This is a genomic window from Dactylosporangium sucinum, from assembly GCF_014647515.1.
Taxonomy (GTDB): domain Bacteria; phylum Actinomycetota; class Actinomycetes; order Mycobacteriales; family Micromonosporaceae; genus Dactylosporangium; species Dactylosporangium sucinum.
The window spans coordinates 316-57986 of sequence record NZ_BMPI01000063.1 but is presented as its reverse complement, the minus strand read 5'-3'; the positions used below and the strand labels follow the sequence as shown (position 1 = coordinate 57986).

At 72.8% G+C, this 57671-nt stretch carries 51 protein-coding genes (1 of these 51 running past the window's edge); 27 read left to right on the top strand and 24 right to left on the bottom strand.

Annotation, left to right across the window (positions count from 1 at the left end; all coding sequences use genetic code 11):
- Nucleotides 1–1222, bottom strand: the 5' portion of a protein-coding gene (locus IEZ31_RS43225) for a glycoside hydrolase family 13 protein (RefSeq protein WP_373294780.1). 344 nt of this gene lie to the left of the window's left edge; only the first 1222 of its 1566 coding nucleotides appear in the window; it begins with the start codon at nt 1220–1222; the stop codon falls past the left edge of the window.
- 161 nt (nt 1223–1383) lie between these two features.
- On the bottom strand, nt 1384–2397 hold the full coding sequence (locus IEZ31_RS43220) for a LacI family DNA-binding transcriptional regulator (protein ID WP_373294779.1): 1014 nt from the start codon (nt 2395–2397) through the stop codon (nt 1384–1386).
- 194 nt (nt 2398–2591) lie between these two features.
- Between IEZ31_RS43220 and IEZ31_RS43215 the strand changes: the two genes are divergently transcribed.
- The 6 genes from IEZ31_RS43215 to IEZ31_RS43190 all read left to right on the top strand — a co-directional run bounded on the left by IEZ31_RS43215 (nt 2592) and on the right by IEZ31_RS43190 (nt 9477).
- A complete protein-coding gene (locus IEZ31_RS43215) occupies nt 2592–3842 on the top strand; it encodes a sugar ABC transporter substrate-binding protein (RefSeq protein ID WP_190255941.1) in 1251 nt (416 codons plus the stop codon).
- Complete coding sequence (locus IEZ31_RS43210; protein WP_190255940.1) at nt 3842–5365, top strand: ABC transporter permease subunit; 1524 nt, start codon at nt 3842–3844, stop codon at nt 5363–5365. The genes IEZ31_RS43215 and IEZ31_RS43210 overlap by 1 nt, the downstream gene beginning before the upstream one ends.
- Nucleotides 5362–6207, top strand: a complete 846-nt coding sequence (locus IEZ31_RS43205; RefSeq protein WP_190255939.1) for a sugar ABC transporter permease — start codon at nt 5362–5364, stop codon at nt 6205–6207. Before IEZ31_RS43210 ends, IEZ31_RS43205 begins: the two co-directional genes overlap by 4 nt.
- Complete coding sequence (locus IEZ31_RS43200) at nt 6204–7877, top strand: glycoside hydrolase family 13 protein (protein WP_190255938.1); 1674 nt, start codon at nt 6204–6206, stop codon at nt 7875–7877. The genes IEZ31_RS43205 and IEZ31_RS43200 overlap by 4 nt, the downstream gene beginning before the upstream one ends.
- Nucleotides 7878–7925: 48 nt before the next feature.
- Nucleotides 7926–8339, top strand: coding sequence for a hypothetical protein (locus tag IEZ31_RS43195; RefSeq protein WP_190255937.1), 414 nt, complete (start codon nt 7926–7928; stop codon nt 8337–8339).
- Nucleotides 8340–8754: 415 nt separating this feature from the next.
- A complete protein-coding gene (locus tag IEZ31_RS43190) occupies nt 8755–9477 on the top strand; it encodes a sigma 54 modulation/S30EA ribosomal C-terminal domain-containing protein (protein WP_190255936.1) in 723 nt (240 codons plus the stop codon).
- On the opposite strand, the gene IEZ31_RS43185 is transcribed toward IEZ31_RS43190, so the two are convergent.
- Nucleotides 9452–10243 carry a hypothetical protein gene (locus IEZ31_RS43185; protein WP_190255935.1) on the bottom strand — a complete coding sequence of 264 codons (792 nt, stop codon included), beginning with the start codon at nt 10241–10243 and terminating at the stop codon, nt 9452–9454. The genes IEZ31_RS43190 and IEZ31_RS43185 overlap by 26 nt on opposite strands.
- Nucleotides 10244–10411: 168 nt before the next feature.
- Nucleotides 10412–11839 carry an MFS transporter gene (locus IEZ31_RS43180; RefSeq protein ID WP_229836670.1) on the bottom strand — a complete coding sequence of 476 codons (1428 nt, stop codon included), beginning with the start codon at nt 11837–11839 and terminating at the stop codon, nt 10412–10414.
- Nucleotides 11840–12144: 305 nt separating this feature from the next.
- Here IEZ31_RS43180 and IEZ31_RS43175 point away from each other — a divergent pair, with 305 nt between their 5' ends.
- From IEZ31_RS43175 to IEZ31_RS43155, 5 genes are all read left to right on the top strand, one after another.
- Nucleotides 12145–12483 carry a hypothetical protein gene (locus IEZ31_RS43175; protein WP_373294781.1) on the top strand — a complete coding sequence of 113 codons (339 nt, stop codon included), beginning with the start codon at nt 12145–12147 and terminating at the stop codon, nt 12481–12483.
- A complete protein-coding gene (locus tag IEZ31_RS43170; protein WP_229836667.1) occupies nt 12480–12938 on the top strand; it encodes a roadblock/LC7 domain-containing protein in 459 nt (152 codons plus the stop codon). Before IEZ31_RS43175 ends, IEZ31_RS43170 begins: the two co-directional genes overlap by 4 nt.
- An 80-nt stretch (nt 12939–13018) precedes the next feature.
- Complete coding sequence (locus tag IEZ31_RS43165) at nt 13019–13708, top strand: RraA family protein (RefSeq protein WP_190255934.1); 690 nt, start codon at nt 13019–13021, stop codon at nt 13706–13708.
- A gap of 22 nt (nt 13709–13730) precedes the next feature.
- Nucleotides 13731–15326, top strand: coding sequence for a Na+/H+ antiporter (locus IEZ31_RS43160; RefSeq protein WP_190255933.1), 1596 nt, complete (start codon nt 13731–13733; stop codon nt 15324–15326).
- A gap of 99 nt (nt 15327–15425) precedes the next feature.
- A complete protein-coding gene (locus tag IEZ31_RS43155) occupies nt 15426–16994 on the top strand; it encodes a putative Ig domain-containing protein (protein WP_190255932.1) in 1569 nt (522 codons plus the stop codon).
- Here the strand turns inward: IEZ31_RS43155 and gntF are convergent.
- Together gntF and IEZ31_RS43145 are read right to left on the bottom strand one after the other, a co-directional pair.
- Nucleotides 16981–18312, bottom strand: a complete 1332-nt coding sequence (gene gntF, locus IEZ31_RS43150) for a guanitoxin biosynthesis pre-guanitoxin forming N-methyltransferase GntF (protein WP_229836663.1) — start codon at nt 18310–18312, stop codon at nt 16981–16983. The genes IEZ31_RS43155 and gntF overlap by 14 nt on opposite strands.
- A complete protein-coding gene (locus IEZ31_RS43145; protein ID WP_190255931.1) occupies nt 18309–19892 on the bottom strand; it encodes an AMP-binding protein in 1584 nt (527 codons plus the stop codon). Before IEZ31_RS43145 ends, gntF begins: the two co-directional genes overlap by 4 nt.
- Before the next feature lie 59 nt (nt 19893–19951).
- Here IEZ31_RS43145 and IEZ31_RS43140 point away from each other — a divergent pair, with 59 nt between their 5' ends.
- A complete protein-coding gene (locus tag IEZ31_RS43140; RefSeq protein WP_190255930.1) occupies nt 19952–23353 on the top strand; it encodes an ATP-binding protein in 3402 nt (1133 codons plus the stop codon).
- Here IEZ31_RS43140 and IEZ31_RS43135 read toward each other — a convergent pair.
- The 12 genes from IEZ31_RS43135 to IEZ31_RS43080 form a co-directional block, all read right to left on the bottom strand.
- Complete coding sequence (locus tag IEZ31_RS43135; protein WP_190255929.1) at nt 23340–24482, bottom strand: glycosyltransferase; 1143 nt, start codon at nt 24480–24482, stop codon at nt 23340–23342. The two genes, IEZ31_RS43140 and IEZ31_RS43135, sit on opposite strands and share 14 nt — an antisense overlap.
- A 60-nt stretch (nt 24483–24542) precedes the next feature.
- Nucleotides 24543–25187 (bottom strand): class I SAM-dependent methyltransferase, encoded by a 645-nt coding sequence (locus tag IEZ31_RS43130; RefSeq protein WP_190255928.1) that lies wholly within the window; start codon nt 25185–25187, stop codon nt 24543–24545.
- A 7-nt stretch (nt 25188–25194) separates the two neighbouring features.
- A complete protein-coding gene (locus IEZ31_RS43125) occupies nt 25195–26205 on the bottom strand; it encodes an ABC transporter permease (protein ID WP_190255927.1) in 1011 nt (336 codons plus the stop codon).
- Nucleotides 26202–27710, bottom strand: a complete 1509-nt coding sequence (locus IEZ31_RS43120; RefSeq protein WP_229836660.1) for a sugar ABC transporter ATP-binding protein — start codon at nt 27708–27710, stop codon at nt 26202–26204. The genes IEZ31_RS43125 and IEZ31_RS43120 overlap by 4 nt, the downstream gene beginning before the upstream one ends.
- Nucleotides 27707–28747, bottom strand: coding sequence for a sugar ABC transporter substrate-binding protein (locus IEZ31_RS43115; protein WP_190255926.1), 1041 nt, complete (start codon nt 28745–28747; stop codon nt 27707–27709). The genes IEZ31_RS43120 and IEZ31_RS43115 overlap by 4 nt, the downstream gene beginning before the upstream one ends.
- A gap of 8 nt (nt 28748–28755) precedes the next feature.
- Nucleotides 28756–30078 (bottom strand): L-fuconate dehydratase, encoded by a 1323-nt coding sequence (locus tag IEZ31_RS43110; RefSeq protein WP_190255925.1) that lies wholly within the window; start codon nt 30076–30078, stop codon nt 28756–28758.
- Between the two features lie 480 nt (nt 30079–30558).
- On the bottom strand, nt 30559–33606 hold the full coding sequence (locus IEZ31_RS43105) for a glycosyl hydrolase family 95 catalytic domain-containing protein (RefSeq protein ID WP_373294777.1): 3048 nt from the start codon (nt 33604–33606) through the stop codon (nt 30559–30561).
- Nucleotides 33607–33842: 236 nt separating this feature from the next.
- Nucleotides 33843–34109, bottom strand: coding sequence for a hypothetical protein (locus IEZ31_RS43100; RefSeq protein ID WP_190255923.1), 267 nt, complete (start codon nt 34107–34109; stop codon nt 33843–33845).
- A gap of 36 nt (nt 34110–34145) precedes the next feature.
- Nucleotides 34146–34625 carry an SRPBCC domain-containing protein gene (locus IEZ31_RS43095; RefSeq protein ID WP_190255922.1) on the bottom strand — a complete coding sequence of 160 codons (480 nt, stop codon included), beginning with the start codon at nt 34623–34625 and terminating at the stop codon, nt 34146–34148.
- Nucleotides 34622–34939 (bottom strand): ArsR/SmtB family transcription factor, encoded by a 318-nt coding sequence (locus tag IEZ31_RS43090; RefSeq protein WP_190255921.1) that lies wholly within the window; start codon nt 34937–34939, stop codon nt 34622–34624. Before IEZ31_RS43090 ends, IEZ31_RS43095 begins: the two co-directional genes overlap by 4 nt.
- Nucleotides 34940–34965: 26 nt before the next feature.
- Nucleotides 34966–35595: a response regulator gene (locus tag IEZ31_RS43085; protein WP_190255920.1), complete on the bottom strand. Its 630-nt coding sequence runs from the start codon at nt 35593–35595 to the stop codon at nt 34966–34968.
- Nucleotides 35592–36764 (bottom strand): sensor histidine kinase, encoded by a 1173-nt coding sequence (locus IEZ31_RS43080; protein WP_229836657.1) that lies wholly within the window; start codon nt 36762–36764, stop codon nt 35592–35594. Before IEZ31_RS43080 ends, IEZ31_RS43085 begins: the two co-directional genes overlap by 4 nt.
- Nucleotides 36765–36873: 109 nt before the next feature.
- Between IEZ31_RS43080 and IEZ31_RS43075 the strand changes: the two genes are divergently transcribed.
- The 10 genes from IEZ31_RS43075 to IEZ31_RS43035 are packed head-to-tail and all read left to right on the top strand — an operon-like array spanning nt 36874 to nt 44576.
- The gene (locus IEZ31_RS43075) at nt 36874–37455 is read left to right on the top strand and encodes a hypothetical protein (RefSeq protein WP_229836689.1); all 582 of its coding nucleotides are present in this window, start codon (nt 36874–36876) and stop codon (nt 37453–37455) included.
- Nucleotides 37456–37464: 9 nt separating this feature from the next.
- A complete protein-coding gene (locus IEZ31_RS43070) occupies nt 37465–38226 on the top strand; it encodes a DeoR/GlpR family DNA-binding transcription regulator (RefSeq protein ID WP_190255919.1) in 762 nt (253 codons plus the stop codon).
- Nucleotides 38223–39176 carry a 1-phosphofructokinase gene (gene pfkB / locus IEZ31_RS43065; protein ID WP_190255918.1) on the top strand — a complete coding sequence of 318 codons (954 nt, stop codon included), beginning with the start codon at nt 38223–38225 and terminating at the stop codon, nt 39174–39176. Before IEZ31_RS43070 ends, pfkB begins: the two co-directional genes overlap by 4 nt.
- Nucleotides 39177–39187: 11 nt before the next feature.
- On the top strand, nt 39188–40330 hold the full coding sequence (mtlA, locus tag IEZ31_RS43060) for a mannitol-specific PTS transporter subunit IIC (protein WP_229836654.1): 1143 nt from the start codon (nt 39188–39190) through the stop codon (nt 40328–40330).
- Nucleotides 40331–40336: 6 nt separating this feature from the next.
- Nucleotides 40337–40645 (top strand): PTS sugar transporter subunit IIBC family protein, encoded by a 309-nt coding sequence (locus IEZ31_RS57325; protein WP_229836651.1) that lies wholly within the window; start codon nt 40337–40339, stop codon nt 40643–40645.
- Nucleotides 40638–41072: a PTS mannitol transporter subunit IIA gene (locus tag IEZ31_RS43055; RefSeq protein ID WP_190255917.1), complete on the top strand. Its 435-nt coding sequence runs from the start codon at nt 40638–40640 to the stop codon at nt 41070–41072. Before IEZ31_RS57325 ends, IEZ31_RS43055 begins: the two co-directional genes overlap by 8 nt.
- The gene (locus IEZ31_RS43050; protein WP_190255916.1) at nt 41069–42109 is read left to right on the top strand and encodes a zinc-dependent dehydrogenase; all 1041 of its coding nucleotides are present in this window, start codon (nt 41069–41071) and stop codon (nt 42107–42109) included. The genes IEZ31_RS43055 and IEZ31_RS43050 overlap by 4 nt, the downstream gene beginning before the upstream one ends.
- 10 nt (nt 42110–42119) lie before the next feature.
- On the top strand, nt 42120–42392 hold the full coding sequence (locus IEZ31_RS43045; protein WP_190255915.1) for an HPr family phosphocarrier protein: 273 nt from the start codon (nt 42120–42122) through the stop codon (nt 42390–42392).
- On the top strand, nt 42389–44020 hold the full coding sequence (gene ptsP / locus IEZ31_RS43040; RefSeq protein ID WP_190255914.1) for a phosphoenolpyruvate--protein phosphotransferase: 1632 nt from the start codon (nt 42389–42391) through the stop codon (nt 44018–44020). The genes IEZ31_RS43045 and ptsP overlap by 4 nt, the downstream gene beginning before the upstream one ends.
- A gap of 55 nt (nt 44021–44075) precedes the next feature.
- Complete coding sequence (locus tag IEZ31_RS43035) at nt 44076–44576, top strand: DinB family protein (RefSeq protein WP_229836649.1); 501 nt, start codon at nt 44076–44078, stop codon at nt 44574–44576.
- Between the two features lie 60 nt (nt 44577–44636).
- On the opposite strand, the gene IEZ31_RS43030 is transcribed toward IEZ31_RS43035, so the two are convergent.
- From IEZ31_RS43030 to IEZ31_RS43020, 3 genes are all read right to left on the bottom strand, one after another.
- The gene (locus IEZ31_RS43030) at nt 44637–46262 is read right to left on the bottom strand and encodes a serine/threonine-protein kinase (RefSeq protein WP_190255913.1); all 1626 of its coding nucleotides are present in this window, start codon (nt 46260–46262) and stop codon (nt 44637–44639) included.
- Between the two features lie 39 nt (nt 46263–46301).
- Nucleotides 46302–46649 carry an MmcQ/YjbR family DNA-binding protein gene (locus tag IEZ31_RS43025; RefSeq protein WP_190255912.1) on the bottom strand — a complete coding sequence of 116 codons (348 nt, stop codon included), beginning with the start codon at nt 46647–46649 and terminating at the stop codon, nt 46302–46304.
- A 173-nt stretch (nt 46650–46822) separates the two neighbouring features.
- Nucleotides 46823–49747 carry a glycoside hydrolase family 48 protein gene (locus tag IEZ31_RS43020; protein WP_229836647.1) on the bottom strand — a complete coding sequence of 975 codons (2925 nt, stop codon included), beginning with the start codon at nt 49745–49747 and terminating at the stop codon, nt 46823–46825.
- Between the two features lie 356 nt (nt 49748–50103).
- On the opposite strand from IEZ31_RS43020, the gene IEZ31_RS43015 reads away from it, so the two are divergent.
- Together IEZ31_RS43015 and IEZ31_RS43010 are read left to right on the top strand one after the other, a co-directional pair.
- Nucleotides 50104–50544, top strand: coding sequence for an SPW repeat protein (locus IEZ31_RS43015; protein WP_190255910.1), 441 nt, complete (start codon nt 50104–50106; stop codon nt 50542–50544).
- A gap of 107 nt (nt 50545–50651) precedes the next feature.
- A complete protein-coding gene (locus IEZ31_RS43010; RefSeq protein ID WP_190255909.1) occupies nt 50652–51821 on the top strand; it encodes an acyltransferase family protein in 1170 nt (389 codons plus the stop codon).
- Here the strand turns inward: IEZ31_RS43010 and IEZ31_RS43005 are convergent.
- Nucleotides 51794–52309: a DinB family protein gene (locus IEZ31_RS43005; protein WP_190255908.1), complete on the bottom strand. Its 516-nt coding sequence runs from the start codon at nt 52307–52309 to the stop codon at nt 51794–51796. The genes IEZ31_RS43010 and IEZ31_RS43005 overlap by 28 nt on opposite strands.
- A 185-nt stretch (nt 52310–52494) precedes the next feature.
- On the opposite strand from IEZ31_RS43005, the gene pgm reads away from it, so the two are divergent.
- The gene (gene pgm / locus IEZ31_RS43000) at nt 52495–54126 is read left to right on the top strand and encodes a phosphoglucomutase (alpha-D-glucose-1,6-bisphosphate-dependent) (protein WP_190255907.1); all 1632 of its coding nucleotides are present in this window, start codon (nt 52495–52497) and stop codon (nt 54124–54126) included.
- Nucleotides 54127–54318: 192 nt separating this feature from the next.
- Here the strand turns inward: pgm and IEZ31_RS42995 are convergent, their stop codons facing one another.
- Nucleotides 54319–54951, bottom strand: a complete 633-nt coding sequence (locus tag IEZ31_RS42995; protein ID WP_229836645.1) for an adenylate kinase — start codon at nt 54949–54951, stop codon at nt 54319–54321.
- A 149-nt stretch (nt 54952–55100) separates the two neighbouring features.
- Complete coding sequence (locus IEZ31_RS42990) at nt 55101–55475, bottom strand: FKBP-type peptidyl-prolyl cis-trans isomerase (RefSeq protein WP_190255906.1); 375 nt, start codon at nt 55473–55475, stop codon at nt 55101–55103.
- A gap of 112 nt (nt 55476–55587) precedes the next feature.
- Between IEZ31_RS42990 and IEZ31_RS42985 the strand changes: the two genes are divergently transcribed.
- Both IEZ31_RS42985 and IEZ31_RS42980 read left to right on the top strand, forming a co-directional pair.
- Nucleotides 55588–56148, top strand: coding sequence for a hypothetical protein (locus tag IEZ31_RS42985; RefSeq protein ID WP_190255905.1), 561 nt, complete (start codon nt 55588–55590; stop codon nt 56146–56148).
- 30 nt (nt 56149–56178) lie between these two features.
- Nucleotides 56179–57671 (top strand): MFS transporter (locus IEZ31_RS42980; protein WP_190255904.1); only part of this gene is annotated, 1493 nt, incomplete at its 3' end.

Genomic DNA, 57671 nt, shown 5'->3' with positions numbered 1-57671 from the left:
GCGCCGCCGCCTCCCACGGCAGCGGCACGCGGCAGCCGTCCCGGCCCGGGTCCGTGCCGCCCGAGCGGAACCACACCGGGTCCTGTCGCGCCTCCGGCGGCAGGTCGAGCACCTCCGGCAGGCCGAGCTCCTCGCCCTGGTACAGGTACGCCGAACCCGGCAGCGCCAGCATCAGCAGCGCCGCCGCGAACGCCCGCTGCGGCGAGCCCAGCCGGGTCACGTGCCGCTGCACGTCGTGGTTGGCCAGCACCCACGTGGTCGGCGCGCCGACCGAGTCGGCGGCGTGCACGCAGGCGTCGATGATCCGTCTCACCTCGGCCGGGTCGTCCCACGGGGCCGACAGGAAGTCGAAGTTGAACGCCTGGTGCAGCTCGTCCGGGGCGACGTACCGGGCCAGCCGCTGCGGGGTCGACGCCCACGCCTCGGCCACCGCCATCCGCTGCCCGGGGTACGAGTCCAGGATCTTGCGCCAGGCGCGGTGGATCTCGTGGACGCCGTCCTGGTCGAAGTACGGCAGCTCCGCCTTGCCGAGCAGGCCGATCTGGCCGGAGCGGCCCACCGGCGGGTAGCCGGCGCGCTTGGCCATGCCGTGCGCGACGTCGATGCGGAAGCCGTCGACGCCGCGGTCGAGCCAGAATCGCAGCACGCCCTCGAACTCGCTGCGCACGTCGGCGTTGTCCCAGTTGAGGTCGGGCTGGGCCGGGTCGAACAGGTGCAGGTACCACTCGCCGTCGGGCACCTGCGTCCAGGCCGAGCCGCCGAACACCGACTCCCAGTCGTTCGGTGGGTTACTGTCCGTGGTCGCCGGATGGAAGTGGTACCGCGCCCGGGCGGGCGACCCTGGAAGGGCTTGCAACGCTTCCGCAAACCACGGGTGCTGGGACGACGTGTGGTTCGGCACCACGTCGATGATCACCCGGAGGCCGAACTCGTGCGCCCGGGCCAGCATCGCGTCGAAGTCGGCGAGCGTGCCGAGCGTCGGGTCGACGTCGCGGTAGTCGGCGACGTCGTAGCCGCCGTCGACCATGGGGGAGCGGAAGAACGGCGTCAGCCAGAGCGCGTCGACGCCGAGGTCGCGCAGGTACGGCAGCCGTTCCCGCAGCCCGGCCAGGTCGCCGATCCCGTCGCCGTTGCCGTCGGCGAAGCTGCGGACGTAGATCTCGTAGATGGCGGCGGTCCGCCACCAGGGCGTTTCAGGCACAGCGGTGTTCCTCCGTGTCACGTGGTTGGGTCCAGGCCCCACCCCCCCAATCGCGTCGATCTTGCAGTTGTGGTGCCTGACAAACCCGGACATCGTGGGAGTGTCCTGGCACCACAAGTGCAAGATCGACACAACGAGGGGGCGCCGCCACGCCCCTGCACGTCGGGGCGGCGCCGGGGGAGTCAGCGGCGGGCGATGCCGGTGGAGCCGCGCACCACCAGCTCGGGGGCGAACAGGTACTCCGAGTGCGGGCTGGGCTGCCCGTTGATGGCGTCGACCAGGTTCTGCGCCGCCGCGTTGGACATCGCCCGCACCGGCTGGCGCAGGGTGGTCAGCGGCGGATCGGTGAACGCGATGAGCGGCGAGTCGTCGTAGCCGACCACGGACACGTCCCGCGGCACCGACAGGCCCCGGGCGCGGGCCGCCCGCACGGCGCCGAGCGCCATCAGGTCGGAGCCGCAGACCAGGCCGGTGATCCCGCGGTCGAGCAGCCGCCCGGCCGCGGCCGCGCCGCCCTCGACGCCGAAGAGCGACAGCTCGATCTCCTCGGCCAGGCCGTGGCGCGCCATCGCCGCCCGGTAGCCGGCGAGCTTCCGCTGGACCGGGAGGTACCGCTCGGGACCGCTGATCAGCCCGATGCGCTGGTGGCCCAGCGAGGCGAGGTGGTCGACCGCCAGCTCGCTGGCTCGCGCGTCGTCGCACGAGACGCACGGCGCCGCGAGGCCCTCGACGTAGCCCGTGACCAGCACGATCGGCAGCGGCCGGTCGATGAGCTTGCGGTAGCGGTCGTGGTCGGCGCTGGTGTCGGCGTGCAGGCCGGAGACGAAGATGATGCCGGCGACCGAGCGGTCGAGCAGCATCTCCACGTACTCGTCCTCGGTCACGCCGCCCGGGGTCTGCGTGCACAGCACCGGCGTGTAGCCGTGCCGGGACAGCGCCGACTCGATGACCTGGGCGAAGAGCGGGAAGATCGGGTTCTCCAGCTCCGGCGTGACCAGGCCGACGAGGCCGGCGCTGCGCTTGCGGAGCCGTTCGGGTCGCTCGTAACCGAGCACGTCGAGCGCGGTGAGCACGGCGTGACGGGTGTCGGCGCTGACCCCGGGCCGGTCGTTGAGCACCCGCGAGACGGTCGCCTCGCTGACCTCCGCCTGCCGGGCGATGTCAGCGAGCCGAGCTCGTGGAGCGTCCATGGCCATGCGACGACTGTAAGCGGCCGGACGGTCAAATTGAAAGTCGGCTGGAAGCTCTTTCATTCGCTGCAACTTGTTGCTACGGTCCCTGCCACCGGCATTCGATCGACACCCCTGCACCGACGGCCGGGCACCCTTCACCGACGCAGCACGCGGCCGTGTCCACGGCCGCGCGCTGCCTGCTGAACAGGAGTCCTTCGATGCGCATCCGTATCGCGGGTGTGTTCACCCTCGCCGCTTTGACCCTCGCCACGGCCGCCTGCGGCAGCGGCGACGACACTCCTTCCGCGGGCGAGTCGGCCAAGCCGGCCGGCGGCACCCTCACCATCTGGGCCGACGACCAGCGCGCGGCCGCCCTCAAGCCGTTCGCCGAGACGTTCGGCAAGACCAACGGCGTCACCGTCGAGGTCCAGGCCGTCTCCAAGGACCTGCAGACCAACTACGTCACCGCCGCCCAGTCGGGCAAGGGCCCGGACATCGTGGTCGGCGCGCACGACTGGATCGGCAACCTCGTGCAGAACGGCACCATCGACCCGGTCCAGCTCACCGACCAGCAGAAGGCCGGCTTCGCCGAGGTCGCGCTCAAGGCCGTCACCTTCAACGGCCAGGTCTACGGCGTGCCCTACGCGATCGAGAACCTCGCGCTGATCCGCAACACCGACCTCGCCCCGGCCGCGCCGGCCAGCATCGAGGAGCTCGTGGCCGCCGGCAAGTCGCTCAAGGACGCCGGCAAGGTCACCAACATCATGTCGCTGCAGGTCGGCAACACCGGCGACGCATACCACGTCTACCCGCTGTTCAGCAGCGCCGGCGGGTACCTGTTCGGCACCAAGGCCAACGGCGACTACGACCCGTCCGACCTCGGCGTCGGCAAGCCGCAGTCGGTCGAGGCGTTCAAGAAGATCGCCGCGCTGGGCGAGAAGGGCTCGGGCGCGCTGACCCGCTCGGTCAACGGCGACAACGCCATCCCGACGTTCACCGGCGGGAAGACCGCGTTCCTGATCTCCGGCCCGTGGGCGGTCGCCGACATCAAGAAGGCCGGCGTGAAGTACGACATCACCCCGATCCCGGCGTTCAGCGGCGGCAAGGCGGCCCAGCCGTTCGTCGGCGTGCAGGCGTTCTACGTGGCCAGCAAGGGCAAGAGCAAGGCCCTGGCCAACGAGTTCATCACCAACTACCTGACGAAGCCCGACCTGCAGGTCGCGCTGTACCAGGCCAACCCGCGCCCGCCGGCGCTCACCGCCGCCCTCGACCAGGTCAAGAGCGGCGACGCCGACATCGAGAAGTGGCTCAACGCGGGCAAGGGCGGTGCCGTGCTGCCGGCCATCCCGGCCATGGCCGCGGTCTGGGACCCGTTCGGCAAGGCCGAGGCGGCCATCGTCGGCGGCGCCGACGTGCAGACGACGCTCGACGCGGCGTCGAAGAGCATCACGGACGCGATCAACAAGTAATGACGAACACGCACCCCCGGGGCACCCTGGTGAAGATCGTGGTGCTCGGGCTCGCCCTCGCGTTGGCCGTCTACGCGGCCTTCCCCCTCGCCGACCAGCATGCCTGGGGATGGCTCACCGTCCTGGTCGTCGTCACGGGGCTGATCTTCGCCGTGTACCTGTCGCCGCGGCACATCCCGGCGAAGTACCTCGTCCCGGGGGTGCTGTTCCTCCTGGCCTTCCAGATCGTGCCGGTCCTCTACACCGTCAGCACCGCCTTCTCCAACTTCGGCGACGGCCACCGCGGCAGCAAGCAGGACGCGATCGTCGCCGTGCAGAGCGCCTCGGTCCAGCAGGTGCCCGGCTCCACCTCGTACGACCTGTCGGTCGCGCTCGACGAGGGCGGCCTGGTCTTCCTGCTCACCGACGGCGACGGCAAGGCCTACGCCGGCACCCGCGACGGCCTGCGCCCGCTCGACGCCGGCAAGGTCACGGTCACCGGCGGGCGGATCACCGCCGCCGACGGGTACACGCTGCTCAACCTGGCCGAGGCCAGCCTGCGCAACGACGAGATCCTCGCCTTCACCGTGCCCACCGCCGACGGCGCCGTGCGCGCCTCCGGGCTGTCCAAGGCGTACAACGGGCAGGCCACCCGCTTCTACGACCGGGCCTGCGACTGCATCACCGACCGCGGCAGCGGCAAGCGGTGGACCGCCGACGAGCGCACCGGCAGCTTCGTCGCCGCCGACGGCGAGCGGCTCGCCCAGGGCTGGAAGGTCAGCGCCGGGTTCACCAACTTCACCCGGGTGCTCACCGACTCGCGCGTCGCCGGGCCGTTCCTGCGGACCCTCGTCTGGAACCTCGGCTTCGCCGTCGCCTCGGTGCTCGCCACCTTCGCGCTCGGCCTGGCCTGCGCCCTCGCCCTGCACGCCGACCGGCTGCGCGGCCGCACGCTCTACCGGGTGCTGCTGGTGCTGCCCTACGCGATGCCGTCCTTCGCCATGCTGCTCGTCTGGCGCGACCTGTTCAACCAGGAGTTCGGCCTCATCAACCGGTTCTTCGGGCTGCACGTCGACTGGTTCGGCGAGCCGTGGACGGCCCGCGCCGCGGTCATCCTCGTGCAGCTGTGGCTGGGCTACCCGTACATGTTCCTCGTCGCGACCGGTGCGCTGCAGGCCATCCCGAAGGAGATGGGCGAGGCCGCCTCGGTCGACGGCGCGACCGCCGGCCAGCGGTTCCGGCGCATCACCCTGCCGCTGCTGCTCGTCGCGCTGTCGCCGCTGCTCATCTCGTCGTTCGCGTTCAACTTCAACAACTTCAACGCGATCTACCTGACCACCGAGGGTGCGCCGTTCCCGGCCGACAACCCCAGCGTCGGCGCCACCGACCTGCTCATCACCTACACCTACCGGCTCGCGTTCGGCGGCTCCGGCGCCCAGTTCGGCTTCGCCGCGGCGATCTCCTGCTACATCTTCGCGATCGTCGCCGTCATCTCGGTCATCGGCTTCCGGCGCAGCCGCCGTCAGGAGGAGGTCTACGCATGACGTCCTGGATCCGCCGGCACGGCTGGCGGCACCTCGCCGGGCTGCTCGCCGTCGCGTTCTCGCTGTTCCCGATCGTCTTCGTGCTGTCCGCCGCGCTCAACCCCGTCGGCTCGCTGAGCTCGACGTCGCTGCTGCCGTCGGGGGCGAGCCTGGCCAACTTCGGCGACCTGTTCACCGAGACGCGCTTCGCGTCGTGGTACCTCAACTCCATCCTCATCGCGGGAACCTCGGCGTTCGCCGGGATCTTCCTGTCGGTCCTGGCCGCCTACGCGTTCTCCCGCATGCGCTTCGCCGGCCGCCGGGTCGGGCTCATGGCGCTGCTGCTCATCCAGATGTTCCCGCAGTTCCTGGCGGTCGTGACGATCTACCTCATCTTCGCCGAGGTCGGCGACTTCTACCCGGCGTTCGGGCTGGACAGTCAGTGGGGGCTGCTCCTGCTGTACCTCGGCGGCGCGCTCGGCGTGAACACGTGGCTCATGAAGGGCTTCCTCGACACCGTGCCGAAAGAGCTCGACGAGTCGGCGCTGATGGACGGCGCCACCCACGCGCAGACGTTCTTCCGCGTCATGCTGCCGCTCATCGCGCCGATCCTCGCCGTCACCGGGCTGCTCGGCTTCATCGGCACCATCAACGAGGTGCTGCTCGCGAACGTCTTCCTGCGCAGCGACGGCACGAAGACGCTCGCCGTCGGCCTCTACGGACTCGTCGCCGAGAAGCGCAACGCGAACTTCGGCATGTTCTGCGCCGGGTCGCTGCTCACCGCGATCCCGACCGTCGTGGTGTTCCAGGCGTTGCAGCGGTACATCGTGACGGGCCTGACGGCGGGGGCGGTGAAGGGATGATGCATCACGACGGTTCCGCGCTGTACGTGCCGGACCAGAACCCGCGCCTCGGCTCCACCGTGGACGTCTTCCTGCGCACGTCGCTGTCGACGACGGTCGTGCACGTGCGCTCGGTCCGCGACGGCGAGCCGGCCTTCGCCGCCGCCACCCCGGCGCTGCGCGGCGACGAGCTGTGGTGGCGGGCCCGGGTCGAGGTCCGCAACCCGGTCACCCGCTACCGGTTCCTCGTCGACGGCGACTGGTACACCGCGGCCGGCCGGTTCGCCCACGACGTGCCCGACGCGTTCGACTTCCGGATCGTCGCCCACCCCGCCCCGCCGCCGTGGACCCGCGAGGCGATCGTCTACCAGGTGTTCCCGGACCGCTTCGCGCGGACCACGGCTTCCGGTGATCCCTCGCTCGCCGCGTGGGACGAGCCCGTCCGCCACTCGCCGGACCAGCGCTACGGCGGCGACCTCGATGGCGTCACCCGGCACCTCGGGCACATCCAGGACCTCGGCGCGGACACGGTCTACCTCACGCCCTTCTTCCCGGCACCCTCCAACCACCGCTACGACGCGGCCTCGTTCGACCGGGTCGACCCGCTGCTGGGCGGGGACAAGGCGCTGCGCCGGCTGGCCGACGCGGTGCACACCCGTGGCATGCGCCTGGTCGGCGACCTGACGACGAACCACACGGGCATCACGCATCCGTGGGTCACGTCCTCGCCCGAGGTCTACTGCCACGCGCCCGACGGTTCGTTCGAGACCTGGATGGGCGTGCCGTCGCTGCCCAAGCTGGACTGGCGATCGCCGCGGCTGCGCGAGCTGTTCGCCACCGCCCCGGATTCGGTGGTCCGGAAATGGCTTCGGTACCTCGACGGCTGGCGGATCGACGTCGCCAACATGACCGGCCGGCGCGGTGCTGACGACCTGACCGTCGAGGTCTCTCGGCTGCTCGCCCGCGAGGTGCGCGCGGCCCGGCCGGACGCGCTGCTCGTCGCCGAGCACGCCCACGGCGCCGGCGGCGACCTCGACGCCGACGGCTGGCAGGGCACGATGAACTACGCCGGCTTCCTGCGCCCGCTGTGGAGCTGGCTGCGCGGCCCGTCGTTCGACCCGCCGGACTTCCTCGGCGTCCCCGGCGGCATCCCGCGCCGCGACGGCACCGCGGTCGTGCGCACCATCCAGGCGGTGCAGGCGTCGATGTCGTGGCGCTCGTGGACGCACTCCTGGAACCTGCTCGGCAGCCACGACACGGCCCGCATCCACACCGTGACCGGCGACCCGGCCCGCGCCGAGGTCGCGGTCGGGCTGCTCGCCACCCTCCCCGGCGTGCCGATGATCTTCGCCGGCGACGAGTTCGGCCTCACCGGCACCAACGGCGAGCTGTCCCGCACCCCGCTGCCGTGGGGCGCGCCGACCCTGCCGTGGTACGGCGACCTGCTCGCCCTGCGCCGCAAGCACCCGGCCCTGCGCAACGGCGGCCTGCGCTTCGCCCACGTCTCCTCCGACGCGATAGCGTTCTGGCGGGAGACGCCGGACGAGCGCCTGCTGGTCCTGGCCCGCCGCGCGCCGGGCACCCCGATCCCGGCCCCGGCGGAGGGCACGAACCTCTACGGCGGCGCCCCGCTCGCCGGCACGCTGCCCGCCGACGGCCCGACGCTGCAGGTCTGGTCCGTCTGCCCCTGATCCGCCCCTCGGGAGGAACCGGCCGCCGCCGTCCGCGGTCCCAGTGACATGCGGATGGTGGCGGTCGTCGTTTCCCTGCTGGTCGGGATGGTCCTCGCGGCCCTGGTCCTGCGCGAGGGCTGGCAGGTGCCGGTGCGCGCGGAGTGCCCGCCGGGCGGCGACGCATGCTTCGACGGGTCGTGGTTCGAGGTCGACTGGCAGCGGGTGAACTGGGAGCTCAAGCCGGCCCGGATCGCCTGCTTCGAGCCGAACCCCGACGAGCGCGACGTCATCATCGGCCCGGGCGACGAGTGCGTACGCTCCGCCGGCGGCCAGGTCATCCTGCGCGAGGCAACCTACGAGCAACTCCGCACCGAGTTCCAGCGCCGCCGCGTGCTGGCCCTGCTCGTGGCGGTGACCTGCGTATTGGCGCCGCCACTGGCGACGTTCACGCTCCGCCGCCGCCCACCACCACCGACGTAGCCAACGCTGCAACTGCCGCGCCGCGCCGCGCCGCGCCCACCCGCCCGGTACACGCTTTAGACGTTGGTCGATCTACCCTCGTCTGGATCTACGATCGTGAGGGTAGATCGACCAACGTCTCAACGAACCCGGTGCGCGCCGTTCTACACCCCGCCGCCTCGCGCCGTGCCCCCTCGGCTGGCGCCGTCGAGGCCTCCTTCGCGTCGATCTTGCAGTTGTGGTGCCTGACAAACCCGGGCATTCAGGGAGTGTCCCGGCACCACGACTGCAAGATCGACGTAGCGCTGCGGCGGAGCCGGCTCGGGACGGGCCCGTGGGTTTCCGGCGTGTGTCGTTGGCGGTGGGGAGGGACGGGACCTTTGGCCCTGGAGACCGGCCGCGCCCGCGGGGCAGACTCGCCGCGAGGAGGTGCGGTGTGGGAGTCGACGTCATCGGCCGCGGCATCGTCACCGACGACGAGGTGGGTGCGGCGCGGAGCATGGTCTCGGCCGTCCTCGCCCACCACGGCGTCGCGGACGGCGCGCGCGTCCGGCTCACCGCGGCCGCCTGCGGCGGCGGGCCGGTGGTGGCCCAGGTCAACCTGCGCGTGCACGGCGCGCCCGCCCGCGTCCAGCTTACCGGCCGCGACCCGCTCGACGCGGCCGTCGCGGCGGCCGTGCGGCTGGAGCGGCAGGTGCGGCGGCTCACCACGCGGTGGGAGCCGTGGCCGTGGCCGGATCCCGAGCGGCGGCCGCTCGCCGTGCCCGGGTCGAGCACCGTCGGGCGTGTGAAGACCGTGCCGCTCAGGGGCGGGCCGCCGTGCCGGGCGGCCGCCTTCATGGCCGCCATGGACTACGACGTCTGCCTGTTCACCGACGCCGGCTCCGGCGAGGACGCGGTCGTCTACCGCTCCGGTCCGACCGGGTTGCGGCTTGCCCGGCAGTACCACATGCATCCCGACACCAGCCCGGAACGGCTCGGGCTCAGCGTCAACGCCCGGCGCACGCCGGTGCTCGACCGCGATGCGGCGGCCGAGCACCTGTGCGCGGGATGGCTGCCGTTCCTGTTCTTCACCGACCGGGCGAGCGGTCGCGGCAACCTGCTGTACCGCCGCTACGACGGCACGCTCGGGCTCATCCGACCCGAAGGTCGTCGATGACCCAGTACCAGTTGTTGCTGGCGTCGTAGTACCGGAACTTCACCGTCATCGTCGTCGCGCCGGCCGGCACCGTGACGGGCAGCGACTCGACGGTGGCGCGGGCGTCGGCCGAGTACCGCCGCACGAGCTGGTCGGCGCCGCCGTTGAACGACACCAGCACGTCGGCCTTCTGCGCGCCCTCCTGGCGGTGGTGCGTGACATAGTTCAGCCGCACGGTGCTGCCGGGGATCACGGTGTACTGCGGGGAGACCAGCGTCGAGTCGAAGCCGGACCCGCCGGACTTGTCGGCGAACTCGTCACTGTCGGCGACGGCGAACACGCCCCGGGTCTCCCGCTCCTGGCCCGACTGGGTGCGGCTCCAGAACTCGTCGGTCGTGAACGACCACCCGCGCCACTCGGTCATGCCGCCGGACGGCATCCGGCTGCGGTCGACCGACCAGCCAGCGAGGGTGGCGGGGATGCCCGTCTCGTCGACCGTGGTGCGCAGGGCGAGCGCGTCGAACGGGTCGGTCGAGCGGATGCGGACGCTCTTGCCGTCGAGGTTCGCGGCGACGCCGAAGTGCTGCAACGCGGTCGCGGCCAGGTCGACCTGGCGCACGTCGATCGGCCGGGCGCCGGCGGCGATCCCGGAGCCGACCGCGAGCAGGAACGTGCCGCGCTCGTCGATGCCGCACCCGCCGTGGCCGCCGAGCGGGACGCGGTGACCGTGGTCGGTGGTGACCATGATCAGCCAGTCCTCCTGGGCGAACGTGGGCCGGGCCCGCACCGCCGCCAGGATCCGCCCGAGCTGCTGGTCCTGCTTGGCGATGGCGGAGCGGTAGGCCGCTTCGGTGCCGAGGGAGTGCGGGGTAACCGTTGGCGTCCCCGTCGTACGTCACCCGCACGTCGATCGCGGACGAGAACGCCTGCTTGCCGAGCCGTGGACGCCGTCCCGTCAGCGGGCGGCGGCGACCGCCAGCTCGGGAGCGGGCGCCGCGACCTGAGGCGCGCGGCGGGACCTGGGAATCAGCAGGGCGACCAGGACCGCCACCGTGGCGGCGGCGGCCAGCACCGTGAACGCCGCCGTGAAGCCGGACTCCCGCGGCAGGCCGTCGGTGCGCACGCCGCTCGTCACGATCGCGCTCACCACCGCCGTGCCGATCGAGGCGCCGATCGTGCGGATGTTGGCGTTCATGCCGCTCGCCACGCCCGTCTGGGCGACCGGGACGCTGTGCACGATGATCGCGGTCATGGCCGCGTAGGCCAGGCCGATCCCCAAGCCGAACACGCCCGCGGCCAGCGCCACCTGCCACGGGTGGGCGTGGGCGAACGCCAGCATCGCGCAGGCCGTCGCGCCCAGGACGGCGCCCACGACGACCTGGGCGCGGGACGGGAGCCAGCGGGTCGCCGGGCCGCTCAGCGCGCCCGTCACCGCCATCGTCACGAGCAGGGGCAGCATGAGCAGGCCGGCGCGGCTGACCGAGGCGCCGAAGCCGTAGCCGGTGCCGGCCGGGACCTGCATGAACAGGGGCAGGAAGGCGTACACGGCGAACATCGCCGCGCCGAACAGCAGGGCCACCACGTTGGTGGTCCACACCGCCGGCAGCCGCATCATGCGCATGTCGACGAGCGGGTTGCCGGCCCGGACCTCGACGAGCACCCAGCCGGCGAACAGCACGACGGCGAGCGCGAGCAGGCCGACCACCAGCGGCGAGCCCCAGCCCCACTGGCCGGCCTTGCTCAGCGGCAGCAGCAGCGCCACCAGCCAGCCGGACAGCAGGAGCGCGGCGAGCCAGTTCACCCGGCCGGGAGTGCGGACGGGGGAGGCGGGGATCCAGCGGTACGCCAGGAAGAGGGTCGCCAGGATGACGCCGAACGGCAGCCAGAACAGCCACCGCCAGTCGAGCGCGGCGACCACCGGCCCGGCGAGGACGATCCCCATGCCGCCGCCGACCGCGACGACCGCCGACATGGCACCGACCGCCGAGACGACCCGGTCGGGCGGGAACTCGTCGCGGATGATGCCGAACGACAGCGGGAAGACGGCGCCGCCGAGGCCCTGGAGCACCCGGGCGGCGATGAGCACCCCGACGTTCGGGGCGAGCGCGGCGACCAGGCACCCGGCGGCGATCGCGCCGAGCGCCACGAGCAGGGTGCGGTCCTTGCCGATCATGTCGCCGACCCGCCCCATGAGCGGCGTGGCGACGGACGCGGACAGCAGCCACGCGGTGAGCACCCACGTGACGGTGCTCGCGTCGGTGTGCAGGTCCCGCTCCACGACCGGGAGGACCGGGCTGACGAGCGACTGGAGCATGGAGAACGCGCCCGCTGCGCCGGCGAGCACGGCGAACGTCCGCCGGGCGGTAGGTTCACGTCGAGGCACACCTCCACCATAGCGGAGGCACTCCTCCGGTCAACGCGCCTCGACTGTGGCGTCCGCCGCAGCCCGCGCCGACGCGTGACGTCCCGTTGACTGTTCGTGATACGCCCTGAAATCGATGTCACGGAGTGTCGGGCCGGACTGCCCGAGCCGTGAGCAGGGCATCGTTCGGGAAGTCAGGTCGGACTGAGCCAGATGGACAAATGCTGCGTCGAATACTGTCCGCGATGATCGCCGCGTGGCAGGCTCGGGCAACACCAAGGAGGCAGGTCTTGAACAGCACCCTCGACGTCGCGCTGAAGCACGCGATGACCATCGACGGCGCGATCGCCGTCGCCCTCGTCGACTACACGAGCGGCATGACCCTCGGCACGCTCGGGGGCGGGCCCGAGTTCGACATCACCGTCGCCGCGGCCGGCAACACCGACGTCGTGCGGGCCAAGTTCCGCACGATCGAGATGCTCGGCCTGCCCGACCGCATCGAGGACATCCTGATCACCCTCGACTCGCAGTACCACCTGATCCGCCCGCTCTCGTCGCGCAACGGCCAAGGGCTGTTCCTGTACCTGGCGCTGTCCAAGGCGCGGGCCAACCTCGCGCTCGCCCGGCACCAGCTCAAGGGCATCGAATCGAGCCTGGAGCTGTGACGTCGGACTACCTGCCCCGCCGGGAGGGCGCGCCGGCGGCCGGCCCGTACCACGGCGCCGGGATCGCGGCCCGGCCGGCGCCGGACGACGGCGGCCTCGGCGCGGTGCGCGGCCAGCTCGCCGACCTGCGGCTGCGCGTGCCGGGCGTGCGCGGCAGCGTGCTCGCCGGCGTCGACGGCCTGCTCGTCACGTACGACCTGCCGGTGCGGGCCGAGCCGCACGACCTCGCCGCGCTCGCCGCGACGACGTTCGGGCTCGGCCGGCAGACGGCGCTGGTGCTCGGCCAGAGCCCGTTCCGTGACGCCACGCTGCGCGGCGAGGGCGGCTACTTCACCGTCTACGCCGTCGACAACGACCGGCTGATGGCCGTCCTCGGCGACGACGGGCTCAACGTGGCCCGCCTGCACCTCGAGGCCAGGCCCACGGCCAGGCGGCTCGCCGAGCTGTTCACCTGAGCCGAGCCCGTGCACATGACAGGCCACGCAGGCGCGATTGGCCGCTCCGGTACCGCCGGAAACCGCGCGATGATGCGCCCGTGACCGACTTCGAGGATCTCTCCACCCCGCTCATCGCCGACGCCTGTGTGCGCAACGGCGTGCCGCTGCGAGTCGCCCCGGCCGGTGTCGCGCCGATCACCGCGGGTCAGCGGCTCGCCGGCCGGGTCCTGCCCGCCCGCCACTCCGGCAGCGTGGACGTCTTCCTGGAGGCGTTCGCCAATGCGCGCCCCGGCGACGTGCTGGTGGTCGACAACGGCGGCCGCACCGACGAGGCCTGCGTCGGCGACCTCACCGTCCTCGAGGCGGCCGCGGCCGGGGTGGCCGGCCTGGTCGTCTGGGGCCTGCACCGGGACACGCCGGAGCTGGTCGGGATCGGCGTGCCGGTGTTCAGCTACGGCGCCCTGCCGGCCGGCCCGGTGCGCGCCGGCGAGCGCGAGCCGGACGCGCTGGTCAGCGCTCGCTTCGGCCCGCACCTCGTCGGCGCGTCCGACCTGGTCCTCGCCGACGACGACGGGGTCGTGTTCCTGGCCGAGTCGGACGCCCCGGTGGTACTGCGGGCCGCGCGCGACATCCGCGGCACCGAACGCGAGCAGGCCCGGCGGATCGCGGCGGGGGAGACCCTGCGCGACCAGACCGACTTCGCCGGCTACCTCGCGCGGCGGGCCGCCGACCCGGGGTACACCTTCCGCCGTCACCTGCGCGCCGTGGGCGGTGCCGTCGAGGAGTGAGCCGGGTACCGTTTCGTAGACCATGAACGGTGCCGCGTTTTCCCTGCTGGCGCTGCTGCTGGCGGCGATCGGGCTGGTCGCCCTGTCACACCGGATCGCGGTGCCGTATCCGATCCTGCTGGTGTTCGGCGGCATGGCGATCGGCTTCGTCCCGGGCATCGAAGGTGTGCACCTGTCGCCCGAAGTGGTGCTGCAGGTCTTCCTGCCGCCACTGCTCTACCATGCCGGCTACTACACGACCCCGCGGGACCTGCGCGCCCACGGGGTCGCGATCGCCCTGCTCTGCATCGCCCTGGTGCTCGTCACCGCGGCGGCGGTCGCGGCGGTCGCGCACTTCGTGGGCGGGCTGCCCTGGCCGGTGGCGGCGACCCTCGGGGCGGTCGTGTCGCCGACCGACCCGCTCGCCGCCGCGACGATCGCCGCCCGGCTCGGCGTCCCCCGGCGGGTCATCACCGTGCTGGAGGGCGAGGGGCTGTTCAACGACGCCACCGCGCTCGCGCTGTTCAAGGTCACCGTCGCGGTCGTCGTCGCCGGCGCCGCCACCGGCGCCGACAGGTTCCGCCTCGGGTGGGCCGTGGAGCAGTTCACCATCGGCACCGTCGGCGGCATCGCTGCCGGCCTCGCCGTCGGCTGGTTCGTGGTGTTCCTGCGGGCCCGCGCCGCGGACCCGATCGTCGGGGTGAGCGTCACCATCTTCGGCGCGTACGCCGCCTACCACGTGGCCGAGCACTTCGGCTTCTCCGGGGTGCTCGGCTCGCTGCTGTGCGGCATGTACTGCGGGTGGAAGATCCCGCAGGTCGCCACCCCGGCCAGCAGGCTGCTCGGCAAGCCGGTCTGGCAGATGATGGTCTACCTGCTCACCGGCGCCCTGTTCCTGCTGCTCGGCCTGCAGCTGCGCCCGATGCTCGCGGCGCTGACCGACTACCGGGCGATCGACGTGGTGGCCGTCGCCGCGCTGGTCGCCGCCGTCGTGATGGTGACCCGGTTCGGCTGGCTGTTCCTGGTGCCGCACGTGCTCAGCCGGGCCGAACGCGCCGTCGTCGCGTGGGGCGGCATGCGCGGGGCGGTGTCGCTCGCCATCGCCCTGGCCCTGCCGACCAGCGTCGCCGGCGGCGACCCGTTTCCGAACCGCGAGGTCGTCGTGCTCACCACGTTCGGCGTGGTGCTGCTGACCCTCGTCGTGCCCGGGCTGACCCTGCCGATGCTCATCCGGGTCACCGGGGCGGGCCGCGTCGGCGCCGCGAGCTCGGACGTCGAGGAGGAGGCCCGGGCGCGGCTCACCCTCGCCGAGGCGGCGCTCGCCCACCTGGAGAAGCTGGTGCTGCGCGACGGCCTCGACGAGGGGACGATCGAGCGGCTGGAGGACCTGTACCGGTTCCGCCGCCGGGAGCTGGCCGCCGAGACCGGCGAGCTGCGCGACCCCAACCACGCGCACCGGATGGCGGCGGAGCGCCAGGCGTCGCTGGAGATCGTCGAGGTGCAGCGGCGGGCCCTGCTGCGGATGCGCCGGGAGGGCCGGCTCGGCAGCGTGGCGCTGCATCGCATCCAGCGCGACCTCGACCTGCAGCATGCCATGCTCGTGAACCGTGGGGCAGGGCAAAGGGTCGACGGCCGTTGACGTGCATGGGCGTCGATGTGATGGTACCCATCAATCGACGGGCGGCGAAGTGTGCCCACCGGCGCACGCCGCCCGCACCCCCGGAGAAAGGGTTCCCCCATGCGCTACAGACGCGCACTCGTCACCGGCGCGGCCATCCTCGCCGCCGCCGCGAGCGTCGTCGCCGGCCCGGCTCCCGCCCACGCGCTCCAGGTCACCGGGCTGACCGCCACCATCGCCCTCAACAACTGCTCGGGCTCCCTGGTGCGGTACCCCAGCTCGGTCGACAGCGACCGGGCCATGCTGCTCACCAACGGCCACTGCTACGAGAACGGGTTCATCAACGCCGGGCAGGTGTACGTCAACCGGGCCAGCTCGCGGACCGGCACGCTGCTGGGCAACACCGGCAACGCGCTCGGCACCGTGCGGGCCGACATGCTGCTCTACGGCACGATGACGAACACCGACGTGGCCCTCTACCGGCTCAACGAGACGTACTCGTCGATCAAGACCAAGTACAACACGACGGCGCTGACCATCGCCTCGGCCCGCCCGGCCGACGGCACCGCGATGACGATCCCGTCGAGCTACTGGAAGCAGGTCTGGACCTGCTCCATCAACGGCTTCGTGCCCACGCTGCGCGAGGACCAGTGGACGTGGCACGACTCGATCCGGTACAACACCGGCTGCCAGACCACCCACGGCACCTCCGGCTCCCCGATCATCCGGTCGTCGGACAACCAGATCGTCGGCATCAACAACACCGGCAACGACGACGGGCAGAGCTGCACGCTGAACAACCCCTGCGAGGTCGACGCCAACGGCACCGTCACCGTCCACCAGGGCCAGTCCTACGGCGAGCAGACCTACTGGTTCACCACCTGCCTCAACGCCAGCCGGGCGATCGACCTGACGCTGGCCGGCTGCCTGCTCACCAAGCCCCCGGGCAGCGGCAACACGGTGACCGTCACCAACCCGGGCAACCAGACGGCGACCGTCGGCACCCCGAAGTCGCTGCAGATCCAGGCGTCGTCGTCGGGCAGCGGCCAGACCCTGACCTACTCGGCGACCGGCCTGCCGGCCGGCCTCACCATCAACGCGAGCACCGGCCTCGTCTCGGGCACCCCGACCACGGCCGGCAGCAGCACGACGACGGTCACGGCGCGCGACACGACCGGCGCCACCGGCAGCGCGACGTTCACCTTCACCGTCACCGGCGGTGGCGGCGGCACCTGCAGCGGCCAGCTACTGGCGAACCCCGGCTTCGAGTCCGGCGCGGCCTCCTGGTCCGGCACGACCGGCGCGATCGGCCAGTGGTCGAGCCAGGGCCAGCCCGCCCGCACCGGCACCTACAGCGCCTGGCTGCTCGGCTACGGCTCGACCCACACCGAGTCGGTGTCGCAGTCGGTGACGATCCCGGCCGGCTGCACCGCGACCCTCACCTTCTGGGTGCACATCGACTCGGCCGAGACGACGACCAGCACGGCCTACGACAAGCTGACGGTCACGGCCGGCTCGACCACCCTGGCCACGCTGTCGAACCTGAACAAGGCCTCGGGCTACGCCCAGAAGACCTACAGCCTCTCGTCGTTCGCGGGCCAGACGGTGACGCTGAAGTTCAACGGGACCGAGGACTCGTCCCTGCAGACGTCCTTCGTCCTCGACGACCTCGCCGTCACGGTGAGCTGACACGGTGCTCCACGGGCCGGGCCGCGCCACCGCGCGCGCCCGGCCCGCTCCGGCGGGCCCAGGCCAGCACGATCCCCGCGTAGCCGTGGGTGGCGTCCTGCGGCACCGGGTGGACCTCGATCGCGCCGGCCTGCGGGTCGAAACCGGGGCGCAGCGCCGCGCGGAGGTCGTGCTCGTCGACGTCGGCGCTCGGGAACGACCGGCCGCCGACGATGTAGCCGCGGCAGCGGCGCAGGGCCGCGGTGACGAACAGGCCGCCGGGCCCGACCAGGCCGGTGATGTGGCGCATGTACCGGTCCCAGGTGGCCCGGTCGCCGGTGGCGGAGTCGGCGCAGTAGGCGCTGATCACCGTCGCGTACTGCCGGTCGACCGGCCGCGGGTGGCCGGCGTCGACCCGGATCAGGGCGGTGATGCGGGCCCGGGTGAGATCCTCGCGGGCGGTCACGTCCGCGTCGCTCGGGTCGGCGCTGCCCTCGCAGCGCAGCGTGTGGCGGACGAATGCGCGCCAGTCGTGCGCGCCCGGCTCCCGGTCGATCCAGCGGCGGATCTCCGCGAGGTTCGCCGGCAGGTAGTCGCCCAGGTGGATCTCGGAGGCGACCTCGGCCGCCGCGAAGACGTGGTGCAGGGTGGGGCCGACGCCGAAGAACAGCACCGGCCGGCCCGGCTCGGCCTGGCGCAGCGCGTCGACGAAGAACGCGATCGTGGCGACCTCGTCCGGCTCGACGGTGCTGTAGTAGCCGGCGAGGTACTCGGCCGGCACCCAGTCCGTGTCGAACGACGCGTACCGGCGCCCCCGGCGGCGCACGACGGACCGGACGAGGCGGGCCAGCCCGAGCTCGTACACCGCCGCGCCCAGGTTGGCGCCGCCGAGGAAGACCAGCGCCTCGACCTGGCCGACGGTGTCACTGAGGGCCGCGACGCCGAACGCGCCCACGTAGTACGGCAGCTCCTTGGCGATCTCCGTGGCCGTGTAGCCGCCGGCCGCGGCGAGGCGGGCCGGGCGGGCCCGGCCGGTCAGCCGCCGGGTCAGGTCGTACGCCGCCTTCGACAGGGCGTTGGTGCTCGTCCCCGTCGTCTCCAGCAGCAGCCGGTTCGCCCGCAGCGCGACCCGCAGGCCGGCACACCACGCCAGGTAGGTCGCGGCCAGGAACGCCACCGCCCAGGCGGGGCCGATGCCGGCGAGCCCGCCCGAGGCGACCAGCGCGACCCCGGCCGCCGTCGCCGTGACGTCCAGCGTGTACAGCGACGCGGCGGTGGCGGCGGCGGTGACGGCCCACTCACGCACCCGCCGCCCCCGTCCGGTCGTCAGCGCGGTCACGGCGCGCCGACCCCGGCGCGCTCGGCCGCCGCGAGCACGCGCCGCAGCACCTTGCCGGTCGGCGAGCGCGGGACCGACCCGGCGACGCGGACCGCGGCGAGCCGCTTGAACGGCGCGACCCGCTCCGCCACGTACGCGAGCAGCTCCTCGGCGCTCGCCGGGCCGTGCAGGACGACGTGCGCCACCGGCACCTCGCCGGCGACGGGGTCCGGCCGGGCCACCACGGCGGCGTCGGCGACCGCCGGGTGCAGCAACAGCAGCCGCTCCAGCTCGGCCGGCGCCACCTGGTGGCCGCCGGACTTGATGACGTCCTTCAGCCGGTCGGCGACGTAGAGGTAGCCGTCCTCGTCGAACGAGCACAGGTCGCCGGTGTGCAGCCAGCCGTCGGCGTCGAGGGTGGCGGCGGTCGCGTCCGGCTGCCCGCGGTACGCGCGCATGAGCTGGGGGCCGCGCACCCACAGCTCGCCGGTGCGGCCGGCGACGAGGTCGGCGCCGGTCGCCGGGTCCACGACCCGCGCCTCGGTGTTCGGCACCAGCCGGCCCACCGACCCGCGCCGCGGCGCGTCGAGCGGGCCCACGGCGACCAGCGCGCCGGCCTCCGTCATGCCCAGGCCCTGGCTCGTCACGCAGCCGAGCCGCTCGGCGCAGCGCTGTTCGGTCCCGGCGTCGAGCGGGGCGGCGCCGACGCCGAGGCTGCGCAGCGACGACAGGTCGTAGCGGTCGACGGCCGGGTGGTGGGCGAGGGCCCGCACGACCGGCGGGACGACGATCGTGACGGTCGCCCGGTACTCCTGGATCGCCCGCAGGAAGTCGTCGAGGTCGAACGTTGGGAGGGTGACGACGGTCGCCCCGGCCGCCAGTCCGCACGGCAGGAGCAGGTTCAGCCCGATGACGTGGCAGAACGGCGCCACGGCCAGGACCACGTCGCCGGCCTCGAACCCGAGCACCGCCTGCGCCTGCCGGGCGTTGGTGACCAGCGCCGTGTGCGTGAGCTCGACGCCCTTGGGCAGTCCGGTTGTGCCGCTCGAGTACGGCAGGGCGGCCACCGCGTCGTGCGGCACCGTGTCGGCCGGCAGCGCCGGGTGATCATGGTCGGTCAGCACGCTGAACCGCGTGGCCCCCGCGGTGCCGTCGCCGTCGATGACGAGCACCTCGGCGACGCCGGCGCGGGCGGTGGCGTCCAGGGCCCGCTCCAGCAGCGCCGGCACGGTGACCAGGAGCCGTGGGCGGGCATCGGTGAGCTGCCCGGCCAGCTCGTCCGCGGTGAGCTGGGGGTGCGCGCCGGTGACCGCGCCGCCGGCGGCCATCGCCCCGTAGGCCGCCAGCGCGTACTCGGGACGGTTGGGGCAGTACAGGGCCAGGACGTCCCCGGGCGCGAACCCGCGGGCGGCCAGGCCGGCCGCGACCCGCTCGACGCCGGCCGCGAGCCGCCGGTAGCTGGTCGCCCGGCCGGTCGAGCCGTCGACGAGGGCCGGCTTGTCGCCGAGGCGCTCGGCGTGCCGCAGGACGTACTCCGGCACGGTGGTCCCGCCGACCGGCACGCCGGGCAGGGGGCTTCGGAAGGAATCGGTGACGGTCATGCCCCGGACCGTAGGGGCGTACCGTGTGCGGATCGTTTGCCGATCGTGTGCGGGTCGTCGTGAACGGTAGGGTCGGCTGGACGACGGCGGTGGCGATGATCGACAAGCAGCTTCGGGTCTGCGTGCTCGGCCGGGCCGAGCTGACCGTGGACGGGCGTCCGCTGCCGGAGCCGGCGTCCGGCAAGGCGGCCGCGCTGCTGTGCTACCTCGCCGTGACCGGCGCCGCGCACCCCCGCACCGCGCTGGCCGGGCTGCTCTGGAGCGAGCTGCCGGAGCCGGCGGCCCGCGCCAACCTCCGGCTGGTGCTCACGAAGCTGCGCCGGGTCGTGCCGGGCCACCTGCGGATCAGCCGGCACACGGTGGCGCCGGACGGCCCGCCGATCTGGGTCGACGCCCTCGAGGTGGCCCGGGCGGCCGCGAGCACCGCCGACGACGAGCTGCTCGCGGCCGTCCGGCTGTGCCGCGGCGAGTTCCTCGACGGCTTCGAGGTCCCGGGGGCGCCGGTGTTCGACGAGTGGGTGGCCGACCGGCGCGCGACCGCCCGGGCGGACATGCTCGCCGTCATGGACCGCGCGGCGCGCCGGGCCCGCGACAGCGGCGACGCGGCCGCCGGGGTCGAGGTCGCCCGGCGCATGCTGGAGCTGGGCCGGCTGGACGAGGAGGCGCACCGCGCCCTGATGTGGTTCCTGGCGCTGGGCGGCCGGCGCAGCGCGGCGCTCGCCCAGTACGAGACCTGCCGGTACCTGCTGCGCGAGGAGCTCGGGGCGGAGCCGTCGGCGGCCACCGTCGCGCTGCGCGACGAGATCGCCGGCGCGGAGTCGTTCACCGCTGCCGAGCCGTCCCGGCCCGACGCCGCGGGGGTGCCCGATCTGCCGCGGCCGCTCACGACGCTCATCGGGCGCGACGAGGAGCTGCGCCGGCTGCGGGAACTGCTGGCCGACCCGGCATGCCGGCTCGTCACCCTCGTCGGGCCCGGCGGGGCCGGCAAGACCCGGCTGGCGGTCGAGGCCGCCGCGAACCGCCCGGACCGGCACCGTGACGGGGCGGTGTTCGTGTCGTTCGCCGGCACCGGGCCGACGGGCGCCGACCGGGCCGGCGATCTCGTGGTCACCGACGTCGCGCGCGCGTTCGGGCTGTCGCTCGCGGTCCCGCGCGACCCGCTCGACGTGCTCGCCGACCATCTCGCCGGCCGGGAGCTGCTGCTGGTCCTCGACAACCTCGAACACCTGCGCGGCGCCGGCGGCGTGCTCGTCGAGCTGCTGCGCCGGGCGCCCGGCGTGACGGTGCTGGCCACCTCGCGGCGGCAGCTCGGCCTCGGCGCCGAGTGGCTCGTCGAGGTGCGGGGCCTGGCGTGCCCGCCGCCGGGCGCCGACGCGGCCGGCTACGACGCGGTGCGGCTCTTCGTGGAGCGGGCCCGGCTTCTGCGCCCCGACCTGACGACCGCCGACGCGGCCGAGGCCGCCGGCCGCCTGTGCCGGCTGGTGGCGGGGATGCCGCTGGCCATCGAGCTCGCCGCCCGCCGGGTGCGGTCGGCCGGCCCCGGCGTGATCGCCGACCGGCTCGCCGCCGGCCTCGACCTGCTCGCGACCACCGCACCCGACGTGGAGCCGCGGCACCGCAGCATGCGCACGGTGATCGACTGGTCCTGCCGGTTCCTGACCGACGAGGAGGCCCGCGCCCTGCGCCGGCTCTCCGTGCTGCGCCGCGGCTTCGACCTGGCCGCCGCCGAGGCGGTGGCCGGCGCCGGGCTGGCGGTGCTGGCCGGGCTGGTCGACCAGTCGCTGGTCGCCGTGGGCGACGACGGCCGCTACGAGCTGCACGAGCTGCTGCGCCAGTACGCCGCCGAACGCCTCGCCGCCGACCCCGACGAGGAGGCGGAGACGCTGCGGCGCCACGCCGGGCATTACGCCGCGCTGCTCGCCGCCGGGGGCGGCCCGTGGCCGGAGGCCGACGCGGAGAACCTGCGCGCGGCGACCGACGTCCTGGTCCGCACCGCCGACACGGCGACACTCGACGCGCACCTGAGCCTGGTGTGGGCGCTCTACGGCCGCATGGGCTGGTTCCGTGAGGTCCGGGCGTGCTTCGCCGCCGCGGTGGACCGCCCGGACACCCCGGCGCTGCTGCGGGCCCGCTGGGACCGCGTGCTCGGGGAGGCCCACCAGCAGCTCGGCGAGGCCGGCGCGGCCCGCCACCACCTGGAACAGGCCCTGGAGCGGCTGGGCAGCCGGGCCCCGCGGTCGACCGCCGGCCGCCTGGCCATGCTGGCCACCCGGGCGGCCCGGCGTCTGGTGCCGGGCCGCGCTGCCCTTCGGGGTGAGCGGCGCGCGGCGGCCCAGGAGCGCGCGGCCGCGTACTTCACAATCGTCGAGACCTACTGGGTGCTCGGCGAGCGGTTCCCGATGCTGCCGGCGGCGCTGGGCGCGCTCGACGAGGCCGAGCGCGCAGGCGACCCGGACCTGACCGCCCGCGCCCGGGCGGGCCTCGGGATGATGCTCGGCATCGGCGGCCTGCACCGGCTCGCCCGCCGCCAGCTGCGCGCCGCACGCGCCGCAGCCGACCGGGCCGGCGACCCGCTCACCACCTGCTGGGTCGGCATCGTCGGCGGGCTGTACTGGACCGGCGTCGGCGCGTGGGCGGACGTGGAGGCCGGCGCGACCCGGGCGCTGGCGCTGCGCGACCGCACGCCGCTGCACCGGTGGGCCGACGAGGTGGTGCTCATCGCCGGGGCGGCCCGGTACCTGACCGCCCGCGACCCGGAGACGGTCGCCGCGGCCGCCGAGGGCCTTGCCTCCGGCCGGGACCGCCAGGACCCGGTCGTGCAGCTCTGGGGCCTGCTGCTGCTCATCGAGACGGCGGTCCGCGCCGACCCCGCCGACCCGGTGCTGCCGGAGCACCTGCGGGCCGCCGCCGGGCTCCTGCCGGACACGGCCGGCGTCGACGCCGCCCGGTACCAGGCCGCCGCCGCCCGGCTGCACCTCGCCGCCGGCCGCCGCGCGGGGGCCTGGCAGGCGGCTGCTGCGGCCGACCGGCTGGTCGGTCCGCGCCCGTCGTTCGCGCAGTACGCCCTGGAGGCCCACGCCGGCGTCGTCGAGGTCGGCCTCGCGCTGCTCGAACGGCCCGCGCCGCTCGGCGCCGAGGGCGAGCCCGACCCCGCCGGCATCCGGGCGACCGTGGCCGGTGCGCTGCGGCGGCTGCGCCGCTACGCCCGCACCTTCCCGATGGCCCGCCCGCGCGCGCTCGTCTGCCTCGGCCGGGCCCGGTGGCTGGCCGGCCGCCCGCGAGCCGCGACCCGCGCCTGGGTGCGGGCGGTCCGCGAGGCGGAGCGCCGGGGGATGCCGTACGAGCTGGCCTGCGCCCACCACGAGCTGGGCCGGCACCTCGCCGAGGGTCGGCGCTCCCCGCTCGGCCTGGACCGCACCGCGCACCTGGACCGGGCGCGGTCCGCGTTCAGCCCCCCGTGACCGCTCCGGACCGCAACCGGTCGCGCAACGCGGACCAGACCCGGGCCGGGTCGGGCGCGGCGCGGATCTCGCCGGCGACGCGCTCGGCGCCGGCCCGGTACGACGCGTCGTGGAGGACCTTGCGCACCGCGTCGGCCGCCTGCGCCGGCTCGTCGACGGCGATGCCGGCCCCGGCCGCGGTGACCCGTTCGGCGTTCATCGGCTTCTCCGCACCCTTAGGCCACAGCACCATCGGGATGCCGCGGTCGAGGGCGGCCAGCACCGTCCCGGCACCGCCCGCGGCGACGACCACCGAGACATCCGCGGCGAGGAGCTGCGCGATGGGCACGAAGCCCACGAAGCGGACGTTCGGCCGGGTGTCCGCGAGGGTGTGATCGGTGCCCGGCGCCACGACCGCCAGCACGTCCACGTCGTGCAGCGCCGCCACCGAGTCCACGAGCGCGTCGAGCATCGCCGCGTCCAGCAGGACGGTTCCCAGCGTGACGAGCACCCGCGCCCGCTGTGCCGATCCGCCGAAGGACGGCAGGTCGGCCAGCTCCGTCCCGGCGTAGGCCCGGGGCCGGATCGGCAGCCGGTCGGCCGGCGGCGACCAGAGCGGCCCGTGCAACGCCGCCGGCCACGGGTCCACCAGGGCGCAGCGTCCGGCCCTGGTCAGGCGGCGCTCGGCGTATCGTGGCGTCAGCAGCGCCTCCATGGCCGGCCCCAGCGCCGGCGGCGACACGGGCAGCCCGACCGCGTGCCGCACCAGCGGCACCCCGAGCGCGGCGGCCACCATCGCCCCGACCGCGTCGTACTCGTCGGCGACGATGACCTCGGCCCCGAACTCCCGCGCCCGCGCGAGCGCGACGTCGAACGTCAGGTCGACCCGCGTCCCGGCGAAGAACGACGCCACCGGGAACACATCACGCATGTCCGCCATGTCGGCCCCGCCGGTCCGCCGGTCGTTCTCGGCCAGCAGCTCGGCCGCGTCCGGCCCGGTGGCGTCCACGGCGAGCCCGTCGACCAGGTGTCCCATCGACGCCGGCACGGCCACGACGACCTCGTCACCTGCCGCGGCGGCGGCCTCGGCCAGCGGTAGCACGGGCAGCAGATGGCCGTGGATCGGCACCGCGGTGAACAGCACTCGCACGTCATCGAGTATCGGGAGCCATGCGGCGGTCGGCTACCCGGAAATACGCCATCCCGCGGGTCAATGACCCGGCAGCGGGCGGGCCTCGCCGAGGATCCAGTCGGTGCCGTCGCGCTCGATGCGGCAGTCCCAGCCGAGGCCGCGCAGGCGTTCGACCAGCGTGCCCGGGTCGATGAACTGCTTGACGATGCGGAACGTGCGGCCGTCCTGCAGGGTCCGCTCGACGATCTCGTCGCCGACCCACGCCTCCTTGGCCTGCTCGTCGACGTGCTCGTCGAGGAACAGCACCCGGCCGTCCTCGGCGAGCAGGCCCCGCAGCTGGTCCCAGAACCGGGCGAAGTGGCTGTCCGGCACGTGCGACAGCCAGGCCGAGAAGAACACGACGTCGAACCGTTCGGCGGTGCTCCAGGCGAACACGTCGGCGACCTCGAACGCGACGGTCGCCGGCACCCGGTCGCGGGCGATCGCGATGGTCTCGGGCGCCGCGTCGATCGCCAGCAGCGTCGCCGCGTGCGCGGCGAGCGCCTCGGTCCACAGGCCGGTGCCGCAGGCGATCTCAAGGACGCGCCCGGCCGGCCGCATGCGTGCGACCAGCCGGGCGATCCGCTCACGGGCCGCGGTCACGTCCCCGTACGCCGTCGCGTCGTACTCGCCCGCGCGGCGCCGGTAGTACCCGACCTGGTCAGCCAGGACGTCCTCGCTCATCCACCCATCATGAGTCCTGGGCCTTGCCCGTCGTCACCCGGGCCAGGATCAGCGCGACCAGGATGATCAGGCCGTAGACCGCCTGGATCCACTGGGCCGAGACGCCGGCCAGGGTCAGGATGTTGTTGATCAGGCCGAGGACGAGCACGCCGCAGAGGGCGCCGAACAGGGTGCCCTTCCCGCCGTCCATGCTCACGCCGCCGATGACGGCGGCCGCGAAGACCTGGAAGATCATGCCGTCGCCCTGGGCGGCGGCGACCGAGCCCAGGCGACCGGTCATCAGCAGGCCCGCCAGGGCGGCCAGCAGGCCGGCAACCATGAACACGATCCACATCACCCGGTTGCTGCGGATGCCGGCCGCGCGCGCCGCGTCGACGTTGCCGCCGATGGCGTACACCGCCCGCCCGTGGCGGAACCAGCCGAGTGCCGCGATGCCGGCCGCGAACAGGGCCGCGCAGATCCAGATCGACAGCGGCAGGCCCAGCCAGGCCGTGTTGCCCAGGTACAGCACCGACGGCGGCACCTCGAAGACGCTCTGGCCGCCGGTGATGCCGATCTGCAGGCCCCGCAGCGTGATGAGCATGCCCAGCGTGACGATGAACGCCGACAGGCCGAAGCGCAGGATCAGCAGGCCGTTCAGCGCCCCCACGAGCAGGCCCACCAGCAGGCAGATCGGCACCGCGAGGGCGTAGGGCCACTCGGTGCCGATGCCGTTGCTCGCGGCCGGGATGACCAGCGCCACGCCCAGCGCCGGAGCCAGGCCCACCGTCGACTCCAGGGACAGGTCGAACCGGCCGCCGATGAGGATCAGCGTCTCGGCGAGCACGAGCAGCGACAGCTCGGTCTGCTGCTGCAGGACGTTGACCAGGTTGTCCCGGGACAGGAACACCGGGTCGATCAGCGCGCCCACGATGAGCAGCACGATGATCGCCGGCACGAGCGTGAGGTCCCGCATGCGCGCGAGCCTCGGAACGGCGCGCCGGCGGCTGGTGGCGGGGGCCGGGGCGGTGGTGGTCATGCTGCGACTCCTTCGACGGCGGCGACCACGTCCGTGTCGCTCCAGCCGGCCTGCAGTTCGGCGGTGACCCGCCCGTGGAACATGACGAGGACCCGGTCGCAGTGGCGCAGGTCGTCGAGCTCGTCGGAGACCATCAGGACGCCGGTGCCGGCGTCGGCGGCCGTGCGGACGGCGCCGAGCAGGGACTCCTTCGAGCGGACGTCGACGCCCGCGGTCGGGTTGATGAGGACCAGCAGGCGCGGGTCGGTGCTCAGGGCGCGCGCGAGGACGACCTTCTGGGCGTTGCCGCCCGACAGGCTGCCGACCGGCGCTTCGGGACCTTCGGTGCGGATGTCGTACCGCTCGATGAACGCCTCGGCGACCGCCCGGCGGCGGCCGGGCACGATCGCCCCCGCCGGGCCGAGCCGGTCGGCGATCGGCAGGGTCGCGTTCTCGCCGACCGACAGCAGCGGGATCAGCCCCTCGCGGTGCCGGTCCTGCGGCACCAGGCCGATCCCGGCGGCGAGCGCGGCCGGGACGCTGCCCGGCCGCACGTCGGTGGTGCCGACGGCGATCGTGCCGGCGGTCGGCTTGCGCAGGCCGCCGACGGTCTCGGCGAGCGACACCTTGCCGCTGCTGCCCGAGCCGGTGACGCCGACGATCTCGCCGGTCCGGACGGTCAGGTCGAGCGGCTCGTAGGCCCCGCTCAGCGTCAGGCCGGCCAGCCGCAGGGCGGTGCCGGCCGTCTCCGGCACCGGCGGGCGCGGCGCGACCGTGGTGAGCCCGACCGCCTCGCCGGTCATCGCCGCCACGAGGGCGTCGTGCCCGACGTCGGCGACGGGCCCGGTGAGCACCCAGCGGGCGTCGCGCAGCACCGTGACGGTGTCGCACACGCGGTACACCTCCTGCAGATGGTGGGAGATGAACAGCATGGTGACGCCCGCGGCGCTCAGGCCGCGGAGCCGCTCGAAGAGCCGGTCGATGCCGGTGGCGTCGAGGCGGGCCGTCGGCTCGTCGAGGATGATGAACCGGGCGCCCTGCGACAGGGCCCGGGCGATCTCGACGAGCTGGCGCTGCTCGACGTCGAGATCGCCGGCGAGGGCGCCGGGGTCGACGTCGACGGCGTACTCGGCGAGCAGCTCGTCGGCCCTGGTCCGCAGCGCGCGCCAGCGGATGGGCCCGCGCTCCGCCTGCCGGTTCAGGAACAGGTTCTCGGCCACGGTCAGCGACGGGATGATCGTGGAGCGCTGGAACACGCAGGCGACCCGCTGCCGCCACGCCGCCCGGTCGGCGACGGGCGGCGCGGCGGTGCCGGCGAAGCGGATCTCGCCGCCGTCCGGCCGGTGCAGGCCGGTGAGCAGCGAGACGAGGGTCGACTTGCCGGCGCCGTTGCGCCCGACCAGGGCGTGCGTGGAGCCCTGGTCGATGCGCATCGTGACGCCGCTGAGGGCGGTGGTGGCGCCGAAGCGCTTGGTGACGTCGACGGCCTCCACCACCGGCCCGTCATGCGGTTCGAGGGGCATCATTTCCCGATCTGGTTTCCCCACAACGCCGTGTCGTCGACGTTGTCCTTGGTGACGAGCGGAGCGGGCAGCTGGTCCTCGAGCAGGCCGTCGCGGACCTGGACGATGGTGCTGTCGTGGTCGGTCTTGCCGGGCTGGAACGTCTTGCCCTCGACGGCGGCCTTGGCGTAGTAGAGCGCGTACTTCGCGTAGAGGTCGGCCGGCTGGGAGACGGTCGCGTCGATCTCGCCCTTGCGGATCGCCTCGAACTCCTGCGGGATGCCGTCGTTGGAGACGATGAAGATGTGCTTGGGGTCGGTCGGCGGCACCAGCAGGTTCTTCGAGCGCAGCAGCTGCAGGGTCGGGGCCAGGAACACGCCGCCGGCCTGCATGTAGATGCCGTTGATGTCCGGGTGCTGGGCGAGGCGGGTCTGCAGGGCGGCGGACGCCTTCGCGCCCTCCCAGTCGGTCGGCTCGGCGAACACCGTGATGCCGGGGAACTTGTCCTTCATGCAGTCGGCGAACGCCTCGGAGCGGTCCCGGCCGTTGACCGACGACAGCGAGCCCTGGAACTCGATGACCTTGCCCTTGCCGCCCAGCTTCTGGCCGAGGAACTCGCACGCCTTCTGGCCGTAGGCGCGGTTGTCCGCGCGCACGACCATGTAGACGTTGCCCTTGTCGGGCCGGGTGTCCACGGTGACCACGGGGATCTTCTTCTGCTCCAGGGTGGTGAGGGTGGTGGCGATGGCGCCGGTGTCCTGCGGTGCCATCACGATCGCCTTCGCGCCCTGGCTCGTCAATGCCTGGGTGTTGGCGACGAGCTTGGCGATGTCGTTCTGCGAGTTGGTCGGCGTCATCAGGTTGATGCCGCTCTCCTTCGCGTACTGCGGGATGTACTTCGCGTAGGAGTTCCAGAAGTCGGAGTCGGCGCGGGGCAGGTCGACCGCGATGGGCGGGGCGCCCTTGTTGTCACCGGAGCCGCCCGGTTCGTCGGCCGAGTCGCTACACGCGGCGAGGCTGACGACCAGGGCGGCGGCGGCGATCGCAGGCAGGATTCTCATGGGAGTCCTCAGGGGGTGTTGGTGGGGTTCCAGATGGGGCCGTCCGGATACGCGTAGCGGGCTCGGCTCTCCGCCCGCATGGTGGAGCTGAACCCGGGGGCCAGCGGCGCGAGGTAGCGGCCCCCGCGCAGCTGGACCGGGTCCGTGAAGTGTTCGTGGAGGTGGTCGACGTACTCGATGACGCGGTCGTCCATGGAGCGGGAGACGGCCACGTAGTCGAACATGGACAGGTGCTGGACGAGCTCGCACAGCCCGACGCCGCCGGCGTGCGGGCAGACCGGCACCCCGAACTTGGCGGCGAGCAGCAGGATCGCGATGTTCTCGTTGACCCCGGCGACGCGGGCGGCGTCGAGCTGGACGAACGAGACGGCGTCGAGCTGCAGCAGCTGCTTGAACACGACCCGGTTCTGCACGTGCTCGCCGGTCGCGACCGGGATCGGGGCGATCCGTCGCGCGATCTCGGCGTGGCCGACGACGTCGTCGGGGCTGGTCGGTTCCTCGACCCACCACGGCTGGTAGGGCGCGAGGGCCCGGACCCACTCCACGGCGGTGCCGACGTCCCAGCGCTGGTTGGCGTCGACCGCGATCCGCACGTCCGGCCCGCACACCTCGCGGGCGATCCGCATGCGGCGCAGGTCGTCCTCGAGGTCGGCGCCGACCTTGAGCTTGATCTGGGTGAAGCCCTCATCGACGGCCTCGCGGCAGAGGCGGCGCAGCTTCTCGTCGGCGTACCCGAGCCAGCCGGGTGAGGTGGCGTAGCCCGGGTATCCCTGCTCCAGCAGCGTCGCGATGCGCTCGGCCCGGCCCTGGGCGCCGGCGCGGAGGATCTCCAGCGCCTCTTCCCGGGTGAGGGCGTCGGTGAGGTACCGGAAGTCGACGAGATCGACGAGCTCCTCGGGGGTCATCGAGCCGAGGAGCTGCCAGAGCGGCAGCCCGGCCCGCTTCGCCTTGAGGTCCCACAGCGCGTTGACGACGGCGGAGATGGCCATGTGCATGACGCCCTTCTCCGGGCCGAGCCAGCGCAGCTGCGAGTCGTGGACCAGCTCCCGCCAGAGTCCTCCGAGGTCGTCGAGGACCTCCTTGACGAGCCGGCCCACGAGGTACGGCCGCAGGGCGTGGATGGCCGCGGTCTGCACCTCGTTGCCCCGCCCGATGGTGAAGGCGAACCCGTGCCCCTCGGTCCCTTCGCCGACCTCGGTGCTGTCGGTGCGCAGCACCACGTAGGCGGCGGAGTAGTCGGGGTCGGGGTTCATCGCGTCGGAGCCGTCGAGGTGCTGTGAGGTGGGGAACCGCACGTCGTAGGTGTCCAGCGACACAAATCGGCTCGTCATTCGGTTCCCATCCTTGGTGCCGTTTACGAATACATCCGATGTTTAGCAGGATCATGCGCTGCGCCGCAAGGGGCAATTTCCGGCTTTTGTTCGGTTGAACGGAAGTCTGGCAAGCACCTTGACGAATCGAGACGTCGGATGTTCACTCTGGGATGAGGGTTGTCCATGGTTCGATGAGCGGACCCACCGCTCCGGGGACCTGCGGACAGCACCCCGCAGCGTGACGCCGACGCGCAGCGGGGTGGGTGCCGGCCGCCGGGCGCCCGGCGGCCGGCACCAAGACCCGCACTGCCGCACGCGTGCCACGCCGTGCGGCGTTGCCGCTTGTTGCGTGCGCGCTGCTGCGCGTGCGCGCTTTTTGCGTGCGTGCGTGCGTGCGTGCGTGCTGCGCGTGCGTGCCGTTCCGTGCGCGCGGCGCCGACCGGGCAAGGCACCGTGCGGAGGGGCGCGCATCGCACGCCCCTCCGCACTCGGCGACCGCTACGCGGTGGCCAGGTCGAACTTCTCCCACGGGCCGATGGCGTCGCGGTTGGCGATCAGGGCCGCGTTCCCGCCGTTCTCGGCCACCACGTACTTGTTGTTGACCGTTGCCTGGAAGCTCACGCTCCCGTCCGAGTTGCGGATCATCCGGAACGTCTCCCACGCGCCGACCGCGTCGCGGTTGGCGATGAGCGGGTTGGCGCCGGCGTTGTCCGCGCAGACGTACTTGTTGTTCACCCGCGCCCGCAGGGCGACGTTGCCCCCGCCGAGGTCGACGACGTCGAAGCGCTCTGTCGCGCCGACCGTGGTCTTGTTGGCGATGAGCGCGCTCGCGCCGCCGTTGTCGGCGCTGACGAAGCGCTGGTTGACCTGCGCCTTCAGGGACGAGCCGCCGCCCCCGCCGCCGGTCGTGGCCACGCGCAGCGATGAGATCGCGTCGTTGTTGCCGGTGTTGATGAGGTTCGGGTTGTCGGCGTTGAAGGTCCAGGACGTGCCCGCGAACCCGCCGTCGCTGTAGGCCGTAACCGTGTAGCCGGACGGCACGCGGATGGAGGAGATGCTGTCGTTGGCGATGCCGTTGGCCTGCAACTGCGCGAGGTCGTAGTTGCCGGCGCCGAGCGTCACCGCGTTGCCGGAGAAGTTGATGTCGGAGTAGAACGTCGGGCCGTTGCCTCCGCCGCCGCCCGGGCCGGTGCCCAGCGTCGACGCGGTGCCCGACAGGGACTTCACGCCGTTGTTGGCCGTGCCGTTGAGCGTCGTGCTGGAGTACGACGTCAGCGGCTTCGCGGTGCGCTCCACGATGTACACCGTGTTGGCCGCCGTGGCGAACGTGACCTCGCCCGCCGTCGACGTGGTGATGACGGCGTTGTCGGAGGCCCGGCGCACCCGGATCTCCTGGCTGCCCCACGGGTTCACGACGCGCGCCTGCTTGCCGAACTGCGACCTGATCCCGACGTACTTCGTCTCGTTGCCCTCCCGCTCGGAGGAGACGAGGAAGCCGTCCTTGGCCAGCAGCGTGAACTTGCCGACGAAGTTGCTGTCGTTCGGCGCGGCCGGGAACACGCGGATCTTGTCGTTGTACGACTGCAGGAGCGTCTCGTTCATCGCCGCGAGGTGCACGCCGAGGTACTCGAACACGCCGTTGGTGTTGTTGGTCATGCCGTTGGGGTAGTTCTGGTACCGCTGGAGCATCAGCTTCATGCCGGACAACGCCTGGTCGCCCAGGCCGAGCCGGGCGGCCTGCACGGCGTCGTTGGCCCACACGTTGCTGTACGGGTTGGGCCGCGTGTTCCAGCTGTTGAGCGCCGTCTGGTAGTCGGGCGCGCCGATGCCGGTCAGGTCGTAGGGCCAGATGAGCTCCGACGTCACGTTCTCGCCGTTGCGCTGCTGGGCCGGCGCGGGCGGGTCGTGCGGCAGCCAGGCGCCGTTCTGCACCTGGTACGGGTGGAGCCGGTTGAGCAGGTCCTGCCACTGCGTGCGCAGCCCGCTGTCGACGCCGAGCTGGCTCGCGACCTGGATCGCGATCGGGGCGAGCAGCCGGACCGCGGCGAGGTCGGTGATGGCGTTGCGGACGTCCCAGTACGTCTCGTGGGCGTTCGACGTGGGCATGACCCACTCGTTGTTCTGCAGCTGGAACCGGTTCTGGTAGAAGCGCAGCGCGTCACGCATGTACGGGTACACGGTGTTCTGCAGGTAGGCCGCGTCGTTCGTGTACCGGTACTGCAGGTACATGTTGTAGGCGGCCTCGGTGCCCGTCGAGTAGATGTCGTTGACGTAGTCGCTGCCGACGGTGCCGCGGGCGTTGCCGTCCCAGCCCATCGTCTCCGGCACCCACAGCGCGTCCGCAACGCCGTAGCGCGTCTGGGTGTACGCCTTCAGCGCGTTGTAGTTGCGGCTGTACAGCCGGTTCTCGGTCGCGAAGAGGTCGGTGTGGTTGGAGGCCAGGAACGAGTTGTAGACGTCGCGCTGGTTCCAGTACCAGTACCCGTTGCTCCACTTCGTGTTGTCCTGCGTGGCCCGGAAGACGCCGTTGATGAAGTGGTACGGGTAGTTGCCGTAGCCACCGGCGGCGATCATGTACGTCGAGAGGTAGTAGACGTTCTCCAGGTAGTCGCCGGTCCCGGCCGCCCCGCTGTACTGCACGAACGACTTCTGCCAGAACGCGTGCCACCAGTTGCGGTAGTTGGTGAGGTTGGTCTGGTAGCCCGTGTTCTTCGCTGCCGTGAGCTGGCTGCGCGCCTGCGCCACCGGGTCCTGGCCGGGCGAGTTGATCCGGCTGGCCGCGGTGAACCAGATCGTGTAGCTGCCGGTCGGCGTGATGTTCAGCCGCACCCGCGTGCCGTTGACGACCTGCGTGGTGTACGCGGCGCCCTCGACCGTGGCCGCGAACGTGTACCCGAAGCCGCCCGGGTCCTGCACCCCACGGCTGAACCCGGCGACGCTGCTGTCGTTGAACGTGCTCACCGTGCGCCAGGTCGTCAGGTTCGGCACGTCGGCGCTGTTGGTGACCGAGTTCGGGTCCCACATGCTCAGGTCGAGCGTCGTGGTGCCCAGCCCGGTGCGCGAGTCGTCGACGTGGATGCCCATCACCTCGGACCCGGGGACACCCATGATCGTCACTGTCCTGTTGCTGTCGTACTTCGTGACGAGCGTGCCGTCGTACAGCGAGAGCCGCTGCTGGTACGTCGAGACGCCGGTGTCGATCCCCGGGCTCGTGTTGAGGTTGATCAGCCCGGCGGCGTAGGCGGACTGCGGGGACAGGTCCACGTTGGACACCTGCATGGTGAGGCCGTTCTGGTTCCACACCATGGCCCCGGTCTTGCCGTTGCCCACGGTCAGCCCGTGCAGGGCGTTGGTCTGCGGGCTGTTGTACACGATGTCGTGCTTGGACAGGTAACCGGCATAGTCGACGTCGAGCGTGCCGGTCCCGTTGTTGAAGGCCTCGTCGGTGGTCGACGCGGTGGCACTGGTGCCGTTGACCACGGCGACGAGGGTGCCCACCAGGGCGGTGGCGGCCGCCAGGAGGGCGAGTCGGCGGGGCTTGCCCACGTTCATCTCCTTCTGCGTGTCACGCGGGTCCGGGTTCGCGCCGTCGACCGTCCGCGCTCAGGAAGACCACCGTCGATGCGCCGCACACCGCCGGTGGGAATGACAAGCAGTCAACATTGGACGTCTGGATTCGTCAATGCCCAGAGTTGATGGTTGTTGCGCACGCTTTGGTGGTGAACTGCGCCGGTTCGCCCACCCTGGCCGGCCGCCGGTCGCCCTGCCGAGACATTGGATGATTAGGCCCACCACGCGGCGGTATCGAGGACAGCCGCTTCGGGACCGGCGCCGGCGAGCGCGCCCACCGCCCCGGCGAGCCCGGCGGCGTCGGCGGCCCGCTCGTAATGGTTGACGACCGCGGCGGCCAGGTCCGCGGCCAGGCGGCGCAGCGGGGCGCGGTCGTTGACGGCGGCGAGCCCCGGGTCGGCGGCGAGGGCCGGCAGGCCCGCGTCCAGGCCGCCGAACAGGGCGAGGCAGCCGTCGGGGGAGGAGGTCGGTCCCGGCACGCCGATCATGATGGCGTGCCGGGTCAAACCGCGCCGTCAGCCGGCGAAGCCGGTGCCGGTCTCCAGGAGGGACTTGAGCTCGCTCAGCGTCCAGGCCCAGCCGCCGCCCGCGCCCTGGTCCTCGAACTGGCCGGACATGAGGGCGGCCAGGCCGGGGGCGCCGTCGAGCTCGTGGGTCACCGTCAGGGCGGTGACGCCGTCCTTGCCCTCCTTGAGCTCGTAGGTCAGGCGGGTGAAGCCCTCCGCGGCCAGGTCCGGGTTCATCAGCATCCGGAACGTCTGGACCAGGCGGTGCGGCGGGTCGGCCTCCAGGACCTCGCCGTCGAGGGCGATCTCCGGGGCGCCCAGGGCGAGCATGCCCTCGTTGGCGCGGCCGACGACGGCGCCGCCCGGGTGCAGCTCCATCTCGACGAGGCCGCGGTAGCCGTACCGCGCGGTCCACTCCGGGGTCGTGATGGCGTCCCAGATGCGTTGCGGGGTCGCCTTGATGTACACCTTGTAGACCTGTGTCGTCATCGGTCTTCCTCCAGTTCGGCCTTCAGTTCCAGCAGCGCGGCGGCGTGGTGTGCGGTGTACTTGTCGATCCAGCGGTCGTGGATCTCGCGGATGGGGACCGGGTTGAGGAAGTGCAGCTTCTCCCGGCCCATCCGGCGGGTGACCACGAGGTCCGCCTCCTCCAGCACCTTGAGGTGCTTCATGACCCCGAAGCGGGTCATCTCGAGGGAGGACTCCAGCTCCGTCAGCGTGCGGCCGTCACGCTCGAAGAGCAGGTCGAGCAGAAAGCGCCTCGTCGGGTCGGCGAGTGCTTTGAAGACGCGATCGTCGTCCACGTACCCCAAGTTATGTGACTAAAAGGTCACGTGTCAAGCGACCGCGCCGCGATCGCCGCCTGCACGCGGCTGCGCAGGCCGAGCTTGCTCAGGATGCGGCTGACGTGCGTCTTCGTCGTCGCCTCGGCGATGCCGAGCCGGCCGGCGATCTCCGCGTTCGACAGGCCGTCGCCGAGGCAGGCGAGCACCTCGCGCTCCCGGTCGGTCAACGACTCGACGGAGAGCGGAGTGACGGCGGCCGGCCCCGCGAACGTGGCCAGGATCCGCCGGGTCACCGCCGGGGCCACGATGCCGTCGCCCCGCGCCACCGTGCGTACCGCCGTCACCAGGTCGGCGGCGGAGGCGTCCTTGAGCAGGAAGCCGGCCGCGCCCGCGCGGAGGGCACCGAAGACGTACTCGTCGAGGTCGAACGTCGTCAGCACCAGCACGCCGGTCAGGCCGGCCTCGACGAGCCGCCGGGTCGCCGCGATGCCGTCGACCCGGGGCATCCGCAGGTCCATGACCACGACGTCGGGCCGCAGCGCGAGCGCCCGGTCGACCGCCTCCGCGCCGTCGGCGGCCTCGCCGACCACCTCGACGCCGGGCGCGGCGTCGAGGATGAGCACGAGTCCGGCCCGTACCGCCGGCTGGTCATCCGCGACGAGCACCCGGATCATGCCGCTTCCACCAGCGGCAAGCGGGCCGACACGAGCCACTGTCCGTCCGAAGGGCCGGCCGAGAGCGTGCCGCCCAGCTGGGCCGCGCGCTCCTGCATGCCGACCAGGCCCGCGCCGGCGCCGGCGGACGGGGGTGAGGGTAGATCGACCAGCGTCGACATGGCGGGCGGCGAGCCGGAGCCACGGGTGAGCGGCGAGCGGACCCGCAGCGCGAGGGCCGACGGCCCGTAGTCCAGCGACAACGCCACGCGCCCCCCGGATCCGTGCTTCAGGGCGTTCGTCAGCGACTCCTGCAGGATCCGGAACGCCGCCCGATCGACTCCCGCGGGCAGTTCGGCGGGCTCGCCCAGTACCGTCACATCCACCGCCAGGCCGGCCCGCTCGGCCCGGCCCACCAGCGCGTCCAGGCCCGACAGGCCGGCCACCGACGGGTCGTCGCCGGACGACCCCGGGTCGCGCAGGTAGCCGATGAGCTGGCGCATCTCGGCCAGGCCCTGCACGCTGTTCTCCCGGATGACCGTGAGCGCCTTGCGGGTGCCGTCCGCGCCGAGGTCGGCGCTCAACGCGGCCGTGGCGTGGATGGCCACCGCGCTGAGGTGGTTGGCGATGACGTCGTGCAGCTCGCGGGCCATCCGGGCGCGTTCGGCGGCGACCGCGTTGGCCCGGTCGGCCTCGGCCAGCCGGGCGAGCTGCCGGGCGGCGACCGCCTGGTCCCGATGGTGACGCACGTGGATGCCGGTCAGCACCGGCACCACGGTGACGAGCGCGATCAGCACCGCGACCGCCAGCGCGCCGACGGAGCGCGCGACGGCCAGGCCGACCGCGCCGGTCAGCACCGACAGCACGACGGAGCCGGTGAGCAGCGTGCGCACGAGCCGCGGCCGGCCGTGCACGCAGGCGTCGTACAGCACCTGCGTGAACACCAGCGGCGTCGCCAGCGACGGCCCGACCCACAGGTCGGCGGCGACGGCGGCCACGCCGAGCAGCACCGACGCGACCGGCGACACGCGGCGCAGCAGGATCGCGGCGCAGCACGCGGCCAGCGGCGCCAGCAGCAGCGCGTGGGGGAGCGTGGCGAAGCGCGCATGGTACTGCCCGATGGCGAACATCAGCCCGCCCACCGCGAAACAGCTCGCGGCGAGCACCAGGTCCAGCGCGCGCCCCCTCACGCCTCGATTCCACCATCCCGGGCGAACGGGCGGTATGCGACGAAGGATGTACCCCGGGTTCGTCATCGCCGCCGAGGTCGGCGGGGCATCGGCCACCGACGCTGAGAACATGGTGCTGGGATTCATCGTCGGATGTGAGATCGCCTTCTGGGTGCTGCTGGCCGCCGGACTTGTCGCACGATACCCGCTGAGGCTGCGCAGGACGGGTGCCGTGCTGCTCGCCGCGACGCCGGTCGTCGACGTCGTCCTGCTCGTCGTGAGCGTCATCGACCTGCGCAACGGGGCCACCGCCGGCCAGGCGCACGCCCTCGCCGCCGCCTACCTCGGCTTCTCGGTCGCCTTCGGGCACTCCATGATCCGCTGGGCCGACGTGCGCTTCGCCCACCGCTTCGCCGGCGGCCCGCCGCCGCACAAGGTTCCCAAGCGCGGGCCGGAGCGGGTGCGCTACGAGTGGCGCGAGTGGGGCAAGGCCGTGCTGGCCTGGGCGATCGCGGTCGTGCTGCTGCAGGCCGGGGTCTGGCTGGTCGGCGACGCGGAGCGCACCGAGGCGCTGCGCAACATGCAGGGCGGGCTCTCGCTGGTCGTCGCCGTGTGGTTCGTCGGCTGGCCCGTGTGGGTTTCTGTGGTTGAACTCTTGACGCCCAACACAAACGGGCGTAAACAAAGCACAAGCAAAACGAAACGGCGGTGAAACAACACCATGTACGCCGAAGAGCGGCAGCAGGAGATCCTCCGCATCGCCCGGTCCCAGGGCCGGGTCGAGGTGGCGGGCCTGGCGGACGAGCTCAACGTCACGACGGAGACGATCCGCCGCGACCTGACCATGCTGGAGCGGGCCGGCGTGCTGCGCCGCGTGCACGGCGGGGCGATCCCGGTCGAGCGGATCGGGTTCGAGCCCGCCCTCGCGGCCCGCGACGCGGTGCTCATCGAGGAGAAGGAGCGCATCGCCAAGCTGGCGTTGAGCGAGGTGCCGGAGGAAGGCGCGATCATCCTCGACGCCGGCACGACCACCGCCCGGCTGGCCCAGCTCCTGCCGTCCGACCGGGAGCTGACCGTCGTGGTCAACTCCCCGGTCATCGCCACCACCCTCGGCACCCGCGCCAACCTCAACGTCCTGCTCCTGGGCGGGCGGGTGCGGGGCAAGACCCTGGCCACCGTCGACGACTGGTCGCTGCGGCCCCTGGCCGACCTCTACGTCGACGTGGCGTTCCTCGGCACCAACGGCATCTCGGTCGAGCGCGGGCTGACCACGCCCGACCCGGCCGAGGCGGCGGTCAAGCGGGCGATGATCCGCGCCGCGCGCCGCACCGTCCTGGTCGCCGACCACACCAAGCTCGGCAACGACTACCTGGCCCGGTTCGGCGACCTCGCCGACCTGGACCTGTTCGTCACCGACAGCCGTGCCGACGCCGACCTGGTCGGCGACCTGGAGACGGCCGGCGTGCGGGTCGTCCGGGCATGATCGTCACCGTCACACTCAACCCGAGCCTCGACCGCGCGGTCGAGATCGGCGCGCTGACCCGCGGCGAGGTCATCCGGGCCACCACGGCCCACCTCGACCCGGGTGGCAAGGGCGTCAACGTGTCCCGCGCCCTGCTGGCCAACGGCGTGCCGTCGGTGGCCGTGCTGCCCTGCGGCGGCGACGAGGGCAACCAGCTCGTCCGGCTGCTCAAGGCCGAGGGCGTGGAGGTCCTCGCCGTGCCGATCGCGGGCCGGACCCGGTCGAACATCACGCTCGCCGAGCCGGACGGGACGGTCACCAAGGTCAACGAGCCCGGCCCGGCCATGGCCGGCGCCGAGTTCGACGCGGTGACCGGGCAGGTGCTCGCCCGGGCCGGCAGCGCGGACTGGGTCGTGCTGTGCGGCAGCGTCCCGCCCGGGCTGCCGGCCGACGCCTACGCCCAGCTGTGCCGGCGCCTGCGGGACGCCGGCCTGCGGGTCGCCGTCGACACCAGCGGCCCCGGGCTGCGAGCGGCCGCCCAGGCCGGGGCGACGCTGCTCAAGCCCAACCGCGACGAGCTGGCGGAGGTGGTCGGCGCCCCGCTGGCCGACCTCGGCGACGTGGTCGCCGCCGCCCAGCGACTGCGGTCCTGGGGCGCCGGCACCGTCGTGGCCAGCCTCGGCGCCGACGGCGCGGTGCTGGTCGACGCCGACGGCGTCGTCACCGGCAGCTGCCCGGTGGCCCGGCCCCGCAGCACGGTCGGCGCCGGCGACGCGCTCCTCGCCGGGTTCCTCGCCGCGGGCGCCCGGGGTGCGGCCGCCCTCGCCGAGGGCCTGGCCTGGGGCGCCGCCGCGGTGAGCCTGCCCGGCAGCCGGATGCCCGGCCCCGCCGACCTGATCCGCCACAACGTCACCATCCACCCCCACCCGGACGAGCTCCGCCCCCTGCTCAGCTCCGGACCTTCTTCCTGAAGGAGACACCCGTGTCGACCTACACCCCAGAGGTGACCGGAACCGGATTCCGGGCCTCCGTGCAACGCGTCGGCGGCCACCTCGCCGCGATGGTCATGCCGAACATCGGCGCGTTCATCGCGTGGGGCCTCATCACGGCCCTGTTCATCCCCACCGGCTGGCTGCCCAACGCGAAGATCGCCGAGCTCGTCGGCCCGATGATCTCGGTGCTGCTGCCCGTCCTCATCGGCTACACCGGCGGCCGCCTCGTGCACGGCCAGCGCGGTGCGGTGGTCGGCGCGGTCGCGACCATGGGCATCGTCGTCGGTGCCGACGTGCCGATGTTCCTCGGCGCGATGCTCATCGGCCCGCTCACCGCCTACGTGCTCAAGCTGTGGGACGGCCTGGTCGAGAACCGCATCCGCCCCGGCTTCGAGATGCTCGTCGACAACTTCAGCGCCGGCATCATCGGCGGCGCGATGGCGATCGGCGGCATGTACGGCATCGGCCCGATCGTCGAGTGGCTCACCAAGCAGGCCGGCAAGGGCGCCGACTGGCTCGTCGGCCACGACCTGCTGCCGCTGACCTCGGTCGTCGTCGAGCCGGCCAAGGTACTGTTCCTGAACAACGCCATCAACCACGGCGTGTTCGGCCCGCTCGGCGTCGCCGAGGCCGCCGACAAGGGCAAGTCCATCCTGTTCATGATCGAGTCGAACCCCGGGCCCGGCCTCGGCCTGCTGCTCGCGTTCTTCCTCTTCGGCCCGCGCTCGCTGCGCCCCAGCGTCCCGGCCGCGATCATCGTGCAGTTCCTCGGCGGCATCCACGAGATCTACTTCCCGTACGTGCTGATGAAGCCGAAGCTGATCCTCGCCATGATCGCCGGTGGCGCCGCGGGCGTCGGCACCTTCATGGTCACCGGCGCCGGCCTGGTCGCCACCCCGTCGCCGGGCAGCATCTTCGCCTACATGGCGGTCACCCCCAAGGGCGGCTACTTCGGCGTGATCCTCGGCATCGTCATCGCCGCCGCGGTCACCTTCGCGGTCGCGTCGCTGCTGCTGGGCTTCGGCCGCGGCGAGCCGGCCGAGGACGACGCGATCGGGCCGGACGAGCAGACCGTCGTGAACCCCGACGAGCAGGCCAACATCAACGCAAAGCTGACCCGACAGGAGGCGTGACCCGCCATGCCCACCATCAACGGCGCCGAGATCAAGAAAGTCGTCGTCGCGTGCGACGCCGGCATGGGCAGCAGCGTGATGCTCGCCAGCACGCTCAAGCGGCAGCTGTCCAAGAACGCGGTGGTCGTCGAGCACACCCCGGTCAACCAGATCCCGGCCGACGCCGACGTGGTGATCTGCCACAAGGGCCTGGCCGCCCGCGCCCGGGTGAGTGCCCCCGACAAGGTCATCGTGCCGATCCAGGTGTTCATCGGCGATCCGGCCGTCACCAAGGTCGTCAACGCCGTGCAGCGTGGTGGTGAGCTGAGTGGCTGACCTGCTCGGCCGCGACGCGGTCCGGCTCGGCGAGCGGGCCGGATCGCGGGACGACGCGATCCGCCGGTGCGGGGACGTGCTGGTCGAGATCGGCGCGGTCGACCCGGTGTACGTGGACGCGATGCTTGCCCGTGAGCAGAGCATCTCCACGTACATCGGGGAGGGCGTCGCGATCCCGCACGGCACGCTGAACAGCAAGGAGTCGGTGAAGCGCGACGCCCTCGCGGTGCTGTCCTTCCCCGACGGCGTCGACTGGGACGGCAACGACGTGCGCGTCTGCGTCGCCATCGCGGCGGCCGGCGACGGGCACGTCGACATCCTGGCGCAGCTCGCGACCGTCCTCATGGACCCCGACGCGGCCGCCCGGCTGCGCTCGTCCACGTCGGTCGACGAAGTCATCGAGATTCTGACAGAGGACACACAGTGAAAGTCGTGCGATTCCACGCTCCCGGCGACGTCCGCATCGAGGACGCGCCGGAGCCCGCGCCGGGCGCCGGCGACGTGAAGATCCGCGTCCGGGCGTGCTCGACGTGCGGTACCGACGTGAAGATCTTCCGCTTCGGGCACCACCACATCGTGCCGCCGCGCGTGATGGGACACGAGATCGCGGGCGAGGTCGTGGCGGTCGGCGACGACGTCACCGGCTGGCAGCCGGGCGACCGGGTGCAGGTCATCGCGGCCATCCCGTGCGGCACCTGCGGCGAGTGCCGGCGCGGCCGGATGACGGTCTGCCCCAACCAGGTGTCGATGGGCTACCACTTCGACGGCGGCTTCGCGGAGTACATGATCGTGCCCCCGAACGTGCTCGCCGTCGACGGCCTCAACCGCATCCCCGACGGGCTCAGCTTCGCCGAGGCCTCGGTCGCCGAGCCGCTCGCCTGCGTGCTCAACGGCCAGGAGCTCGCCGGGGTCGGCGCCGGCGACGACGTGGTGGTCATGGGCTCCGGCCCGATCGGCTGCCTGCACGTGCGGCTGGCCCGGGCCCGCGGCGCCGCCCGCGTGTTCCTGGTCGACCTCAACCGCGAGCGGCTCGACCTGGCCGCCGGCCTGGTCCGCCCCGACGCCGCCGTCTGCGGCGGCGAGACGGACGTCGTCGACGCCGTCCTCAAGCTGACCGAGGGCCGCGGCGCCGACGTGGTCATCACCGCCGCGGCCGCGGGCGCCGCCCAGGAGCAGGCCGTGCAGATGACCGCCCGGCAGGGCCGGATCAGCTTCTTCGGCGGCCTGCCGAAGGACAACCCGGTCATCGCGCTCGACTCCAACCTCGTGCACTACCGCGAGCTCACGATCGTCGGCGCCAACGGCTCCAGCCCGCAGCACAACAAGGAGGCGCTGCGGCTCATCGCCGACGGCTCGGTCCCCGTCGCCGACCTCATCACCCACCGCCTGCCGCTCGACCGCGCCCTCGACGCCTTCGGCATCGTGGCCCGCGGGGAAGCGATCAAGGTGACCATCGAACCGTAGGGAGGTCACGTTGCCGACCAGGACAGTCGCCGTCGGATCCGCCAGCGGGCTGCACGCCCGCCCAGCGAAGCTGTTCGTCGAGGCGGCGGCGAAGCAGCCGGTCGCGGTCACCATCCGCACCGGCGACAAGAAGCCGGTGCCGGCCAAGAGCATCCTCGGCGTGCTCTCGCTCGGCGCCAAGCAGGGCACCGAGGTCACCATCGAGGCGGCCGACGGCGACGGCGCGCAGGCGGCGCTGGACGACCTGGCGTCGCTGCTCGCCCGGGACCTGGACGCGGAATGATGTCGGACGTGAAGGGGATCGGCGTCAGTCCGGGCGCCGCGGCGGGGCCGGTCCACCGGCTGGCCCCGCCGCCGGCGCTGCCTGCTCCCGCGTTTCGCGGGGCTTCGCTCGAACGATCGGCGTTCGTGTCGGCGGTCGCCTCGGTCTCCGGCGACCTGAACCGCCGCGCGGACGCCGCTCGCGACGAGGTGGCGGCCGAGGTACTGCGGGCGCAGGTCCTCATGGTCGAGGACGAGACCCTGCTGGAGGCGGTCACCGACCTCATCGACGGCGGCGCGGACGCCCCGCACGCCGTCGCCGAGGCCCTCGCCGTGCACCGGGCGGCGTTCGAGGCCGCCGGCGGGTACCTCGCCGAGCGGGTCAGCGACCTCGACGACCTGCGCGACCGGCTGGTCGCCGCCTGCCTGGGCCTGCCGATGCCGGGCCTGCCCGACCCCGGCCACCCGTACGTGCTCATCGCGCGCGACCTGGCCCCGGCCGACACCGCCGGGCTGGACCCGGCGCAGGTGCTGGGCCTGCTGACGGCGGAGGGCGGCCCGACCAGCCACACCGCCATCCTGGCCCGGACGCTGGGCATCCCGGCGGTGGTCCGCTGCGCCGGCATCCTGTCGGTCCCGGACGGCACGCTCGTCTCCCTCGACGGCGCCTCCGGCCTGGTATCGGTTGACGTTTCTGCCTCCGATGCGACCGCCGTCAATGCGGGGGAGCAGGCCCGGCGTGCCCGCGCCGCCGCCTCCACCGGCCCCGGCCGGACCGCCGACGGGCACCCGGTGGCGCTGCTGGCCAACATCGGCTCGGCCCGGGACCTGACGGCCGGCGTCGAGGGCGTGGGCCTGTTCCGGACCGAGCTGCTGTACCTCGACCGCACCGACCCGCCGTCGCTCGACGAGCAGGTCGCGGCCTATCGGGACGTGTTCGCCGCGCTGCCCGGCCGCAAGGTTGTGGTCCGGACGCTGGACGCGGGCGCCGACAAGCCGCTGCCGTTCCTGCGGATGGCCGGCGAGCCCAACCCGGCCCTGGGCGTGCGCGGCCTGCGGGTCGCCCGCCGCAACCCGGACGTGCTCACGACCCAGCTGACCGCGATCGCCACCGCGGCCGCGGCGGCGTCGGCCGAGGTGTGGGTCATGGCCCCGATGGTGGCCACGGCCGCGGAGGCGTCGTCGTTCGCCGCCGCGTGCCGCTCCGCCGGCCTGCCGACGGCGGGCGTGATGATCGAGGTCCCGGCCGCGGCGCTGCGCGCGCCGTCGATCCTGCGCGGCGTGGACTTCCTCAGCCTGGGGACGAACGACCTCAGCCAGTACACCTTCGCCGCCGACCGCATGTGCGGCGACCTGGCCGAGCTCCTCGACCACTGGCAACCGGCACTGATCGCGCTCATCGCCGCGTGCGCGTCGGCGGGCGCGGAGGCTGGCAAGCCGGTCGGGGTGTGCGGCGAGTCCGCGGCGGATCCGGCCTTCGCACTGGTACTGGCCGGGCTCGGCATCAGCAGCCTGTCCATGGCCCCGAGAAGCATCCCGGCGGTGCGCGAGGCGCTGGCGGCGCACACGCTGGACGAGTGCCGCACGATCGCCAAGGCGGCGCTGGCGGCCGACACCCCCGAGGCCGCCCGGGCGGCCGCCCCGGCCTGACGCACCTCGCTCGACGCCCCGGGTTCTGTCGTACCCGGGGCGTAGGGTGCTGGGCGTGGTGAGGGTGGAGCCGTTGACCGGCAACGAGAAGGACGTTCTGCACGACAGCCTGCGCCGGCACCGCGACGCGGTCCGCTGGAAGGTGGAGGGCGTCGCCGACGAGACGCTGCGCCGCCCGATGACCCCCTCGGGCACCAACCTCATCGGCCTGGTGAAGCACCTGGCGTCGGTGGAGTCGCTGTGGTTCTGCGACGCGTTCGGCCGCCCGGGCGAGACGCTGCCGTTCGACGAGGCCGACCCGGACGCCGACATGCGCGCCGCCCCGGGCGAGCGCACGGAGGACATCCTCGCGTATTACGCCCGGACCTGCGCCGCCGCCGACGCGACCATCGAGGAGCTGCCCCTGGAGCAGCTCGGCCGCTCCTGGCGCGGGGTCGAGGTCAACTTACGCTGGGTCCTCGTGCACATGGTCGAGGAGACCGCCCGCCACGCCGGCCACATGGACATCCTGCGGGAGCTGGCGGACGGCGCCACGGGCTCCCACCGCATGCCCTGACAGTGGGGATGTAGGTGAGTCCCGCGGCGGCCGGTCCGCGCGCCGGGCATCGTGCCGTCCTCACAGCGCGGCGAAGGTGCCGGCGATCGTGTCGAAGCGGGACCGGCTGGCCGGGAAGTCGGCCTCGCCCGCCGTCCACGAGAGGAGGTGCCCCGTCGCCGACCGCACCTGCTCGGTGTGCCAGCGCCGGCCCGCCGCGTCGTAGCTGAACTCGCGACCGCCGTCGGCCGGGGCGGCCGTGACGGTGAGGCGGACGGCGCCGGAGGGAGCGACGAAGCAGACCGAGGCCGCGTCGGTGCTGCGCAGCCAGTCAGCCGGCAGCGCCACCCGGAACCCCTGCGGGTCGGTGTGCAGGACGGAGCCGTCGGGCTCCGGCCCGCCGACGATCGGGGTCGCCCCGGTGGCCGGCAGCGACGGGGCCGAGGCGGGGTCCGCGCAGCCCGCGGGGGCCCCGGTCGAGGAGGAGGTCGAGGACGAGGACGGCAGCGACAGCAGGACCGCCGCCGCGGCCCCGCCCAGCAGCGCGGCGGCGCCAGCGGCGAGCAGCCCGCGCGCCCGTGTGGTGGCGGTCCGGGCGTCCGGTGCGCGGTCCGGGCGCTGGGCCGGCGAGCCGGCGGGGCGGTCGGCCGGGAAGCCGGGGCGGCCGATCCACGTGCGGAGGCGGCGCAGTGGCGAGCGGCCGCGGACCAGGGCCGGCCGGCCGACGAACGACGCCGCCCCGGAGGCCGGCTCCGCAACGGCGGCAGGAGGCGGAAGCGACGGCGACGCGGCCGGCGACGGTGCCGCGTCGGCGGACAGCACCGAGGTGAGCAGCAACCGGGTGCGGGTGGCCGTCAAGCGCTCGCCTGGGTCCCGGCGCAGCAGGCCCTCGATCACCGGCTCCAGCGGGCCCGCCAGCCGCACGGGGTCGACCGGCGACGACGTCAGGGCGCCCAGCACCGATGTCGTCGTCGGGCGGGAGAACGGTGGGCGTCCCTCGACGGCGTAGTACAGCATCGCGCCGAACGACCACAGGTCGCCGTGGGCCGTGGACAGGCCGTCGCGGAACCGTTCCGGGGCCACATACGCCGGCGACGCCACCAGCGGGCCCGCCGAGAGCGGCAGCGCGTCGAAGACCGCGATGCCGAAGTCGCCCAGCAGCACCCGGCCGTCGTCGGTGAGCAGGACGTTGGCCGGCTTCACGTCGCGGTGCAGGACGCCCGCGCGGTGCGCCGCCGCGAGGCCGTCCAGGACGGACAGGGCCATCCGGGCCGCCTCGGGCGGGGGCAGCGGGCCCCGTGCGCGGACGGCGGCCTCCAGGGAGCGGCACGTGAGGTACTCCATGATGATCCACGGCCGCCCGTCGCCGAACAGGACGTCGTAGACGCGCACCACGTTCGGGTGGGCCAGCCGGGCCGCCGCCCTCGCCTCCTGCAGGGTCCGGGTCCACAGGTCCTCGGGCAGGCCCGGCACCGGCAGGATCTCCTTCACGGCCACCGGGCGGTCGAGCAGCTCGTCCGTCGCCGCCCACACGCGGCTCATGCCGCCGGAACCGATCACGCGCGAGAGCCGGTACCGCCCGGCGATCGTGTCAGCCATGTCAGTGCTTCGGCGCGGGCTCCCGGCCGGATTGGTGCACGGCGGCGGCTCGACCACCGCCCGGTCCTCGGCCTGTGCGAGGTCCTCGGCGTCCTCCTGCCACGTCATACCCGGGCCACGCACAGCCACCGCACGGTAGCGTGGCGACTACGCCGGGCGATCCCTTTTCGGCAGCTTCGAGACGACCCACCGATACGACTCGTCGACCGCCTCGGCGATCTCGTCGTCGGGGATCGCACCGCCGTACCGCAGCGTGTTCCACCCGGACCGCCCGATGTAGGGCGTCACGGCCGCGTCGTCGGGGTAGCGGTGCAGCCACTCGTCGGCCGCCTCCCGGCTCGGCGCACACTTGACCCCGACGGCGGTGGACTCGGGACCCCCGACGAACGCGAAGATCTTCGCGCCGACCTTGACGACGACGTCCCCTTCCCACGGCTGGTCCTCCCAGGCCCCGGGCTTGGCCAGACAGTGCGCGAGCAGCTCATCCCTGGTCACGACGTCACACGCTACCGCCCTGCGGCGGCCGCGCGCGGCCGACCACGACCGGGCGCTCGCCGCCGGGCGCGCCGCCGTGGAACTCGGCCGGCCCGACCTGGCCGGCCGGGCCCGCCCGGTCGCGGCCGCCGCCCCGGCCGGAACCGGGGCGGCGGTGGTGCGGATCAGCTAGTTCACGAGCCGATCAGGAGGCCGTAGTCGGCCATCGCCATGGCGATGTCGGACTGGGCCCAGAAGCGGTGGAACGTGAACGTCGGGGCCGGGCCGGTGCCGTTCAGGTACGCCTGAACCGCCGGCCAGGCCGGGTCGCTCTTGTAGAAGGAACGGATGTCCAGGAACGACTTGCCGGGGGCGATCACGTCGCCGTTGGGCATGGTGCCGCTGTAGCCCGACGGGATGAAGAGGCCCTGCTGGTTGCTCGAGGACCACACGTCGTCGAAGCGGTTGTAGTCGGCCCGGGTCTCCGGGATGCCGACGCCCTTCGAGTCGGTGTGCAGCCAGATGCCGTCGAGGAGCTTCTTCGCCGTCGTCTTGGCCGCCGCGTTGTTGGCCTTGGCGCCGTAGAAGGTCAGCAGCCGCGCGTACGCGGCGGCCACGCCCACGTCGGTGCCGGAGCTCACGACCGACACGTGCAGGTTGGTGTTGGCCTGCGGGCTGGACGGGTTCCAGGTGTTCGGCGCGCCGGTCCACGACAGGGTGTCGGGGATCTTGAAGTCGCCGTTCGCCGTGAACGTGGTGTTCGCGATCGCCCACGAGACCCACTTGTCCAGCATCGCCTTGGCCTTGGCGTCGCCGGTCGCGTAGTAGTACTCCGCGACCCGCTCGACCGACCACGCCTGGAAGCCGAACCACTGGTTCGACGCCGGGTCGTGGTACACCGGCTGGTAGTCGTAGAACATGCCGTAGAAGGTCGGCGTCCCGGCCGGCGGGGCCGAGTAGTTGCCGCCCCAGCTGTTCGTCGCGCCGCCCGCGAAGGCGCCCTCCGACGACTGCAGCCACTGGTAGAACTCGAGCTGCCGGCCCAGGCTGGTCTGCCAGTCCGCCTTCGCCGACGGCGAACGCGGCGCGAGCGCCGACACGTTGGCCAGGGCCCAGGCCGCGAGCGGGTTCTGGTAGCCCTGGTGGTTGTGGCTGGAGCCGATGCGGAAGGCCCACTGGCCGCCCATGTCGCCGCCCCACGCGTAGTACCAGCTCATCAGGTACGCCGCGGAGTCCTTGCCGGTGCCGGCCGCGCAGGAGGTCGAGGTGCAACCCGGCTTCTTGAAGTACTTGTCGTACATCCCGTAGCGCAGGTAGTCACCCATCTTGGCGGCCTTGGCGACGGTCGCCGTCACGTCGGCCGCCTTGCCCTGCTCGGTCGCCCACTGCAGCGCCCAGTAGGCCGCCTGCACCGCGCGGGCGTCGGCGTCCGGGGCGTTGGTGTAGCGCCACTGCTTCGCCGGCGTGCCGGAGATGAACAGCGGCAGGTAGCCGGCGCCCGACTGGCCGTACGTGAAGTTCTCGCAGGACGGGTGGGCGACGGTCTCCCACACCGACTCCTGCGGGCCGCGCTGGTAGGTGTTGATGTACGACACCTTCGAGCCGGCCACCGGGGTGCACGAGCTGAAGCCGTAGACGTTGTCCACGTCCTCGAGCCAGTGCATGCCGTAGATGTCGGCGTTGCCGTACGTCGAGACGAGCTCGTTGTACAGCGGGTCGACGCCGACCTTCACGTTCGGGTCCAGCTTGCCGCCCTGCGACGGGTACAGGCTCGGCTGGTCGGCCTCCGGCGCGTAGTCGGCCGGGTCGTTCGGGTTGTAGCCACCGGTGGTCTGGTTGGCGTGGGTCGGGATGATGTACTTCTCCATCGTTTCCCAGGCCTTGTTGAACGGGGCCCAGTCCTGCTTCACCCGGCCGTAGTTGGCCTCCAGCCAGATCCAGTAGCTGAACGCCTCCGACGTCGTCTCGTGCCCGTGGTCGGGCGCCTCGACGACGAGGGTCTCGATCGCGTGGTACGGCACGCCCTCCGGCGAGAAGTAGCCGGAGCTGTGCAGCTTCTGGTACTGCTCCAGGAACCGCTGCACGTAGGTGCCGCCGGCCACGTCGTCGTCAGACTCGTTGGCCGGCACCGAGGCCGACGTCCAGCCGGACGCCGTGAGGTTGATCGTCGCGGCGCCGTTGACGCTGTCCGCGTCCTGGGCGGCGGAGACGGTGACCGTCTGCGCGGTGTTCCAGTTGGCGGTGGTGAACGTCAGCGACGTGGGCGAGACCGTGATGTCGGTGTCGCCGGTGCGGGCGACGGCCACCGTCACGTTCGAGGTCGGCGCCTGGTTGAGCTTCACCGACAGCGGCGTCGAGCCGCCCTCGGGGACGGTCAGCGGCGAGGGCGTGGCGAGGATCGCCGGGCCGGTCGGGGCGTCCACGAACACCGGCACGGCGGTGGACGTGGTGACCGCGCCCTTGCTGTCGTAGGCCTTCGCCTGGAGGCTGTAGGCCGCCGACTGGGCCGGCACGCCCGTCCACGTGTAGGTGTACGGGGAGCTCGTGTCGGTGCCCAGCAGCAGGCCGTCGTGGTAGAACTCGACCTTGGCGATCGAGTCGCCCGCGTCCGGGTCGCTGGCGGTGGCGGTGATCGGGATCGACGCCGGGGCCGTGTAGCGGGTGTTCGCCGCCGGCGCGGTGATGCTCACCGTCGGCGAGGTGTTCGGCCCGGTGCACGCGACGCCGTTGAGGGCGAACGCGGTCGGCGACACGTTGGTGCCGCTGTACCCGGCGTTGAAGCCGGGGTTGACCGTGCCGCCCGACGGCAGGCTGCCGTTCCAGGGCGCGTTGCGAATCGTGACCTGATTGCCACTCTGGGTGAAGTCGCCGTTCCAGCTCTGCTGCAGCTGCTGGTTACCGGCGAACGTCCAGGTGACGTTCCAGCTCGACAGCGCGTCGCCCAGGTTCTTGACGACCAGGTCGCCGGTGAAGCCGTTCTGCCACTGGCTGCGCACGGTGTAGGTCACCTGGCAGCCGGTCGCCGCGTGGGCGGTGCCGGCCGGGAGTGCGACCAGCGCTCCGGCGACCAGGATGCCGGCGGCGAGGCCACGCCATCGGCGTCTCGTGGGGGTGCTCACGGAATACAGCTCCTCGTGAAAGTTTCGAACCGGGTGTGGGGCGTGCGGCAGTGTCAATGGCTTGGTACGCAAGGCCATTGCTGCCAGTGCCTCGTCGGCTCCCAGACGCGAGGTGGCGACGATTCTGGCATGGGAGCGCTCCCGGGACAAGAAGGCTCGTCGATGGCTATGGTCACCGCACCCGTCGACCCCTGGAGGTGATGCCGACCCGTTCTCGCGGCTCCCACGCGAACCTCGGGTGCGGCGGCCGGCGTCTGCAGCGCCGCCGTCGCGCCCTCCAAGCAGTAGCCAAAATCGGGTTAGTTCCGAAAAAATCCGGTTAGATGCCCGTAATCCGGAAGGAAAGGGGGGTCGTCATGGTCCGACCCGTCACTGACCTCGAAGGGCACCCGGACATCGTCGAACTGCGCGAGCGGTACGACCGGGCGTCATCGATGCCCACGGGGTACATCGCCGAGGGGCTGTTGCTGCTCACCGGGGTCTACCTGGCCATCTCACCCTGGGTGGTCGGCTTCCACGGCACGCAGCCCAATCTCGCGGTGAACAACCTCATCTGCGGGATCGCTGTAGCTTTCCTGGCTCTCGCGTTCGCCACCGCGTACGGCCGCACCCACGGCCTCGCGTTTGTTCCGGTGGTGCTCGGGGTGTGGACGTTCATCGCGCCATGGGTCATCGCCGGCGCCTACGCCACCGGTGGTTCCATCGCGAACAACATCGTGGTCGGGGTCATCATGTTCGCGCTCGGGCTGGTGATGCTGCGCCTGCCCGGCACGGCGACCGGACGAGTCCGCAGGTGAGTTCGCTGTGGCCGGCGGTGAGCCGCCGGCCACGGCCGGTTTCACATCGCAGGTGAAAACCCGCGCCCGGACGTGCGGCGTCCGGCTGGGTTCGCTAGACAACGAGGGTGGACCGCAACAGCCGGCTTCCGGCGCTCACCGGGTTGCGCTGGGCGGCCGCCGTGGTCGTATTCGGCCAGCACCTGCTGGAGCGGTACTTCGATCCGCACCTGCAGGCGCCACAGCAGCTCCGTTCGGTGCTGTGGGCCGTACTCGTCAACGGCGGCGCGCTCGGCGTGTCGTTCTTCTTCGTCCTGTCCGGGTTCGTGCTGACCTGGTCGACGCGGCCCGGCGAGGGCGCCGGCGCGTTCTGGTGGCGGCGCATCACCAAGATCTACCCGGCCACGCTCGTCACCACGCTCGCCGCGGTGGCCATCGTGGGCATGGCCGGCCCGCTGCAGCTGGCGACCCATCTCACGCTGACCCACAGCTGGCTGCCACGTGCCGACGTGTACGGCGCGCTCAACCCGGTCAGCTGGTCGCTGTCGGTCGAGGCGTTCTTCTACCTCTGCTTCCCGCTGCTGCTGCCGCTGCTGCGCCGGCTGCGCACGCCCGCGCTGTGGGGCGTGGCCGTGCTCATGGTCGAGTTCGTCGCCGCGGTCGCCGTCGACCTGATCCCGTTCGGCCACGACACCGCGCTCTTCGTGGCCTACCTGCTGCCCCCGGTGCGGATGGCCGAGTTCACGCTCGGCATCGTGATCGCGCTGCTGGTGCGCCGCGGCACCTGGCGCGGCCCGGGCCTGGGCTGGTCGTTCGCGCTGCTGCTGCCCGCCTACGCCGGGAACCTGTTCCTGCCCTACCCGGCCAACCAGCAGGCCCTGACGCTGATCCCGGTGGCCTTCGTCATCGCCGCGGCCGCGCGGGCCGACCTGCGGGGTGAGCGTTCGCTGTGGTCGCGCCCGCTCATGGTGTACCTCGGGCAGCTGTCCTTCGGCTTCTACCTCGTGCACTACCTGGTCTTCGTGGCGTTCGAGCGGTTCGGCCTGCTGCCGCAACCGGTCGGCCCGGCCGCGGCGGCGCTCGCGACCGCCTCGGTGTTCTCGTTCAGCCTCATCGCCGCCATGGGCGTCTACCACTGGGTCGAGCTGCCCGCGCTGGAGCTGCTGCGCCGGCGCCGCCCGGGCCGGCACCGCGCCGGTTCGATGGTCATCCCGCCGCAGCGGGCCCTCGTGGCCGGGCCGGACGGCGCGCCGATCTCGCCGGCGCCGGCTCAGCCGGTCTCGCCGTCGATGCGCTGACGCAGCAGGTCGGCATGGCCGTTGTGCCGCGCGTACTCCTGGATGAGGTGCAGGTACATCGCCCGCAGCGACATCGGCCCGCGCAGCACGTCCTCGAAGGCGTCGTCGAGGGCGGCCGTCGCGGCCACCGCCCGCGAGTCCTCCCACTGGGCGAGCAGCCGGGCGTGGTCCTGCTCGGCGGCGGCCGGGTCCAGCTCGTCGAACGCCGCGTCCTTGGCGTCGGCGCGGCGGTAGTGGAACGCGACCGTCTCGCCGCGGAACCGCTGGTGGAACCACTCCAGCTCGACGTCGGTGACGTGCCGCAGCAGCCCGAGCAGCGACAGCGTCGACGGCGGCGTGGAGCGCTGCGCCAGCTCCGCGCCGGTGAGGCCGGTGCACTTGCCGACGAGCACGGCGCGCTGCCAGTCGAGGAACCCTTCGAGCAGGGTCCGCTCGTCGGCGACGAGCGAACCGCCGAACGGCGGCGGGGGAGGAGCGATCCAGGTCATGTGTCCTCCGCTTCGCTCCGGCGGCCTGACCTTCAGGCTGTGCCCATGATGACCGGCCCCTCCGCTGCGCTCCGGACCGGTCATGCCCCGATCATGGCAGTGCTACGGCGGCCCGGAGAGCCCGGGGCCGGACCGATGTACCCGTCCTGTCGCCGGGCGGTGCCGGGCATGGCAACGTAAGCGGTATGTCCGTCCATCCCCGCGCGGGACAGCCCGCGCAGCGCGCCGACCTCGTCGACGTGCCGCGGCTCGTCACCAGCTACTTCGCCGAGCACCCCGACCCGTCCGACCCGGCCCAGCAGGTCGCCTTCGGCACGTCCGGCCACCGCGGATCGAGCCTGCGCCGGTCGTTCAACGAGGACCACATCGTCGCCGTCAGCCAGGCGATCTGCGAGTACCGCGAACGCCAGGGGTACCGCGGACCCCTCTTCGTCGGCAAGGACACCCACGCGCTGTCGGAGCCGGCGACCGCCAGCGCCCTCGAGGTGTTCGCCGCCAACGGGGTGACGGTCCTGATCGACAGCCGGGACGGGTACACGCCCACGCCCGCCGTCTCGCACGCGATCCTCACCCACCGCGACCGGGGCGCGGACGGCGTCGTCGTCACCCCGTCACACAACCCGCCGGAGGACGGCGGCTTCAAGTACAACCCGCCGCACGGCGGCCCGGCCGACACCGACGTGACGAAGTGGATCCAGGACCGGGCCAACGCGCTGCTCGCCGACGGCCTGCGCGGCGTCCGGCGGATCCCGCTCGCCAAGGCCCTGGCGGCGGACACGACCGAGCGGTTCGACTTCCTGGGCGCGTACGTCGGCGACCTGCCGTCCGTGATCGACGTCGACGCGATCCGCGCCGCCGGCGTGCGCATCGGCGCCGACCCGCTCGGCGGCGCGAGCGTCGCATACTGGGCGGAGATCGCCGACCGGCACAAGCTCGACCTCACCGTGGTCAACCCCGTGGTCGACCCGACGTTCGGGTTCATGACGCTCGACTGGGACGGCAAGATCCGGATGGACTGCTCGTCGCCGAACGCGATGGCCTCGCTCATCGGCCGCCGGGCCGACTTCCAGGTCGCCACCGGCAACGACGCCGACGCCGACCGCCACGGCATCGTCACCCCCGACGCCGGGCTGATGAACCCCAACCACTTCCTGGCCGTCGCGATCGAGTACCTGTACAGCCGCCGCGACGGCTGGCCCGCTCGGGCCGCGATCGGCAAGACCCTGGTCTCGTCCTCGATGATCGACCGGGTGGCGTCCGACCTGGGCCGGCAACTGGTCGAGGTGCCGGTCGGCTTCAAGTGGTTCGTGCCGGGCCTGCTCGACGGCTCGTTCGGCTTCGGCGGCGAGGAGAGCGCGGGCGCGTCGTTCCTGCGCCGCGACGGGTCGGTGTGGACGACCGACAAGGACGGCATCCTGCTCTGCCTGCTCGCCTCGGAGATCATCGCGACCACGGGCCGCTCGCCGTCGGAGCACTACGCCGGCCTGACGGCCCGGCACGGCGCTCCGGCCTACGCGCGGATCGACGTCGCCGCGACCCGGGAGGAGAAGGCGGTGCTGGGCAAGCTGTCGCCGTCCCAGGTGTCGGCGACGACCCTGGCGGGGGAGGAGATCACCGCGAAGCTCACCTCGGCCCCGGGCAACGGCGCGGCGATCGGCGGGCTGAAGGTGGTCACGGCGTCGGGCTGGTTCGCGGCGCGCCCGTCGGGCACGGAGGACGTCTACAAGGTCTACGCGGAGTCCTTCAAGGGCCCGGACCACCTGGCGAGAATCCAGGAGGAGGCCCGCTCGGTCGTCTCAGCCGCCCTGTCCGCGTAGCCCCGCGCCCCTCGCCGGCGCGCCCCGTCGTCGCGTCGATCTTGCACTTGTGGTGCCTCGACACTCCCACGATGTCCGGGTTTGTCAGGCACCACAAGTGCAAGATCGACGGCTGGGACGGGTGCGGGCGCCCGGCCGGGTGCGCACGCGAACGGCCCGGCGTTTGCTGCGCCGGGCCGTGTCGGAGGGTGCTCAGGCGACCGCGCGGTCGCGGGGGGCCGGCGCGGCGGGGCGCTTGAAGGCGCGCTGCAGCTGCACCACGATCGACCAGGTCACCTCGGCGACCGGGCGGGCGCCGTTGACCTGGATGAGCAGCTCGCGCTGCGCGTAATAGTCGAGGAGGGGACGGGTCTTCTCGTCGTACACCTTGATGCGGTGCCGGATCACGTCCTCCGTGTCGTCGGCGCCGCGGGCCCGGGCCAGCATCCGGCGGATCAGCTCGTCCTCGGGCACGTCGAGGTGCACCGCGATCTGCACGCCGACGCCCAGGGAGCCGGCGGTGCGATACGCCGCCTCGGCCTGCTCGACCGTGCGCGGGAAGCCGTCGAGGACGTAGCCGCCGGTCTCGCTCGCCTTGAGGACCGGCTTGCGGAGCATGTCCATGATGATCGCGTCGGGGACCAGCTCACCCTTGTTGACGTACGTCTCGACGGTCCTGCCGATGGTCGTGCCGTCCGCGATGTGGCGGCGCAGCAGGTCGCCGCTCGAGATATGGGTGATGCCGAACTGTTTGGCGATGAGGTCCGCCTGGGTGCCCTTGCCCGCACCGGGTGCGCCGACCATCAGGATTCGCTTCGCTCGCGGAGCCGCCGACTGCATCGCCATTCGCACACCCCTTCGTATGCCCGCCCATCGGCCACCCGCCGATGGTCCAGCATCGCATCCGGATGTCGCACGAAGGCTGAACGCCGCCTGTGAATTTCCACATTCCCGGTGGGGGCATGTGAGCGCCCCCACCGGGAATATCGGTCGAATCAGTTCGTGCCGAGCAGGTCGACGACGAAGACGAGCGTCTCACCCGGCTTGATCGCGCCGCCCGCGCCGCGGTCGCCGTAGCCCAGGTGCGGCGGGATGACGAGCTTGCGGCGGCCGCCGACCTTCATGCCGGCCACACCCCGGTCCCAGCCGGCGATGACCTGGCCTCGGCCGAGGCCGAACTCGAACGTGCCCCCGCGGTTCCACGACGCGTCGAACTCCTTGCCGTTCGACAGCGACACCCCCACGTAGTGCACGCTCACCTGCTGGCCGGGGCGGGCCTCCGGGCCGTCGCCGACGGTGATGTCCTCGACGACCAGGTCGGCCGGCGGCGGGCCGTCGGGAAGGGTCACTTCGGGCTTGCTGAGCGCCATGCGCTTGACTCCTCGGCGGATTCGTGACAAACGGTCACCACCCATCCTGCCTTATGCGACCTACTGATCTGGTCGGGGCCTGTCGGCTCCTGACCCGCATTACGCTCGGCGCATGCACCCGGTACGCGTGGCGTTCTGGCTGGTGATCTCGGCGATGTCCCTCACCGCGGCCCAGGCCACCGTGGCCGCCTGGCTGCTGGTGCGCTTCGACGCGCGGTACGCGGCCGGCGCCCCGTGGACCCTCGACGAGAACCTGCAGCTCCGCGAGGTCGAGGACCGCCTGGCCGGGGTGCTGGTGCTGTTCGCCGGGCTGAGCCTCATGCTGGCCGGGGTGGCCACCGCGGTGCCGCGCCGCTCGCCGCACACCCGGCTGGTCGTCGGCGTCGCGTTGCTGCTGGTCGCCGACGCGCTGCTGCTGGGCGTGGTCTTCAGCCCCGACTCGGCCCTGCTCGCCGACAGCGAGGCGCAGGAGGCGCACCTGCAGACGATGCTGCCCCTGTGGTACAGCGGGATCCAGGCCACGGTCTTCTGCGGGGTGATCATCGTTTCGGTGCTCGCGGTGCTGCGGCTCGGGCGGGAGGCCGCCGCCGAGTACTACCAGTGGCACGACCCGGCCGCCAGCTGGCACGGCTTCACCTCCTGGCTCGACGTGGCCCGCGGCCGCACCGTGTAGAGACGGGACGCGCGGCTCCGACCAGGGGGCATGAAGAAGAACTGGATCGGTCTCGGGGTGCTCGCCCTGCCCACCCTGCTCGTGTCGCTCGACGTGTTCGTCCTGCTGCTCGCCATGCCGCGGCTGAGCGCCGACCTGCACGCCAGCAGCACCGAGCAGCTGTGGATCCTCGACGTCTACGGCTTCCTGCTGTCCGGCTTCATGATCACGATGGGTACCCTCGGCGACCGGATCGGCCGGCGCCGCCTGCTGCTCATCGGCGCCGCCGCGTTCGGCGCCGCCTCGGTCGTGGCCGCGTACAGCACCAGCCCGGAGATGCTCATCGCCGCCCGCGCCGTCCTCGGCATCGCCGGCGCCACCCTCGCCCCGTCCACCCTGGCTCTGATCAGCACGATGTTCCCGGACCCGCGCCAGCGGGCCCTGGCCATCGGCGTGTGGATGCTGTGCTTCATGGGCGGCGCGATCATCGGCCCGCTCGCCGGCGGCCTCCTGCTCGCGCACTTCTGGTGGGGCTCGGCGTTCCTGCTCGGCGTGCCGGCCATGGCGCTGCTGCTCGTCGCCGGCCCGCTGCTGCTGCCGGAGCATCGCGACCCGGGCGCCGGCCGGCTCGACCTGCCCAGCGTCGCGCTGTCGCTGGCCGCGATCCTGCCCGCGGTGTACGGCCTGAAGGAGCTCGCCCGCGGCCTCGCGCCGGTCCCGGCGCTGGCCCTGCTGGCCGGCCTGGCCGTCGGCGTGGTGTTCGTCCGCCGCCAGCGCACCCTCCCGCTCCCGCTGCTGGACCTGCGCCTCTTCGCCTCGGTACCGTTCCGGACCGCGGTCGGCGGCATGTTCCTCGGCACCCTGCTGACCGGCGCGATGATGGTCTTCATCACCCAGCACCTGCAGCTGGTCAAGGGCCTGTCCCCGGCCGCCGCGGGCCTGTGGACGATGCCGGCGGTGATCGTGACCGGGCTGAGCTTCCAGCTGTCCCCGCTGGTGGCCCGCCGCGTCCACCGCGGTCGCCTGATCGGCGGCGGCCTCCTGGTCTCGGTGGTGGGCCTCCTGCTGGTCACCCAGGCCCCGGCCGACGGCAGCCCGCTGCGGGTCGCGCTGGCCTTCGCCGTGATCAACCTGGGCATGGGCCCGCTGGTCACCCTGGCGACCGACATCATCGTGGGCTCGGCCCCGGTCGAACGCGCGGGCGCGGCTGCGTCGCTGAACGAGACCTCCGGGGAGTTCGGCTACGCCCTGGGCATCGCGGCGCTGGGCTCGCTGGGCACGGCGGTGTACCGCGCCACGATCGACCTGCCTCCCGCCCTCCCGCCGTCGGCCGCGACGGATGCCCGCGACACGGTGACGGCGGCGACCTCGGCGGCGTCGACGCTGCCCCCGGCGGTGGGGGAGGCGCTGCTGCACGCGGCCCGCGTGGCGTCGACGACGGGGATGCACGTGGTGGCGGCGGTGGCCGCGGCGGTGCTGCTGGGGCTGGCGCTGCTGATCCTGCGCACGCTGCGCCACCTGGGCCCGCTGCCGGCCGCGCCGGA

Bases quoted from the DNA above. Each gene is read 5' to 3' on its own strand.
- IEZ31_RS43200 (WP_190255938.1), top strand. From the start codon at position 6,204: ATGATGCATCACGACGGTTCCGCGCTGTACGTGCCGGACCAGAACCCG.
- IEZ31_RS43005 (WP_190255908.1), bottom strand. From the start codon at position 52,309: ATGACCTGGATCGCTCCTCCCCCGCCGCCGTTCGGCGGTTCGCTCGTC.
- IEZ31_RS43145 (WP_190255931.1), bottom strand. From the start codon at position 19,892: ATGACCGTCACCGATTCCTTCCGAAGCCCCCTGCCCGGCGTGCCGGTC.
- IEZ31_RS43155 (WP_190255932.1), top strand. From the start codon at position 15,426: ATGCGCTACAGACGCGCACTCGTCACCGGCGCGGCCATCCTCGCCGCC.
- IEZ31_RS43075 (WP_229836689.1), top strand. From the start codon at position 36,874: ATGGTGCTGGGATTCATCGTCGGATGTGAGATCGCCTTCTGGGTGCTG.
- IEZ31_RS43160 (WP_190255933.1), top strand. From the start codon at position 13,731: ATGAACGGTGCCGCGTTTTCCCTGCTGGCGCTGCTGCTGGCGGCGATC.
- IEZ31_RS43085 (WP_190255920.1), bottom strand. From the start codon at position 35,595: ATGATCCGGGTGCTCGTCGCGGATGACCAGCCGGCGGTACGGGCCGGA.
- pgm (WP_190255907.1), top strand. From the start codon at position 52,495: ATGTCCGTCCATCCCCGCGCGGGACAGCCCGCGCAGCGCGCCGACCTC.
- IEZ31_RS42990 (WP_190255906.1), bottom strand. From the start codon at position 55,475: ATGGCGCTCAGCAAGCCCGAAGTGACCCTTCCCGACGGCCCGCCGCCG.
- IEZ31_RS43015 (WP_190255910.1), top strand. From the start codon at position 50,104: ATGGTCCGACCCGTCACTGACCTCGAAGGGCACCCGGACATCGTCGAA.
- IEZ31_RS43030 (WP_190255913.1), bottom strand. From the start codon at position 46,262: ATGACGTGGCAGGAGGACGCCGAGGACCTCGCACAGGCCGAGGACCGG.
- IEZ31_RS43110 (WP_190255925.1), bottom strand. From the start codon at position 30,078: ATGACGAGCCGATTTGTGTCGCTGGACACCTACGACGTGCGGTTCCCC.
- IEZ31_RS43205 (WP_190255939.1), top strand. From the start codon at position 5,362: ATGACGTCCTGGATCCGCCGGCACGGCTGGCGGCACCTCGCCGGGCTG.
- IEZ31_RS43125 (WP_190255927.1), bottom strand. From the start codon at position 26,205: ATGACCACCACCGCCCCGGCCCCCGCCACCAGCCGCCGGCGCGCCGTT.
- pfkB (WP_190255918.1), top strand. From the start codon at position 38,223: ATGATCGTCACCGTCACACTCAACCCGAGCCTCGACCGCGCGGTCGAG.
- IEZ31_RS57325 (WP_229836651.1), top strand. From the start codon at position 40,337: ATGCCCACCATCAACGGCGCCGAGATCAAGAAAGTCGTCGTCGCGTGC.
- IEZ31_RS42985 (WP_190255905.1), top strand. From the start codon at position 55,588: ATGCACCCGGTACGCGTGGCGTTCTGGCTGGTGATCTCGGCGATGTCC.
- IEZ31_RS43215 (WP_190255941.1), top strand. From the start codon at position 2,592: ATGCGCATCCGTATCGCGGGTGTGTTCACCCTCGCCGCTTTGACCCTC.
- IEZ31_RS43175 (WP_373294781.1), top strand. From the start codon at position 12,145: ATGACCATCGACGGCGCGATCGCCGTCGCCCTCGTCGACTACACGAGC.
- ptsP (WP_190255914.1), top strand. From the start codon at position 42,389: ATGATGTCGGACGTGAAGGGGATCGGCGTCAGTCCGGGCGCCGCGGCG.
- IEZ31_RS43070 (WP_190255919.1), top strand. From the start codon at position 37,465: ATGTACGCCGAAGAGCGGCAGCAGGAGATCCTCCGCATCGCCCGGTCC.
- IEZ31_RS43130 (WP_190255928.1), bottom strand. From the start codon at position 25,187: ATGAGCGAGGACGTCCTGGCTGACCAGGTCGGGTACTACCGGCGCCGC.
- IEZ31_RS42995 (WP_229836645.1), bottom strand. From the start codon at position 54,951: ATGGCGATGCAGTCGGCGGCTCCGCGAGCGAAGCGAATCCTGATGGTC.
- IEZ31_RS43195 (WP_190255937.1), top strand. From the start codon at position 7,926: ATGCGGATGGTGGCGGTCGTCGTTTCCCTGCTGGTCGGGATGGTCCTC.
- IEZ31_RS43210 (WP_190255940.1), top strand. From the start codon at position 3,842: ATGACGAACACGCACCCCCGGGGCACCCTGGTGAAGATCGTGGTGCTC.
- IEZ31_RS43095 (WP_190255922.1), bottom strand. From the start codon at position 34,625: ATGACGACACAGGTCTACAAGGTGTACATCAAGGCGACCCCGCAACGC.
- IEZ31_RS43115 (WP_190255926.1), bottom strand. From the start codon at position 28,747: ATGAGAATCCTGCCTGCGATCGCCGCCGCCGCCCTGGTCGTCAGCCTC.
- IEZ31_RS43220 (WP_373294779.1), bottom strand. From the start codon at position 2,397: ATGGCCATGGACGCTCCACGAGCTCGGCTCGCTGACATCGCCCGGCAG.
- IEZ31_RS43120 (WP_229836660.1), bottom strand. From the start codon at position 27,710: ATGATGCCCCTCGAACCGCATGACGGGCCGGTGGTGGAGGCCGTCGAC.